This window comes from Sorangium sp. So ce726 (genome assembly GCF_051521405.1).
Classification (GTDB): domain Bacteria; phylum Myxococcota_A; class Polyangia; order Polyangiales; family Polyangiaceae; genus Sorangium.
In genome coordinates this window covers 5,547,474-5,604,683 of the sequence record NZ_CP150349.1, presented here as the reverse complement: position 1 = coordinate 5,604,683, position 57,210 = coordinate 5,547,474, and the positions used below count along the sequence as shown (strand labels likewise).

Annotated in this window: 47 protein-coding genes and 1 pseudogene (2 of these 48 running past the window's edge); 15 read left to right on the top strand and 33 right to left on the bottom strand. The window is 72.3% G+C overall.

The window, feature by feature from the left end; genetic code table 11:
- The 10 genes from WME79_RS20825 to WME79_RS20780 all read right to left on the bottom strand — a co-directional run.
- A protein-coding gene (locus WME79_RS20825; RefSeq protein WP_437538387.1) for a 3-deoxy-7-phosphoheptulonate synthase class II crosses the window boundary here: on the bottom strand, positions 1–1,353 show its 5' portion. The gene continues 21 nt to the left of window position 1, outside the view; the window shows 1,353 of its 1,374 coding nt (coding positions 1–1,353); its start codon is at positions 1,351–1,353; its stop codon lies off the left edge, out of view.
- Positions 1,354–1,525: 172 nt separating this feature from the next.
- On the bottom strand, positions 1,526–2,428 hold the full coding sequence (locus WME79_RS20820) for a hypothetical protein (protein WP_437538386.1): 903 nt from the start codon (positions 2,426–2,428) through the stop codon (positions 1,526–1,528).
- Positions 2,429–2,576: 148 nt separating this feature from the next.
- Positions 2,577–4,283, bottom strand: coding sequence for a serine/threonine-protein kinase (locus tag WME79_RS20815; RefSeq protein WP_437538385.1), 1,707 nt, complete (start codon positions 4,281–4,283; stop codon positions 2,577–2,579).
- A gap of 317 nt (positions 4,284–4,600) precedes the next feature.
- Entirely contained in the window at positions 4,601–4,771 is a 171-nt protein-coding gene (locus WME79_RS20810; protein ID WP_012236312.1) for a hypothetical protein, read from the bottom strand.
- A 237-nt stretch (positions 4,772–5,008) separates the two neighbouring features.
- Positions 5,009–5,824: an RNA polymerase sigma factor gene (locus tag WME79_RS20805; RefSeq protein ID WP_437538384.1), complete on the bottom strand. Its 816-nt coding sequence runs from the start codon at positions 5,822–5,824 to the stop codon at positions 5,009–5,011.
- The gene (locus WME79_RS20800) at positions 5,821–6,198 is read right to left on the bottom strand and encodes a hypothetical protein (RefSeq protein ID WP_437538383.1); all 378 of its coding nucleotides are present in this window, start codon (positions 6,196–6,198) and stop codon (positions 5,821–5,823) included. Before WME79_RS20800 ends, WME79_RS20805 begins: the two co-directional genes overlap by 4 nt.
- A gap of 217 nt (positions 6,199–6,415) precedes the next feature.
- Positions 6,416–6,733, bottom strand: a complete 318-nt coding sequence (locus tag WME79_RS20795; RefSeq protein ID WP_437300722.1) for a PEGA domain-containing protein — start codon at positions 6,731–6,733, stop codon at positions 6,416–6,418.
- 2 nt (positions 6,734–6,735) lie between these two features.
- Positions 6,736–8,310 (bottom strand): glutamine-hydrolyzing GMP synthase, encoded by a 1,575-nt coding sequence (gene guaA / locus WME79_RS20790; protein WP_437538382.1) that lies wholly within the window; start codon positions 8,308–8,310, stop codon positions 6,736–6,738.
- Positions 8,311–8,379: 69 nt separating this feature from the next.
- A complete protein-coding gene (locus WME79_RS20785; protein WP_437538381.1) occupies positions 8,380–8,676 on the bottom strand; it encodes a hypothetical protein in 297 nt (98 codons plus the stop codon).
- Positions 8,673–9,062, bottom strand: a complete 390-nt coding sequence (locus tag WME79_RS20780) for a hypothetical protein (protein WP_437538380.1) — start codon at positions 9,060–9,062, stop codon at positions 8,673–8,675. The genes WME79_RS20785 and WME79_RS20780 overlap by 4 nt, the downstream gene beginning before the upstream one ends.
- Positions 9,063–9,132: 70 nt before the next feature.
- Between WME79_RS20780 and WME79_RS20775 the strand changes: the two genes are divergently transcribed.
- Genes WME79_RS20775 through WME79_RS20765 form a run of 3 tightly spaced genes read left to right on the top strand, consistent with a single transcriptional unit; the run spans position 9,133 to position 11,811 of the window.
- Positions 9,133–10,413, top strand: a complete 1,281-nt coding sequence (locus tag WME79_RS20775; protein ID WP_437538379.1) for a glutamate-5-semialdehyde dehydrogenase — start codon at positions 9,133–9,135, stop codon at positions 10,411–10,413.
- A 56-nt stretch (positions 10,414–10,469) separates the two neighbouring features.
- Entirely contained in the window at positions 10,470–11,366 is an 897-nt protein-coding gene (gene rsfS / locus WME79_RS20770; RefSeq protein WP_437538378.1) for a ribosome silencing factor, read from the top strand.
- A gap of 7 nt (positions 11,367–11,373) precedes the next feature.
- Positions 11,374–11,811: a 23S rRNA (pseudouridine(1915)-N(3))-methyltransferase RlmH gene (locus tag WME79_RS20765; RefSeq protein ID WP_012236304.1), complete on the top strand. Its 438-nt coding sequence runs from the start codon at positions 11,374–11,376 to the stop codon at positions 11,809–11,811.
- A gap of 165 nt (positions 11,812–11,976) precedes the next feature.
- On the opposite strand, the gene WME79_RS20760 is transcribed toward WME79_RS20765, so the two are convergent.
- Positions 11,977–12,930 (bottom strand): SDR family oxidoreductase, encoded by a 954-nt coding sequence (locus WME79_RS20760; protein WP_437538377.1) that lies wholly within the window; start codon positions 12,928–12,930, stop codon positions 11,977–11,979.
- A 189-nt stretch (positions 12,931–13,119) separates the two neighbouring features.
- On the opposite strand from WME79_RS20760, the gene WME79_RS20755 reads away from it, so the two are divergent.
- Positions 13,120–14,130, top strand: coding sequence for a helix-turn-helix transcriptional regulator (locus WME79_RS20755; RefSeq protein ID WP_437538376.1), 1,011 nt, complete (start codon positions 13,120–13,122; stop codon positions 14,128–14,130).
- 34 nt (positions 14,131–14,164) lie between these two features.
- Here the strand turns inward: WME79_RS20755 and WME79_RS20750 are convergent, their stop codons facing one another.
- On the bottom strand, positions 14,165–17,503 hold the full coding sequence (locus tag WME79_RS20750) for a DNRLRE domain-containing protein (RefSeq protein ID WP_437538375.1): 3,339 nt from the start codon (positions 17,501–17,503) through the stop codon (positions 14,165–14,167).
- Positions 17,504–17,698: 195 nt separating this feature from the next.
- Here WME79_RS20750 and WME79_RS20745 point away from each other — a divergent pair, with 195 nt between their 5' ends.
- Positions 17,699–17,956, top strand: a complete 258-nt coding sequence (locus tag WME79_RS20745) for a hypothetical protein (RefSeq protein WP_437538374.1) — start codon at positions 17,699–17,701, stop codon at positions 17,954–17,956.
- 413 nt (positions 17,957–18,369) lie between these two features.
- Here the strand turns inward: WME79_RS20745 and WME79_RS20740 are convergent, their stop codons facing one another.
- Positions 18,370–19,047, bottom strand: coding sequence for a putative quinol monooxygenase (locus tag WME79_RS20740; protein WP_437538373.1), 678 nt, complete (start codon positions 19,045–19,047; stop codon positions 18,370–18,372).
- 586 nt (positions 19,048–19,633) lie between these two features.
- Here WME79_RS20740 and WME79_RS20735 point away from each other — a divergent pair.
- Together WME79_RS20735 and WME79_RS20730 are read left to right on the top strand one after the other, a co-directional pair.
- Entirely contained in the window at positions 19,634–20,545 is a 912-nt protein-coding gene (locus tag WME79_RS20735) for a hypothetical protein (protein WP_437538372.1), read from the top strand.
- 36 nt (positions 20,546–20,581) lie between these two features.
- Positions 20,582–20,731: a hypothetical protein gene (locus WME79_RS20730; RefSeq protein WP_437538371.1), complete on the top strand. Its 150-nt coding sequence runs from the start codon at positions 20,582–20,584 to the stop codon at positions 20,729–20,731.
- Positions 20,732–21,107: 376 nt separating this feature from the next.
- Here the strand turns inward: WME79_RS20730 and WME79_RS20725 are convergent, their stop codons facing one another.
- Both WME79_RS20725 and WME79_RS20720 read right to left on the bottom strand, forming a co-directional pair.
- Positions 21,108–22,073 carry a protocatechuate 3,4-dioxygenase gene (locus WME79_RS20725; protein WP_437538370.1) on the bottom strand — a complete coding sequence of 322 codons (966 nt, stop codon included), beginning with the start codon at positions 22,071–22,073 and terminating at the stop codon, positions 21,108–21,110.
- Positions 22,074–22,173: 100 nt separating this feature from the next.
- Positions 22,174–23,703 carry a hypothetical protein gene (locus tag WME79_RS20720; RefSeq protein ID WP_437538369.1) on the bottom strand — a complete coding sequence of 510 codons (1,530 nt, stop codon included), beginning with the start codon at positions 23,701–23,703 and terminating at the stop codon, positions 22,174–22,176.
- A 296-nt stretch (positions 23,704–23,999) separates the two neighbouring features.
- Between WME79_RS20720 and WME79_RS20715 the strand changes: the two genes are divergently transcribed.
- From WME79_RS20715 to WME79_RS20705, 3 genes are all read left to right on the top strand, one after another.
- The gene (locus WME79_RS20715; protein ID WP_437538368.1) at positions 24,000–24,713 is read left to right on the top strand and encodes a response regulator transcription factor; all 714 of its coding nucleotides are present in this window, start codon (positions 24,000–24,002) and stop codon (positions 24,711–24,713) included.
- Complete coding sequence (locus WME79_RS20710) at positions 24,710–26,080, top strand: sensor histidine kinase (RefSeq protein ID WP_437538367.1); 1,371 nt, start codon at positions 24,710–24,712, stop codon at positions 26,078–26,080. The genes WME79_RS20715 and WME79_RS20710 overlap by 4 nt, the downstream gene beginning before the upstream one ends.
- 141 nt (positions 26,081–26,221) lie before the next feature.
- Positions 26,222–26,929 (top strand): response regulator transcription factor, encoded by a 708-nt coding sequence (locus WME79_RS20705; protein ID WP_437538366.1) that lies wholly within the window; start codon positions 26,222–26,224, stop codon positions 26,927–26,929.
- A gap of 133 nt (positions 26,930–27,062) precedes the next feature.
- Here the strand turns inward: WME79_RS20705 and WME79_RS20700 are convergent, their stop codons facing one another.
- The 14 genes and pseudogenes from WME79_RS20700 to WME79_RS20635 all read right to left on the bottom strand — a co-directional run bounded on the left by WME79_RS20700 (position 27,063) and on the right by WME79_RS20635 (position 42,687).
- Positions 27,063–27,515 carry a hypothetical protein gene (locus WME79_RS20700; protein ID WP_437540143.1) on the bottom strand — a complete coding sequence of 151 codons (453 nt, stop codon included), beginning with the start codon at positions 27,513–27,515 and terminating at the stop codon, positions 27,063–27,065.
- Positions 27,516–27,660: 145 nt separating this feature from the next.
- Positions 27,661–27,777, bottom strand: a pseudogene (locus WME79_RS20695) (inorganic phosphate transporter); the annotation flags it as partial.
- Positions 27,774–28,295: a DUF47 domain-containing protein gene (locus WME79_RS20690; RefSeq protein WP_437538365.1), complete on the bottom strand. Its 522-nt coding sequence runs from the start codon at positions 28,293–28,295 to the stop codon at positions 27,774–27,776. The gene WME79_RS20690 and the pseudogene WME79_RS20695, both read right to left, overlap by 4 nt.
- A gap of 9 nt (positions 28,296–28,304) precedes the next feature.
- Positions 28,305–29,711, bottom strand: coding sequence for a TolC family protein (locus WME79_RS20685; protein WP_437538364.1), 1,407 nt, complete (start codon positions 29,709–29,711; stop codon positions 28,305–28,307).
- Entirely contained in the window at positions 29,699–30,916 is a 1,218-nt protein-coding gene (locus tag WME79_RS20680) for an HlyD family secretion protein (protein WP_437538363.1), read from the bottom strand. The genes WME79_RS20685 and WME79_RS20680 overlap by 13 nt, the downstream gene beginning before the upstream one ends.
- 156 nt (positions 30,917–31,072) lie before the next feature.
- Positions 31,073–31,756, bottom strand: a complete 684-nt coding sequence (locus WME79_RS20675; RefSeq protein WP_437538362.1) for a DUF4956 domain-containing protein — start codon at positions 31,754–31,756, stop codon at positions 31,073–31,075.
- Between the two features lie 44 nt (positions 31,757–31,800).
- A complete protein-coding gene (locus WME79_RS20670; protein WP_437538361.1) occupies positions 31,801–33,447 on the bottom strand; it encodes a CotH kinase family protein in 1,647 nt (548 codons plus the stop codon).
- A gap of 273 nt (positions 33,448–33,720) precedes the next feature.
- Positions 33,721–35,124 carry a hypothetical protein gene (locus WME79_RS20665; protein ID WP_437538360.1) on the bottom strand — a complete coding sequence of 468 codons (1,404 nt, stop codon included), beginning with the start codon at positions 35,122–35,124 and terminating at the stop codon, positions 33,721–33,723.
- Positions 35,125–35,207: 83 nt separating this feature from the next.
- Complete coding sequence (locus tag WME79_RS20660; protein WP_437538359.1) at positions 35,208–37,220, bottom strand: potassium transporter Kup; 2,013 nt, start codon at positions 37,218–37,220, stop codon at positions 35,208–35,210.
- A gap of 198 nt (positions 37,221–37,418) precedes the next feature.
- Positions 37,419–37,919, bottom strand: coding sequence for a hypothetical protein (locus tag WME79_RS20655; protein WP_437538358.1), 501 nt, complete (start codon positions 37,917–37,919; stop codon positions 37,419–37,421).
- 79 nt (positions 37,920–37,998) lie between these two features.
- Positions 37,999–38,979 (bottom strand): hypothetical protein, encoded by a 981-nt coding sequence (locus WME79_RS20650; RefSeq protein ID WP_437538357.1) that lies wholly within the window; start codon positions 38,977–38,979, stop codon positions 37,999–38,001.
- Between the two features lie 150 nt (positions 38,980–39,129).
- Positions 39,130–40,404 (bottom strand): tetratricopeptide repeat protein, encoded by a 1,275-nt coding sequence (locus WME79_RS20645; RefSeq protein WP_437538356.1) that lies wholly within the window; start codon positions 40,402–40,404, stop codon positions 39,130–39,132.
- A complete protein-coding gene (locus WME79_RS20640) occupies positions 40,401–41,024 on the bottom strand; it encodes an RNA polymerase sigma factor (protein ID WP_437538355.1) in 624 nt (207 codons plus the stop codon). Before WME79_RS20640 ends, WME79_RS20645 begins: the two co-directional genes overlap by 4 nt.
- A gap of 151 nt (positions 41,025–41,175) precedes the next feature.
- Positions 41,176–42,687: a DUF2169 family type VI secretion system accessory protein gene (locus WME79_RS20635; protein ID WP_437538354.1), complete on the bottom strand. Its 1,512-nt coding sequence runs from the start codon at positions 42,685–42,687 to the stop codon at positions 41,176–41,178.
- Positions 42,688–43,307: 620 nt separating this feature from the next.
- Here WME79_RS20635 and WME79_RS20630 point away from each other — a divergent pair.
- A complete protein-coding gene (locus WME79_RS20630) occupies positions 43,308–44,135 on the top strand; it encodes an SPOR domain-containing protein (protein ID WP_437538353.1) in 828 nt (275 codons plus the stop codon).
- A 21-nt stretch (positions 44,136–44,156) separates the two neighbouring features.
- Positions 44,157–45,293, top strand: coding sequence for a hypothetical protein (locus WME79_RS20625; RefSeq protein WP_437538352.1), 1,137 nt, complete (start codon positions 44,157–44,159; stop codon positions 45,291–45,293).
- A 49-nt stretch (positions 45,294–45,342) separates the two neighbouring features.
- Here the strand turns inward: WME79_RS20625 and nikR are convergent, their stop codons facing one another.
- Positions 45,343–45,765: a nickel-responsive transcriptional regulator NikR gene (gene nikR / locus WME79_RS20620; RefSeq protein ID WP_012236284.1), complete on the bottom strand. Its 423-nt coding sequence runs from the start codon at positions 45,763–45,765 to the stop codon at positions 45,343–45,345.
- 14 nt (positions 45,766–45,779) lie between these two features.
- Entirely contained in the window at positions 45,780–46,898 is a 1,119-nt protein-coding gene (locus tag WME79_RS20615) for a hypothetical protein (protein WP_437538351.1), read from the bottom strand.
- 385 nt (positions 46,899–47,283) lie between these two features.
- Between WME79_RS20615 and WME79_RS20610 the strand changes: the two genes are divergently transcribed.
- The 3 genes from WME79_RS20610 (at position 47,284) to WME79_RS20600 (ending at position 53,815) form a co-directional block, all read left to right on the top strand.
- The gene (locus WME79_RS20610; protein ID WP_437538350.1) at positions 47,284–48,519 is read left to right on the top strand and encodes an SPFH domain-containing protein; all 1,236 of its coding nucleotides are present in this window, start codon (positions 47,284–47,286) and stop codon (positions 48,517–48,519) included.
- Positions 48,520–48,660: 141 nt separating this feature from the next.
- Complete coding sequence (locus WME79_RS20605; protein WP_437538349.1) at positions 48,661–50,580, top strand: protein kinase domain-containing protein; 1,920 nt, start codon at positions 48,661–48,663, stop codon at positions 50,578–50,580.
- Between the two features lie 181 nt (positions 50,581–50,761).
- Positions 50,762–53,815 carry a response regulator gene (locus WME79_RS20600; protein WP_437538348.1) on the top strand — a complete coding sequence of 1,018 codons (3,054 nt, stop codon included), beginning with the start codon at positions 50,762–50,764 and terminating at the stop codon, positions 53,813–53,815.
- A 15-nt stretch (positions 53,816–53,830) separates the two neighbouring features.
- Here WME79_RS20600 and WME79_RS20595 read toward each other — a convergent pair whose 3' ends face one another.
- On the bottom strand, positions 53,831–54,943 hold the full coding sequence (locus WME79_RS20595) for an ABC transporter permease (RefSeq protein WP_437538347.1): 1,113 nt from the start codon (positions 54,941–54,943) through the stop codon (positions 53,831–53,833).
- Positions 54,940–57,210: the 3' portion of an ABC transporter substrate-binding protein gene (locus tag WME79_RS20590; RefSeq protein ID WP_437538346.1), read on the bottom strand. 414 nt of this gene lie beyond the right edge of the window; the window shows 2,271 of its 2,685 coding nt (coding positions 415–2,685); its start codon lies beyond the right edge, outside the window — the gene reads right to left on this strand; the stop codon is at positions 54,940–54,942. Before WME79_RS20590 ends, WME79_RS20595 begins: the two co-directional genes overlap by 4 nt.

Below are 57,210 nucleotides of genomic sequence, written 5' to 3'. Positions count from 1 at the left end.
GGCCTCCGCCATGCGGTGGGCGATGCGGAACGCCATCTCGAGCGACTGGCGGTAGTTCAGCCTCGGGTCGCACAGGCTCGCGTAGCGCTGGTCGAGATCGGCCTCCGTGAGCCCCGCCCCGACGCACTCGGTGACATCGTCGCCCGTGAGCTCGAAGTGGACACCGCCGAGGTGGGATCCGATGGTCTCGTGCACCTCGAAGCTCGCCTCGATCTCGGTGAGGATATCCTCGAAATTCCGTGTCTTGATCCCGCTGGACGTCGTCTGGGTATTGCCGTGCATCGGGTCGGACATCCAGAGCACCTTGCGCCCGGCGGACCGCACCGCCTCGATGAGCGGCGGGAGCCCGTCGCGCACGCGGTCCGCGCCCATGCGCACGATGAGCACGATCTTGCCCGGCTCGTCGGCCGGATTGAGCCGGTCGAGGAGGCGGATCACGTCGTCGCGGAGCGTCTTCGGGCCGAGCTTGATGCCCAGCGGGTTCTCCACGCCGCTGAAGAACTCGACGTGCGCGCCGTCCGGCTGCCGCGTGCGCTCGCCGATCCAGGGCAGGTGGGTCGTCAGGTCGTAGAAGCCAGGGCGGCGCGCGACTCTCCGCGTCTGCGCGGACTCGTAGTGCAGGTTGAGCCCTTCATGGCTCGTGAAGAACTCGACCCGCGAGAGCTCCCCGACGGGCACCTCCGCGAGCGCCTCCATGAACCGAAGGGCCTCCCCGACTTGCTCCGTCATCCGCTGGTATCGCTCGCGCAGCTCGCCGGGCAGATCCGCCCGCTCGAGGAAGCTCAGGTCCCAGTACTCCGGGTGGTGCAGATCGGCGAAGCCGCCCTCCGACAGGGAACGGATGAAATTCAGGGTGATCGCCGCGTGCTGGTATCCCGCGATCATCAGGTTTGGATCGGGGCGCCGGGAGGAGGCATCGAAGGGAGCACGATTGATGAGATCCCCGAAATAGCTGGGCAAGCTCACGCCATCGCGCGTCTCGACCGGGCTGGAGCGCGGCTTGGCGTACTGCCCGGCAAAGCGCCCGAGGCGCACCACCGGCCGGCGGGCGCCGTGCACCAGCACGAGCGACATCTGGAGCAGGATCTTGAGCTTGTTCGTGACGATGTTCGGGCGGCAGTCGTCGAGCGTCTCCGCGCAGTCTCCCCCCTGGAGCACGAACCGGCGGCCGAGCTGCGCTTCGGCCAGATAGCCTTTGAGTCGCTCGACCTCCCACGAGGTCACGAGCGGCGGCAGCGCCCGGAGCTTCTCGACGGCCGCCTGGACGGCCTCGGGCTCGTCATAGGGGAGGGGCGCAGCGTTGAACCGTTCACGCCATGAATCCGGCGACCAGGGTTGAGCAGGAACGTACATGAGTTGAGCCCTAATATGGCAAGGTTCCCACCTGCGCAACCCTCGGTCAACGTCACCGATTCGAGCGTGAGACGATGGGCTCGCGGGCGCGGTTATCGGCTCGCAGGCGCGGTCATCGGCTCGCAGGCGCGGTCATCGGCTCGCAGGCGCGGTCATCGGCTCGCAGGCGCGGTCATCGGCTCGCAGGCGCGTCGGCCGCCCGGGGCGATGGCCCGGTGCGCGCCTCGATCGCCTGGATCGCCGCCTTGATCTCTGCCGCGATCGAGGCGCACGCCGCCGCGCAGCGGCTCATGCCCAGAAAGCCGCACCCTTTGCCCTTGCTGGTGATGAGCGGCGCGAGGACATCGATGGCGCGCCGATCGCCGTCGGTCGTCGCGCGCGCCAGCAAGGCCTGCCTCGCCTTGCACGAGGGGGCGATCCGGAGCTCGTGCGCGATGCGCAGCGCGGGCGTCGCACGCCCCAGGACCGCGGCCTCCGCGAGCCGCTTCGCGGCGCGCTCCTTCAGCGCGGAGCTGCCCACCGCGAGCTCGTAGAGCAGATCCGCCCCGTGGCTCGCCATGCTGCTCGCCATCAGGTCGAGCGCGGCCGAGGCCACCTCGGGCGGTCCGTCGGCGGCGCTCGCGACGATACGCTTCACGTCGTCGTCGGCCGCCGCCCCCGGATCGAGCTCCAGCAGCCGCTTCGCCGCGGCGAGCGCGGCGGCGTGGTAAGGCGGCGGGAGCGCGTGGCGCAGCATCAGCGCGCGGAAGATCGCCGGATCCTTCGGGTAGCGCGAGGCGAGCGCCTCCAGCGCGAGCACGCCGCCCGCGGTCGCTGCGGCGAGCTCGTCGGCGGGGACAGCATCGGAAGGTCGCGGCGCGACCGGACGCCGGAGGCCGGAGACCGACGGCGGCGCGCGCTCGGCGAGCGAGGCCGCCTCGAGACGGGAGAGCGAGACGCTGTCACGCAGCAGCGCCGCGGCCAACACGACGGCCACGAGCGCAGCCGCGCCCGTGACCAGCCAGAGCGCCGCGGGCGGCGTCCGCGCCAGCAGGGAGGCGCGCGAGCCCGGGGTGTTGCCGCCTGCGCCGAGCACGGTGGTTGTTCCCGCCTGTGTGCCCGGTCTGCCGGGGGGGCTCGCCGGGCTGGCGCTCGTCCCAGATGCCTGCGCTGGCATGGCTCGCTCCCCTAACACACGCCCGGACGGCGGCCCATGGCATGCGTCCGGCGGCTCGGCCGCGGGCTCATCGCCGCTGTCCTCGCCACTGGAACAGGGCGGCAGCGCCCGCGGCGAGCACGCTGATGAGGAAGAGCAGCGCGTCCCAGATCGGCCACGCGATGCCGATGGCGCGCTGCAGGAACACGGCCTCGACGAGCCGCACGAGCAGCGACGCGGACCCGTAGGCCACGAGGGCGAGCACGACGGGCGTCGTGAGCCGCGGCGCGAGCGCGCTCATCCGGGCGTCGTCCCGCCAGACTCGGCGAAAGACATAGAAGCCGCCGAGCAACCCGACGCCGAACAGGGCGCACAGGATCCCGAGCGTGAGCAGGGTGGCGCCCTGGCCCGACAGCGCGGCGGCGTCGCTGCGCGCCGCGCGCGCGAAGCCGGCAAGGCAGCTGACGAGGCCCGCGCCGAGCCACCCCAGGCCGAGGCTCACCGCGAGGAAGACCATCTGCCGCGTCAGGTACGCCTCGGACGACGCCGAGCCGGGCAGGCCGAAGGCGTGCGAGAGCGCGTAAGGCCGCCCGAGCACGACGGACGCACGCGCGAGCGACGCGCGAGCGCTGGGCGGCCCGGGCGCGGCCGCTTCTTCGTAGGGCGCGAGCTCGCTGGCGAGCTCGCCCATCGAGGCGTGGCGGCTCTCTCTCTGCTTCGCCATGGCGCGCTGGACGACGGCCTCCAGGCCCGGCGGGATCTCCGGGTTCAGCGATCGCGGCGGCGGCGGCTCCTCCGTCATGACCGCGAGGAGCACTGCCGTCGGGTCGCTGCGCTCGAAGGGGCGCTTCCCGGTGAGCGCGTGGTAGAGGACCGCCCCCACGGAATAGATGTCGGCCCGAGGGTCGATCTCGTCCCCCTTCGCCTGCTCCGGGGCCATGTACGCCGGCGTTCCGAGCACCATGCCGGTCCTCGTGAGCGTGGACGGCGCGGAGGTCTTCGAGATGCCGAAATCGAGGACCTTCACGGTCGGACACGCAGGGTCGCCCGTGAGGAAGATGTTCTCCGGCTTGATGTCCCGGTGCACGATGCCCGCGGCGTGCGCGGCCGCGATGCCAGCGCACACCTCGCGCGCGATCCGCACCGCGACGCCGGCCGGCAGCCGCCCTCCCGACCCTGCGAGGAGCTCGTCGAGGCCCTTGCCATCCAGGTACTCGGCGATGATGCACGGCCGGCCGTCGCTCAGCCGGTTCACGTCGAAGATCTCGACGACGTGCGGGCTCCGGATCGACGCTGCGGCTTCGGCCTCGCGCTGGAACCGCGCGAGGACGGTGGGCTGCTGCGCGAGCTCGGGGTGGAGCGTCTTCAGCGCGAACCGCTTGCCCGGGATGCGGGTGTGGTGCGTCTCATAGACGCGCCCCATGCCGCCTTCGCCGAGCAGGCGGATGACGCGGTACGCGCCCGCCACCGTGGTGCCGACGAGCGGGTCCGCCTCCGCCGGCTGCTCGCCCGCCGCGCTCTCCGCAGGGCTCGCCGCGCTCCCCGAGGGAGGAGCGGGTGGACGGACCGTGTCGGCGGTTGCGTCGTGCGCGGCCGCCGCTGTGAGCCCCTTGGGGAGGGCAGCGGGGCGGACCGTCTCGGCGGCCAGCTCGTGCGCCGCCGCGCCCGCCGCGGGGGGAGGGGGAGGTGGAGGGCGCACCGTCTCCGCGGTCGTAGAGGTGGCCGCAGCGGCGGCGGCCGCGGCCTGCGCTCCGCGCACGGCGGCAAGCGCAGCCTGCCGCTCCGTGTCGCTCATGACGCGGGTGGGTCCATCGCCCTCCTCGCCCCCTGCAGAGCGAGACGAAGGCACGGCAGGAGTGCCCGAGCGACCGGGCGAAAAGCTCGAATCCGACACGCTCAGGGCCTCGCTCCCATGGATCCGGGTCGATCCTCACCAGAGGTGAGGATCGACGAGTCGTCGCCAACGCGCGGGCGAACACCGCGAGGCGACGCTACCACGGATCGCGCCGCGCGAGGGCACCGACCTGCGGAACCGCGATCGGCACGTGATGTCGAGGTGTTCGCGCGGCCGGGCTGGCAAGTGTCGCGCGGTACGTAACGGTGGTCAGCCGGTCAGCTCGCGGGCTGCTCGACCTGGACGGGCTTCTGCTTGGCAGCCTTGCGCTGCTCCGCATCGAGCAGGCCGATCCGCGCCTTCTGGCAGCGCTTCAGGCGCTTCTTCTTGAGCGGGGTGGCGAGCCATTCGTGACGCAGACGGACATTCCACTTCGGAGTATTGGCCATGATCGTAGGACTTTCTCTGCGAGGGCGGCGGAGACTACACAAACGTGCGGGGGCGTCAAGCTGTCAGTGGGGTCGCCCGCTTCGTATTTTTCGCTCTCGTGTTGGCGTTTGGCGTTTGTTGGCGTTTGCCGTCTGCCGTCGCGTGGTCGTGTGGTCGCGTTGTGGTGTGCGGCGCCGTGCGCATTGCGTTCTGTCCGTATCGTTCGTGCGTTGGTGGCGCTGGCTCGCTGGTCCCTATTACCACGGGGCCGGCGGGGTGGTCCTGGCGATGGCGGAACGCTCGTCGATCCGCTGCTGGAGGCGGCGCCAGAGCGCGCGTGCAGCGGGCGCGGGGACGGGAGGGAACGCGCGCACGGTGTGGAGCATGGTTGTGGCGCTGGGGAGGGGGCGCTCCGACGCGGTGAGCGCGCACAGGGCGCTGCGGCGCTCGGCCGACTGACGCGCGACCGCGGCGCGGAAGTCCTCCCGGGCGAGGCGCAGGCGGGAGCGGACCGTGTTCTCGTTGAGCGAAAGCTCGCCGGCGATGTCGGCCACTGCGACGCCGAGGAGATCGTACATGACGAGGATCACGCGCCGCTCTGGCGCGACCTTCAGCAGCAGCGCCGTCACGATCTCGGCGCGGTCCGCGCTCGCGAGCGACTGCTCCGGCGTCGGCGCCGGGGCGCGCCCGTCGAACGGCCAGGACACGCCGGCCCCGGAGGGGATCTCGCGGCGCCGGTGAGCGCGCGCGTGATAGTGGCTCGTCTTTCTCCATGCGATGCCGAACAGCCACCGATGCAGCGCCGCCTCGGGCGTGATGCGAAGGGGCGGCGGTCCTGCCGCGGCGAGCACGCCTGCAGGGGCCGCGTGGAAACGCCATGGCTCGTAGCTGGCCAGGCCCCGATAGGCCGCGAGGAAGACCTCCTGGAGCATGTCGTCCAGATCATTCACCGAGACACCCAGCCAGCGGAGCGCGTGATGAAGGAACGGCAAGCCCACGGCATAGACCGTCTCGAACGACGGGCGCGCCGGCGCGGACGGCGGCGCGGACGGCGAGGAGCGCGGCGGCATCATCCGGAGCCTCGTGGCGCCGAGAGCTCCGCGCCGGCGCAGGTGGGGTAGGGGCGCGGCGCAGGCCGGCCGGCCGGCAGATCGAACGCCGGCGGCGGCCGGAGCCAGCGCTCGACCGGCTCGAGCTCGACGAGCATGTCCAGGGAGGTCCGGAGAGAGAGGCGGAAGTCGTCGTCCTCGGCGGCTCGAGCGCTGTGGAACGCGACATAAAACAGCACGGTGCCCAGCTGCATCGCCCGCGGATCTCCCCGGCGTTGCAGGAAGCGATCGGCGAGATCGCACAGGGTGAGAAACAGGCGGCCTCCCGGACGACAGCTCTCGGGGCCGCACACCTCGAGGGTGGCGCACCGGCGGGCGCGCCGGGCTGCTTTGTTCATGGAAGGCGCGCGCGTCTTCGTCACGCGCGCCTTCGGACTGCTCCGATTCGGCATGATTCGGTCCCCCGTAACGTTGAGATCGGGATGGATGCCGCGTGCATCCACCGCATGGATTACGGAGACCGCTTGGAGATGATTTCGTCCTGTGCTCTCTCGCGTGCGCGCCGGTGGGGGTGCGGCGGCGCCAGGGCCGGCCGGTGTCGGCCCCCCGAGATCGTCAATCCGGCACGGGCGTGAGCTGCACCTGGAGGTGGATCGGCGGGGCGCCGCTCCTGGCCTCGACCAGGCGGTCCCAGGCGAAGTAGCCGGCCTTCTCCACGGTGATCCGGTGCGCGCCGGGCGGCAGCGCGACGCCGTGGGCGGCGACGTACGCGAGCGCGCCGATGTACTGGTCGTCGATGGTGACCGACGCGTCGGGCACGTTCCCCTTCACCCGCAGCGAGACCGTCGCCGGAGCCCGCGCGACGCACGCCGACAGCCCGAGCATCAGGAGCGCCGCCGTGGCGCGCGTCCGCTTCGCGCTCGCGCTGGCCATCGTCACTCCCACTCGATCGTCGAGGGCGGCTTCGAGGACACGTCGAGCACCACGCGGTTCACGCCGCGCACCTCGTTGATGATGCGCGAGCTCACCCGGGCGATGAGGTCGTAGGGCAGCCGCGCCCAGTCGGCCGTCATGCCGTCGGTCGAGTGCACCGCGCGGAGCGCGATCGCCTCGTCGTAGGTGCGCTCGTCGCCCATCACGCCCACGGAGCGCACCGGGAGGAGCACGCAGAAGCTCTGCCAGAGCGACTCGTAGAGCCCGGCGGCGCGGATCTCCTGGTCGAAGATGGCGTCGGCCGCCCTGAGCACGCGGAGCTTCTCCGGCGTCACCTCGCCGAGGCATCGCACCGCGAGGCCCGGGCCGGGGAACGGCTGGCGGTACAGGATGTCCCTCGGCATGCCCATCGCCTCGCCGGCGGCCCGCACCTCGTCCTTGAAGAGCTCTCGCAGGGGCTCGATCAGGCCGAGGTTCATCCGCTCGGGCAGGCCGCCGACGTTGTGGTGGCTCTTGATGACAGCGCTCGGCCCCTTGAACGAGACGCTCTCGATCACGTCGGGGTAGAGCGTGCCCTGGACGAGCCACTTCGCGCCGTGGACCCGCTTCGCCTCTTCCTCGAACACCTCGATGAAGAGGCGGCCGATCACTTTGCGCTTCTGCTCGGGATCCACGACGCCGCGCAGCCCCTCGAGGAACCTCGCCGACGCGTTGACGGCGTCGAGGTTCATGTGGAAGTGGTCGCGGAAGGTCCGCTCGACGCTCTCCGCCTCGCCCTCACGAAGCAGGCCGTTGTCGACGAAGATGCACGTCAGCCGGTCGCCGAGGGCGCGCTGGCAGAGCACGGCGGCGACCGAGGAGTCGACCCCGCCCGAGAGGCCCAGGATGACGCGGTCGCTCGGCCCGGCCTTCTCGCGGACCGCGGCGATCGCCTCCTCCACGAACGACGCGGGCGTCCAGGTCGGCGACAGGCCGGCGACGTCGAACAGGAAGGACTGGAGGATCTCCTTGCCGCGCGGCGTGTGGACGACCTCGGGGTGGAACTGGAGGCCGTAGAGCTTGTCGCGCTCGCGGGCGACGGCGCAGAGCGGGCTGCCGGTCGTGGTGCCGAGCGACACGAACCCCTCCGGCATGGCGGTGAGCCGATCGCCGTGGCTCATCCACACGTCGATGGAGTCGCCCTCGGCGAAGCGCGAGAAGATGCCGGTCGGGCGCTCGACGCGCACCGCCGCGGGGCCGTACTCGCCCCCCGTGTGCGCGCGCTCGACCTTGCCGCCGAGGTGATACGCCATGAGCTGGAGCCCGTAGCAGATGCCCAGCGTCGGGACGCCGAGCTCCAGCACCTCCCGGGAACAGCGGGGAGCGTTGTCTCCGTACACGCTGGCGGGGCCGCCCGAGAGGATGATCGCCCGCGGGGCGAGCCGGCGCAGCTCGGCGATGGGCACGTCGAAGCGGTGGATCTCGCAGTAGACGCCAGACTCGCGCACGCGCCGGGCGATGAGCTGCGTGTACTGAGAGCCGAAATCGAGGATGACGACGAAGTCCCGCCGGGGTGAGAGCATGGCTGCCGCTAGCATGGCGGGGCTGGATCCGCCAGAGTCGCGCGGCCGAGGCGCTCGCCGCACGCCCGCTCGCGGCGCACGGCGCTACGGCTGCGTGGGCGGCGGCGGCGGCGTGGTGGGCGGCGGCTGCGTGGACGCGGGCGGAGCGCCCGGCGATGGGGCGAGCAGCGGCGCGCCCGGCGTCGCATCCGTCGCATCCGGCTCGTCCTGCGGCGCAGCCGGCGCGTCGCCCACGCCGCCGTCGTAGACGCGCGGGCGCTCGTACTCGGGCGGCGGACCAGGCGGGAGCGGCTTCGGCGCGGAGGAGCACGCCGCGGCGAGGTGCGCGGCGAGGATCGCGGCGAGCGCGGCGATCGGCGAGGCGTGGCGGGCGCGTGTCATAGCTCCACTCCGCTCCCCCCGGTGTTCCCGGGAGGAGCACGATACGGCGGTATTTCGGGAGGGTTGGCGGGATCGGGTGGGACCTGGAGCCCCTCCGGATCGGCGAACGGCGAGGAGGGGACGGAGGGGGCCGCCGGCGGCGCGTCGAGCGGCGCGCCCAGCGCGCCCGGCGCAGCGAGGGGGATGCCCGTGCTCGCCGTGGCGGGCGCGTCCGCGCCTGCGTCCGAGCCGCCGCACGCCGGCGCGATCACGGCGAGGAGCGCCCCCGCGACGAGCGCCGCGCCGCGCCGCGGGCAGGCAGCGGCGCTCCTCGTGGGGGCGCGGTGGGCGTCTCGGGAGCGGGGTGCGAAGGACGCCTGGCTCGAGCTTCGGAGATCGCCGGACACGGCGGGTACGCTAGCATGGACGCGCAGGAGAACGGTTGGCCCGCGCAGGGAGGCGAGCTAGGTTCCCGCTGTGGAACAGAGCAACATCGATCTAGAGGGCACGCTTCGCGCGCTCTGCCAGCGCGCCCGGACGGCTGCCCGGGCCCTCGCCCCGCTGGACAGGGCCCAGAAGGACCGCGCGCTGCGCGCCATCGCCGAGCGGCTGCGCGCCGAGGCCGGCGAGGGCAAGCGCTCCGCGGTGCTGGCCGCGAACGCCGAGGACGTGGCCGCTGCGCGCGCCGCCGGTGTCTCCGAGGCGCTCGTCGACCGGCTCGTGCTCGACGAGGCGCGGCTCGCGGCGATCGCCGGCGCGGTGCTCGACGTCGCCGCCGCCAGCGATCCGGTCGGGCAGGTCGTCGGGATGGAGCGGCGGCCGAACGGGCTCCTCGTCGGGCAGGTGCGCGTCCCGCTCGGCGTGATCGCCATGATCTACGAGTCGCGCCCCAACGTGACGGTCGACGCGGCCGTGCTCTGCCTGAAGAGCGGCAACGCCGCGATCCTCCGCGGCGGCAAGGAGGCGGCGCGCTCGAACGCGGCCCTCGGCGAGCTGATCTCGGACGCGCTGCGCTCGGTCGGTCTGCCCGCCGATGCCGTGCAGAGGGTCCCCTCGCTCGACCGCGAGGCCACGCGGGTCCTGCTCGGCCTGACCGGCATGATCGATCTGGCCATCCCGCGCGGGGGCGAGGGGCTCATCCGGTTCGTGGCCGAGAACGCGCGCGTCCCCGTGATCCAGCACTACAAGGGCGTGAACCACCTCTACGCCGACGCTGGCTGTGACGTCGAGATGGCCTACCGCCTCGTCGACAACGGCAAGCTCCAGCGCCCCGGCGTCTGCAACGCGCTGGAGTGCCTGCTCGTCCACGAGAGCGTCGCGGCGCCGCTGCTCGGGCGCGTGGCCGCCCTCTCGGAGCGCGGGCTCGAGCTGCGCGGCGACGCCGCCACCTGCGCGCTCGTGCCGTCGGCGCGCAAGGCCGCGGAGGACGACTACGGGCGGGAGTTCCTCGAGCCCATCCTCGCGGTGCGGGTGGTGAGGTCGCTCGACGAGGCGATCGAGCACATCGGCCGCTACGGGTCGATGCACACCGAGGTCATCTGCACGCCGCGCTACGACCACGCGCAGCGGTTCCTGCGCGAGGTCGATGCGAGCTGCGTGCTCGTGAACGCGTCGTCCCGGTTCAACGATGGCGGCGAGCTCGGCCTCGGCGCGGAGATCGGCATCTCCACGACGAAGCTCCACGCCTACGGCCCGATGGGGCTCGCGAGCCTGACGACGCTCAAGTGGATCGCGTACGGCGAGGGCCAGACCCGCTGACGCGGGCGAGACGAGTGGCGCCGGTCATCGACCGGGCGCAAGAAAGCGAGAGAACGTTGGCGAGCAAGAAGGACGCAGGCGAGGGGAGCAGCAAGCCGCGGGCGAAGTCGGGGTCGAAGGCGGGCGAGGGCGCGGAGCCGCGCGCGCCGGCGCGGAAGAAGGCGACCACGGCCAAGGCGGGCGCGGCCGGTCGAGCGTCGTCCGCGGCGAAGCCGAAGCGGCCGGCGTCTCCCCGGATCCGCGCCTCCCACGCGGGCGTCGGTGAGCCCGGCGCGAAGAAGAAGGTGGTCCGCGCGCGCCGCGCGGGCGGCGAGGCGGAGCCGCTGGAGCGGGCGGCGCGGCCGATCCCGGCGGATCGGCCGGCCTCGAGGGCGCGTCGTCCGGCCCGCGACGACGGCGACGCGCCGGCGCCGCGGGCCGCGCGGGGCGGCGGCGAGGGTGGCGCGAAGGCGGTGCTGCCGCTCGCGGGGCGGTCGCCCGCGCGGAGCAAGTCGCCGCTCACGGGCCCGAAGCGCGCCGGCTCGCGCCGGAGCACGCCGCCGCCCGTCCCCGAGCCTTCGGCCCCCGCGCGTGAGCTCGCGCTGACGCTGGCCGCCGCGGGGCTCGACAAGAAGGCGATCGGCGTCGAGATCCTGGAGGTCGTGGGGCGCGTCGACTACGCGGATTACCTCGTGATCATGACCGGCCGATCCGACCGGCACGTCCACGCGATCGCGACGGGGCTGGAGGAGGCGGTACGCAAGCAGAAGCTCGCGCCGCTCTCGATGGAGGGCCTCGCCGCGGCGACCTGGGTGCTCATCGATTTCGGCGACGTGGTGGTGCACGTCTTCCAGGAGGATACGCGCCGCCTGTACGACATCGAGGGGCTCTGGATCGACGCGGGGCGCGTCCCGGTCCCGGAAGAGAGCCTGCCGCCGGGGGCGCAGCCCGCTCCGCGGTTCGATCCGAGCTGAGCGCGCCGTGCGACTCGTCGTCGCCGCCGTCGGGCGCGTGAAGGACAAGCCGCTGCGCGCGGCGATGGACGAATACCTCGGCCGCATCCGCCGCTACGTGGCGTGCGACGAGATCGAGATCCAGGACGGCCCGCCGGCGAAGGTCGGGCCGCTCCTTGCGCGCGCGTCGGCGGGGGCGAGCGTCATCGCCATGGAGGTGGGCGGCAAGGCGCTCGGCAGCGAGGCGTTCGCGGCCGGCGTCGAGCGCTGGGGCTCGCGCGGCAAGGGGGTGGTCGCGTTCCTGATCGGGGGCGCGGACGGGCTGCCGCCCGACGTGTCCGCCGCGGCCGACGACCGGTGGAGCCTGTCGCCGCTCACGTTCCCGCACCGCCTCGCGCGGCTCGTGCTGATCGAGCAGCTCTACCGCGCGATGACCCTGCTGCGCGGCGAGCCCTACGCCCACTGAGGCGTCCGCGCCGGTCACTGTGGTGGGGTATCGGGGCGGTCGATGGTGGGGTCTTTTGACCCGCCAAGGCACCAAGAACGCCAAGAAAAACACAAAAATCTTGGCGTCTTATGGCGCCTTGGCGGTTCCATCATTCCGGCACGGGGGAATGCCCCACTACCCCGGTCACTCCTTGGGCCAGTCGGGGCACGCGAGCTCCATCGGGCCGTTGAACCAGCTGGCATAGGCCGCCTCACCGGCCCTGTTGTACCTGCCGAGGTTCCGCTCGAAGTACTCGCCCCAGTGGGGCTTCCGGCCGTCGGCGTCGGTGAAGCCGTACTCCCTCGCGAGGTCCCAGGAGCTGAACACGCGGCCGGACTTCGCCGCGACGTGCGGATCGGCGGCGAGCGCGGCGACGGCGCGGCCCACGTAGAACGGCGTCTCCGATTCGATGAAGTGCGGGTCCTTCTCGGCGGCGTCGCGCCAGTTCGCCTCGGTGACGCCGAAGTGGTCGAGCATGGCCTCCGAGCGCAGGAAGCCGGGCGTCACCGCGAGCGCCGTCATGGCGGGGTGGCGGCGCAGCTCCCAGGCCATGGCGAAGGCCAGGCGGATGACCGACATCTTCGCCAGATCGTAGAAGAGGTTGCCGCGGTAACCGAAGTGGTCGCCGTCGGTGATCTCGACGATGAGGCCGCGATCGCGCTCGAGCAGGAGCGGCACCGCGTGGCGGCTCGTGATGATGTGCGAGGTGACGGCCCGCTCGAGCAGGAGCTTCCCGCTGGGCAGGGAGAGCTTCCAGAACGGCTGGCCGAACTCGGTGAGCTCATCGCCGCCCCACACATCGTTGACCAGGACGTCGAGCCTCCCTTGCTCCTGCCGGATCCGGGCGCAGAGCGCCTCGACCTGCTCCTCGACGGTGTGGTCGACCTGCGCGGCGACGCCGCGCCCTCCGGCCGCGGCCACGAGCTCGGCGGTCTCCTCGATGGTCTCCGGGCGCTGGCCCGTGGCGGGCCGGCCCCGGACGCTGCGCCCTGTGCAATAGACCGTGGCGCCGGCCTCGCCGAGCGAGCACGCGATGGCGCGCCCCGCGCCGCGCGTGGCTCCGGCGACGAGGGCGACCTGTCCTTCGAGCGGTCTCATACGGTGTCTCCTTCTTGTTGGGGACCGGCGGCTCGGCGGGCGCGCGAGCTCCTGCGGCGCGCGCGCCCTTGCATTCCGGCCTGTCCCGGTCGTCCTGCGACGCTACGGGGGAATTCCTGACGTCTCCTGTCATGAATTGCGCGTAGCCTCTCGGGCAGGTCATTTCCGGGTCGGGAGCCACGGACGGTCATGCGCGCGGATCGGCTGCTCAGCTTGATGTTGCTCTTGCAGCGGGCGAAGAGCCGCCAGCTGACGGCAGAGGACCTGGCGCGCCGCCTGGAGGTCTCGGCGCGGACGATCTATCGGGACCTCGACGCGCTGTCGTCTGCGGGCGTGCCCGTCTATGCGCAGCGCGGCCCGAGCGGCGGGATCGCGTTGGCGGAGGGGTGGCAGACGAGCCTGACCGGGCTGACGCAGCCCGAGGTGCAGGCGCTCGCGGCGGTCGCCGCGCCCGGGGCGCTGGCCGACATCGGGCTCTCGGCGGCGCTGGAGAGCGGGCTGATCAAGCTGTCGGCGGCGCTGCCGGCCGTGCACCGGTCGCTGGCCGAGCACGCGCGGCAGCGGCTCCACGTGGACGCGTCGGGGTGGTTCCAGGGCAGGGAGGTGGTGCCGCACCTCGACGTCCTGCGGGAGGGGGTCTGGCAGGATCGCAAGGTGTGGCTCGCGTACAGGGACTTCGACGGGGAGGCGAGCGAGCGGGTGGTGGAGCCGTATGGGCTCGTGATCAAGGCCGACCGCTGGTACCTCGTCGCCGGGACGGAGCGGGGGCCGAGCATCTTCCGGGGAGCGCGGGTGGCTGGGGCGCGGCTCCTCGAAGCGACGTTTGCGCGGCCGGAGGGGTTCGATCTGGCGGCGTGCTGGAAGGGCTTGAGCCGGCGGTTCGCGGAGCAGAGGGCGAGCTACGTGGTGACGTTGCGCGTGACCGGGGAGGGCGAAGAGGCGCTCCGGCGGGTCCGGCCCGGCGGCGAGCACGAGCGGTGGGGGCGGGGAAAATGCGGGCGCGATGGGACGAGCGTCGTGACTGTCGACTTCGAGCGGGAGTCGATCGCGATCTCGCAGATCGTCGGGCTGGGCAGGGGTGTCGAGGCGGTCGAGCCGGCGGCGCTGCGGGCGCGGCTCCGGGAGATCGCGAAGGATCTACGAGCGGTCTACAGGGCGCGCGGCGCTGCGGCGCCTCAGCGCGCGGGCAGGAAGAGGTGAGCCGACACCGGAGGGATCGCGAACGTGCCCAGGCTCATTCCACGTCAGGACACGAATACCCGATCTCCCAGTCCTGCACCTGAACTCCGCCGGCGCCGTCGCTCGTCGGATTCAGCGTCACCTGGAGCTCGAGGTAATCCGCTTGCGCTCCCGGCAGCGCGCCGAGATCGACGGCGCACGGCGGCGTCGAGGTGTCGTCGCACACCTGGGTATCGGCCGGCGTCGCGTGGGCGGTCGCGGCGAGCGTCACGGCCGCTGCGCCGAGATCGGCGGTGTCGTCGGCCGATCGCACGAAGAACTCGACGTTCGAGTCGCCCGGGGTGGTCGTCCTGTACGTGAGGTATTCCCACCGGGCCTTGGTCCCCGGCGGGCAGACGCCGTGGTAGCGCTCCCAGCTCGTGGTGATGGGCGAGAGGGTCTCGTCAGCGCACGGGACGGTCGCCTGGATCTTCCCGCCCGGGTTCTCGCGGACGATGGAGCAGGTCTGCGGACAGAGCTTCACGTTCGTGTTCCCGGACTCGAAGTACCAGCCCCCCGCGCCGCAGCTGCCGATATCGGCCCGGGGCGTGAGCGTCGTCTCCACGCCGGCGGCGTTCTCGTAGACGACGGACACCGACGCGGGATCCGAGACGCCCGCGGGGGGGACGGCGACGTCGCAGGGCAGCGCCTCTCCGCGGATCGAGACCAGCGCATTGAGGAGGCTACCTTGCAGCGTCGAACCGGCGCTGAGGTTGTGCGCCTGCCCTCCGCCTTGATCCGCGATGAGGTTGATGAGCTCCGCGTTCGAGTTGCCGAAGCCCACCGCGTGCACGCGAACGCCGTGGTTCACGAAGGCGTTTCGCGCCAGGTTTCCGATGGCGTTGGGGATGGTGTTGCAGCTCGACGGGACGCCGTCGGTGAGGAACACGACCGCGACCTCCTCCTCGGGGTGGGCGTTCTTGTAGTTGATCGCCCAGTTCGTGGCGCCGTCCAGCGCCGGGTACATCGGCGTTTCGCCGCTGGGCGTCGGGAAGTTGACGAAGGCCTGCATGAGCCTGATCTCTTGCTGATCTCCCATCGCCGCAGACGCCGCGGTCAACCTGTCGGCTGCGGCGCCGTTGAACGGGACGAGCGGCAGCGCGCAGCCGCCGCCGCCGGGGGGCGGACAGGAGGGCGTCTCATTGCAGGGGCCGGGGTTGTCGTGCGGCCAGAACCGGAACGCGACGCCGAGCCCCGCGGACGCCGGATCCTGGAAGAAGGACTTGAGCGCGTTCGTCGCCGGAATCCATCGATCCGCGCTCACGTCGACCCCCGATTGCGTCTGCCGCATCGAGGTGGAACGATCGAGCGCCACGAACAGGGTGACCGGCCTGACCTGCGCGGCGCTGGCCGTGGCGGTGCAGGCGGGCGACCCGCACTCGCCCGATTGATAGACGCTCCCGTTGTTGCCGCACTGGCACTCGGCGATCTGCCCGGCGCCAGGTGGATTGACGATGAGCTCCATGCCGTCGGTGACGCCGGTGCAGCCCGCCACGCTGATGCACTCGCCCGGCTCGATCGGCTCTGTCGTCGTGCAGGCGAGGGTGCCGCCGGTCGGGCTGCAGGCGTCGAGGACTTGGCTCGGGGCCGAGGAGGGGAGCTGGCCCGCGCCCGCAGCATAGCGGTGGATGGCGATGCCCGCGGGCGCCTGCGTGGTGCCGCGGTTGCACACGGGGATCGTCCCGCCGCAGGGCACGCCGATCGTGAGGTCCGGGAGGGAGCATTCGGGGTTCGTCTCGCCCGGCAGGTAGGCATTGCAGAGGCCCTGCTGCGGGCAGGTCTCGCCGCAGACGCTCTCCACGAGGTCGACGCAGCTCTGTGTCCAGGCGCCGCCCGGCGCGCAGCAGCTCGGCGACACATCGCAGACCTGCGACACGCACGAGTTGCAGCCCGCGTTCAACCGCGCGCCGGTGTAACACTTGTCGTGCGCGCAGCCCGGATCGGTCTCGCAGCTGGAGCCGCACATCGCCCCGGCCAGGGCGACGCATGTCGAGTCCCATTGCGGGGTGCCTGCGCTGCACGTCTTGCCACCACACTCCGTGGCGACATAGCCCGCGCATGTCGCGCTCCAGGTTCCGGTGCAGCGGCCGCCTACAAGGACCGTCCCTGCGGGGCACACGCCGCCGGGCGGGGTGCAGCGGCCTGGGAAGACGCAGGTGCTGCCCGTGCCGATGATCGCAGCGCACTGTGCCGAGGTCGTGCACGTGATATCGCAGCAGCGCGGATGGTTCGCGCAGATGGTCGCGATGCACGCGTCGCCGCAGGTCGTGTTCATGTTGGTCGCGGCGCCGGGAGCCGCCACGCACGCGTCGTGCGCGCAGTTGCCTGGTACGGCCGTCTGCGTGCAGCAGCTCGGCCGAGCGTCGCACACCTTCGTGACGCAGCCGCTGCACGTCGACAGCAGCGAGGTGCCCGTCGCGCACGGATCGTGAGCGCACGCGCCCTGCGCGGGGTTGTCGCAGTGCTGGTCGAACTGGCAGTCCTCGCCGGTCGTGCACGGCTCGTTCGTGCCCTGCCGCGCGATGGACTCCGGCAGCTCGTCGAGATCGCCGACCGACCAGTCATAGGTCGCGCCGGTCCCCTCGAGTTCGACGGGGCTCTCGCCCGGTGGCCCCTCGAACGACTCGCCGCCGCAGGGGGCGCACGGGCCGCCGCAATCGACGCCGTTCTCGCTGCCGTTCTGGATCCCGTCGTCGCACGTGACGTAGCAGACGTCGAGCTTCGGCCGGCTCGCGATCTCCGGCCGCTCGCTGCTCTTGAACTCGCTCCTGACGACCGGATCTTCCTCGATGAGGACGCCGTGGTTCTCGGCCTCGCCGCTCACCCACCCGCGCGCGAGCGCGGTGAGGTCGGAGGAGCGGACGCCGGCCGCCCCGCCGCCGCTGAACGACGCGACGATCGCTGGATCGAAGGACTCTCCGAAGCTCCCCCAGGTCGCGGTGGACTCCGCCCAGGCGCTCGTGACGCGGTGGATGCGGACCGTGCTGGTGTCCGTCTTGTAGATCTGCGAGAGCGACAGGTTCGCCGACACGACCTCGGCGTTCGATGGAAGGCCGGAGAGGTCGAACCGGAGCAAGCTGCGCCGGATCCCGCCGCTCGCGCTCGTCCCCGAGCTGAGCGCCACGTTCGCGCCGTCGTTCCAGGTCGGCGCGTTCTGCCAGAGCACGACGTCGGCGACGCCCGCTGGTCCGGCGCCGCGCTGGACGGTGGTGCACACCTGTCCTTCGGTCGATAGTTCCTGCGCGGCGCGCGCCACGCTCTCGTCGCCGTCGTCGCCCGCGCCGCCGGGATCGGCGCCGCACGAGGCCGCGAGGGCGCTCGCCAGACCAGCGCACAGGGCGCTGAGTATTTTCATTTTATCTCTCATGCAAAGGTTCTCCATGACAGACGTTGTGGTTCGCCGCGCAAGGCTTCGCCGAGCGCAAGGCCAGAGTCGTGTGGCCCCACGGTCATGAGCGCTGGGTACGAGGCGAGGTGCGGCGTGAGTCGCTGCAAAAGCCCAAGACAAATATCCATCCATGGTCCGCCGCTCACGCATGCATGTCAAGACGTGAAGACGACGATTCTGTGCGTCGGACATGGGATGCCGGCACCCGGCAGCTCGTTCATCGTTGAACTGTTTGCGTGGTCCGCAACGACTGCACCATGCCCGCATCGCCAGCAAGATTTTGCGAATTGCATCGTTTGCGCGGTCTGCATCGACTGCACCGCATCTGCAGCGCTCGCAACATTTTGCGAAGCTGTCATCAAGGCGGCGGAGGAGGAGGAGCCGCGTGCGATTCTGAACCGACGAACAATGGCAGATTGATGGACGACAGGACGATCGGTTGTCCTTTATCAGGCAGGCTCACGGCTTGACCGCCCGCCAGGAACTGCATGGAACCTGGAGCGCGACACGCGGAGACACGCGCTGTGAGGGGGCGCTGCCGCTCGGTGCGCGCGAGAAGGCAGGTCGCAAAGAGCGCCGTCGGCCAGGCCAGGGCGATTATGTTGAGGGTCAATTCCAGGGGCTCAGGTCCGGCGGAGCCGTACGAACCCGCGGGGACTGTGCGAGACGCGGGAACGGTGCGAGACGCGGGAATCGTGCGAACCGTGCGAGACCCCCGCGCGGGCGCGACGATGGGCTTGACTTCCAAGCGGTCGGTCGCTCTTCCCCTGAGAGCGCCGCAGGTCGCCGCTCGCGTGGAGGACGTTGGCCTGTCGGCAGCCTTGGTTGTAGTGCTACGACCCCTCGACCAGATCTCGCAGCTGAGTCAGCTCCTGATCCACCCATTCTCTCTGCTCGTCGAAAGCCGTCTCGGAGCAGCCCGGCGGCCGCTGTAGGGTGAAGAGGAGCAGGCTCCCGGGGCCGTGCCGCACGACGCGCATGGGCATCCGCAGCTCGCCGCTGCCTGGATCCACGCAGTGCCAGACGACGCCCGCGGACGGGTCTGCCTCGTAGCGGAAGCGCACGTCTCCCTGGGGGGAGCTCACGATCCAGCGCTCCCCCTCCTGTCGCAATCCCTGGCAGAAGCGCGTGCTCCAGCGGGGCAGGAGGCGGATGTCCGCGGCCAGGCGGAACGCCGTGTCCAGGGGAGCGCGCGTCAGGGCGAGGGCCGTATATCGCGTGTCCCCGGGCTCGTGGCCCGGATAGTAGCTCACCTCCAGGCGCTCCAGCAGCGCGCGCATGCGCGGAAACAAGGCGGCTCCGTGGGGCGAGCCGCAGTGGGCGGCCAGCGCCTCCCCGTCTTGATAGCGGTCCAGGACCACATAGCGTCCGGGCGCGCCGTCCCTGAACAGGTCGTAGCTGAGCGTGCCCGGCTCCTGGGCCCGGACCGCGGCCGCGTGGGTCCTGAAGATGGCCTCGAATTCCGCCTCGGAACCCGCCTTGGCCTGCGCGTGCTTGATGCCACCGATCATGAATCCTCCTTCCGACCTCGCGGAAGCTACGCACCGGCGGGCCGGCCTACTTGGAGGATCTTGCGATCGGTCGGCGGCTGTCCTCGGAGGCGCCGGACGGCCGACGGGCTGCACCCGATCTCCCGGCGAAACCCGTCGGTGAGTTGGCCGCCCCAAAGGCCCCAGGGGCCGCCGAGGTGGCAGCCGGCCCGCCCGCCGTCAGCCACCTCGGCCCAGGGCCGGCCGGGTCGGGTCTAGGCGATGGTCGTCCCAACCCAGCGGGTGTCGACAGCCTTCCCTTGCGACGTGCGCTGGACGGGCCACCGTCCGGTGTTCCGCAGCCCTGCTTCCGGGGACCAGCCGGGGGCAGGGCGCTTTGCTAAGCACCCTGCAAGATAGCAACGAAATGCCTTGTTTTCCGGCGTTCCTGAGCAGATAGCACACGGGTTGTCCTAGCCAGCGTGCGCGTATACAGCTTGTTTGACGGCGTCTTCGCGCGATGGTCGAAGACCGCCGATGGGCGGCGCTCTGCCCGTGGTAGCATCACGACATGCGCGTACGGCTCATCATGGATACCGATGGCGGCGATCGATCCATATCGATGCTCGTGGAACTCGAGGAGCCGCCGGCTGTGGGCTCGATCTTCAAGGAGGAGCGCGACGAGCGCGAGTGGCGCGTGCTGAACCTGGACTTCGACCCAGAGGCCGATGCCAACGAGGCGCTCACCGAACGCCGCGCAAGGGCCGATGCCGAGGCGAAGCTCGCCGAGCGAGAAGCCGAGGTGGATCGGCTACTCGCCGTGCTCTCCGCCGACCGTGCCGCCGCGCGTGCGCTGGTGGACGCGTTGCCGAGATGCGGCACGGATCACGCCGAGGAGTACGAGGCAGCGGCGACCACCGAGATGCGGTGGGACGAGATGGGCTCGCGCGTCGAGCTCTCCGACGGGGGCCGCCGCAAGGAATCGACGGGCCTGCCGTACGCCGCCCCGCTTCGCGTGCTGCTCGAACGGATGAAGACCTGGGGCGATGCGGTGGATGCGCCGGGTGAGCCCATGCCGAGGGAGCCCGCCGACGCCCCGGACCCGCGCTGGTCGGCTGCGCTGGCGCAGCACGCCCGCGAGCTCTGGGAGGACTGGGAGGGCGAGTCCGTGAAGCCGATCCTGGCCGCGCTCGCCGTCGGCGTGGCGACCAAGCGAGAGGCGACGCTGGTTCTCACCGCACGCGGATACAAGCCCGGCCGAGTGAGGCGCGTGCTGTCCGCCGAGTTGGCGGAGGAGCCGCCGCCCACGCCAGAGGACGTGGTGGCCCACATGCGCGACGTGGCGACCATCGTGGCAGCAGGAAACGCCACATTGCCGGCGTTCGACTGGGAGGAGTACTTTGCGCGGAGCGAGCGTCTCGGAAGGTCCGCGCTCGTGATCATGGAGCCGACGATGAAGTATCAACAGCGCGAGCAGTCAGTGGAGGATGGTAGTCCGGACGACGCCGACCGCTGCGACGTTGAGGAGACGGACCGTTAGGAGGACATCTACCGGCGCAAGGACGGCAACGACCTCATGACGCAGGTCATCCCAGAGGCGCACATCGCCTACATCGAGCTCATGAAGCTGTACGGGTGGGACGCGGAGAAGGAGCGGGAGTTCCGCGCGTGGCTCATGCACCGGATCGGTCGTCAAGGCGACCCGGGGGCCATTGCTCAAAATTGAGCACTACCGGAAAAACTCTCGGCGGCGGGTGTCGACAGCCTTCGAGGAGCGAAGAAGCTGGTGGTGGGGTACTTACCCCACTCTGCCAGAATGATGGAACCGCCAAGACGCCAGAAGACGCCAAGAGAAACACAAAAATCTTGGCGTCTTCTGGCGTCTTGGCGGTTCAAAAGACCCCACCTTCGGCCAAAGTACCCCACCACCAAGAAGCTCTCGGCGGCGGGTGTCGACAGCCTCCGAGGAGAGAAAACGCGGCGACATCGGCGATCGCCGCACAACGATCAGCGTAACCCTGTCGATCTGGCAAGCGCCGTCTTCGCGAGCTCCTCCCCGACGCCCTGCATCCCGCTTGCTCGGCTCGACGGGTCGCTGCGGCTCAGCTGCCGGGCGGGCCACCACCGGTGCCGGGCGGGCCACCACCGGCGCCAGGCGGGCCACCGCCGAAGCCGGGCGGGCCACCGCCGGCGCCGGGCGGGACCGGGCCGTCGGCGTCGCCACAGAGCGTCTCTTCCAGCGACGAGCGGATCACGAGCACCTTCCACGCGAGCAGCGCGCCGTCGGGCTGGAGCGCGGTCGAGAGCAGGGCCCCGTCACCCGCGTAGATGGAATCTGCCGAGTTGATCGTGTCCGGCTGCCCGAACTCCTTGTAGTCCGCGTGCTCGGCGAAGAGCTGCGCGGTCAGATCCTCGGGGAGGAAGAGCTGGGACGTGACGTACTCCTGACCTCCGACGCGCAGGGTGAAGTGGATGTGGACGGCGCGCCCCTGGTACCACCCCGGATAGCAGGTATCGAAGTCGACCCGGCCGCCGGCGCCGGTCGTCTGTACGCCGCGGAAGTAACGGTGCGACTCCGCGTCGGCGTCATCGAACGTGCACATGGCCACCGCGTCATTGCCAGAGTACAGGCCTGCATTGCGGGTGTGCCAGATATCGACGGAAGCGCCCTCGACAGGCTCGCAGGACTCGTCGACGACGAGGAGCGCCAGCCGGACGGGCAGGCCCGGGTACCCCTCGCTGATGTCCCTTCGCTCGATGGTCTCCGCATAGCAGGGCCCGAGCATGAGCGCGCAGGTCATGGCGCACGTGGCGCCGACACCGTCCTTGAAGGGATCGGGGTAATCGCCGGACATCGACGCCGTGCCGCCGCTGGCCCACCCGCCGGCGCTCGCGGTGCCCCCCGTACCCCCAGCGCCGCCGGCGCCTCCTGCGCCGCCGCTGCCGGCGCTCGCGCTCGACTCGTCGCAGCTGGCGAGGCCAGCGAGGGGCACCGCCGCCAAGGCGACGCCGAGGCCTTGAAGAACATCGCGCCGCGTGACGGCATGTGGCGCTTTTTTCTGATCCATCTCGTCTCTCATCTCTTCCTCCTGGAACATCCGACATCCCATGGCAGTCAGCGCCGCCGCTGGGAGAAGAACGCCTGGTGGTCCTGGCCCCCGGCGCGCGTCACTCCGCGGTGGCGCCCGCCTCGATCCAGGCGCGGATTGTCTGGATCTCCTTGTCCGTGGGCTTCACGCCGGCGGGGGGCATCGGCGTGCCGCACTCGGTGCATTCGATGCCGCTGAAGTCTCCGGTCAGCTTGCGGAACAACCAGCTCGTGCTGGGGGAGCCTGGATCGACCAGCGGCAGTTCGACCTCGGTGGCCGTCACCCCGACCAGGGCTTCGCGCACCTTGGAGGGGGCGACCTCGGTGAGCACCAGCCCCTGGGAAGCAGCCACCGCGCCGTGGCAGCCGGTGCAGTACGCATTCAGGATGGGCGCCACCTCCTCCGCGAACACGCCCGTCTCCGTGGTCGTCGGGCCGCTGGACGGCGGCGCCGCGTGACCGAGCGCATGCATCTCCTCGCACTGCGCGATCATCTCGGTCTTGTAACTCGCGTCGTCCTCACCGATGCCCTTCGCGACCCGATAGCGCTCCCACATGTCGTCGATCCAGCCATGCAGCCGCCAGAAGGACACCAGGACGACATTGACGTTGTTGTTGACCAGGTTGTACGGCGAGCCTGGCACGGCCCACTGCGAGTGCAGCCCGCCGTGGATGCTGCCCGGAGGACGGCCGGAATCGTCCGTTCCGCCACCGCTCCCACCCGTTCCGCCACCACCTCCGCTCGTTCCGTCGCTGCCGCCCGTTCCATCGTCGCTCCCAGCCGTTCCATCGTCGCTGCCGCCCGTTCCGCCGCCAAAGCCGGGAGGACCCCCCGGCGGGAACTCGCCGGGCGGGAACTCGCCGGGCGGGAGCCCGCCCGGGAACCCGCCGTCTCCCAGCTGGATCCATTTTCCGAAGTCGTCCTCGCTCTCGAACAGATCGAGGTTGTTCTCGATGTCCTGCAGGAGCGCGATCGTTGCCAGCTGGTCCTCGCTCCAGCGGATGTCGACCCACGGCAACGGGTTCTCGGGATCATCCTGGGTCAGCGGCACCTCCTTGAAGCCGCTGAGGAGGGCGGCGTGCCTGGGGAACGCTTCCTTGAATCCACGGATCATGTGGCGATGCATCACGAGGAACGCATAGCCGTCGCCGGGCTCGCCTTCCTGGATCTCGGCGCGCCACAAGCCGCGCGCTTCCATGACCTCGGCGCCCTCGCAAACGCCTCCTCCTGGGGGGCTCTGCATGCAGCCCAGATCCCAGCGCCGGATGTTGTGCCAGTCGCCGTGCTCCTGAACCCATTTCTGCTCCTCGAGCCAGTCGACCATCTCCTGAGGCAACTGCAGGTCATACTGGTCGTCCGAGGGATCGCCCGGGTCGCCCTCGTTCGTGGTGATCCGGATGGGCTCTCCGGTCATCGTCGCGTCGCGCGGATCTGGATCGTAGGGTGTGCCGCACAGGGCATGCTCGCCGGTGTGCGTGCCCGTGTCGGCCTGCGCATCATCGGTCGTCTTCGTGCACGACGCCGGGACGAGGGCGAGCAAGAGCGCGATGGGCGAGAGCCCTCTGGCGCCCCTGCTGCCCCGGCCCGAAGAGGTGGAGTCCGTTCCCATGTTGCTCAGCGTGAGTTGCTCCGAGCGGCCGAGAGGCGCGGCCTGGGCTGGAAGCCCAGCAGCCCATCGCAAAAATCGAGCGTGAACCATGTCAGTTCTCCTTGGCGCCTTCTTTCCGCGGCCGGCGACGCCGGTGATCGAGAGGAGGAAGGCCGCTCTCCTCACGAAGGCGTTCCACGTCCGCCCGGCCCGCCCGCGACGATGGCCGCCCGCCATGTGGGCGTCGTTGCTGGACTGTGTCGGAGTGTTTCAGGCGGGCTCGCCCCGCCCCGCACGCGGCTATCTTCGGATCTCGAATGGATACCCTGGAGCCTCCGATCCGCGCCCTCCTCGTCGAGGACGACGAGCGCCTCGCCCGCTTCACCCGCGAGTACCTGGAGGAGCACGGCGTCTCCATCACCCACGCCGCCGACGGCGAGGCCGGCCTGCGCGAGGGCCGGCGCGGCGGCCACGACGTGATCATCCTCGACCTCCTGCTCCCGCGCCGGAGCGGCCTCGAGGTCTGCCAGGCCCTGCGCGAGGGCTCCGACGTGCCGGTCCTCATGGTGACAGCCCGGGCCGAAGAGGCCGATCGCGTCCTCGGCCTGGAGATGGGCGCGGACGATTATCTCATCAAGCCTTTCTCCTCGCGCGAGCTGCTCGCGCGTATCCGCGCCATGGTCCGCCGCGCCCGCGGCCAGGTCACCTCGGGGCCGCGGGTGCTGCGCGTGGGCCCTCTGGTGCTCCACACCGGCAGCTTGCGGGCCACCCTGGGCGGCCGGGAGCTCACGCTCACCGCCTACGAGTTCACGCTGCTCCGCGTGCTGGCCGAGCGCCGGGGGCGGGTGCTCACCCGCGAGCAGCTGCTCGATCTGGCCAAGGGCGCCGCGGAGGAGGCCTTCGATCGCTCCATCGATGTCCGCATCTCGCGCCTCCGGCAGAAGCTCGAGGCTGACCCGAAGCGACCGCGGCTGCTCAAGACCGTGCGGGGCGCCGGCTACGTGCTCGCCGACGACGAGGTGGACCCGTGAGCCGCGTCGGCCGCGCGCTGCGCCGCTTTCTGGTGCGGGTCTATCTCCACGGTCTGCTCCTCATCCTCCTCGCCGGCGCTTCGGTCTTCCTTGTGATGGAGCTGATGGCGCGCCCCGCGATGGATCAGCGTTTTTACGGGATGGTCACCTGGGTGGTGGACCAGGCGGCCCTCTCCGCCGGCGATCCGGCGCGCCTCGAGCGCGAGATCGCCGCCGTCCGGGACCGCCTGGACATCCACCTGTCCCTCTACGACACGCGCGGCGCGCTGATCGCGACCAACGTCCACCCCCCGTTGCCACCGCTCCCCGCCGAGGAGGCGGCCCGGCTCGAGCCCGGCGTCACCTTGCCTATCGAGCCCCTGCACAGGCACGCTGTCGCCTTCGTCGTCGGCGGCCGCCGCGTCGGCCACGCGGTCACCGGACGCGCCATGCCCGCCCCGAGCCCCACGCCCGCGGTGGTCGCCTTCCTCGCGGTCCTGCTGGTGCTCGCGGTCGGATCGCTCCCGCTCGCGCGATCCGTGGCGCGCCCCATCGAGCGCCTGCGCGCGGTGACCCAGGCCTTCGGCGCGGGCCGGCTCGAGGAGCGTTCGGCCATCGCGCGGCAGGACGAGATCGGCGATCTCGCCCGCTCCTTCGACGAGATGGCCGATCGCCTGGTCGTCCTGCGCCGCGCCGAGAAGGAGCTGCTCGCCAACGTCTCTCACGAGCTCCGCACGCCCCTCTCGCGGATCCGGGTGGTGGTGGATCTCGCGAGCGAGGGTGATCCCGAGCGCGTCCGCGGCTACCTCGGTGAGATCGCGGAGGATCTGGGCGAGCTCGAGCGGCTGGTCGGAGACGTTCTCACCGCCGCGCGGCTGGATCTCGCGATCGCTCCGGGCGGCCTCCCGCGCCTCGAGCGCGCGCCGATGGACTTTGGCGCTCTCGTCGAGGGCGCGGCGACCCGCTTTCGCACGCGCTCCCCCGAGCGACAGCTCGCCCTCGTGGTCGATCTCGACAGGCCCGCCTCGCTCACGGCCGATCGATGCCTGCTGCGGCGGGCGATCGACAACCTCCTCGACAACGCGCAGAAGTACTCGGATCCCGACGCGCCCGTGCGGCTTTGCGCGCGTGTCGAGAGCGGCGCCGCGGTGATCGAGGTGGAGGATCGCGGCGCCGGCATCTCCGAGGAGGATCGGCCCAACCTCTTCCGCCCGTTTTTCCGGGGTGACCGGAGCCGCACCCGCGCGACCGGCGGCGTCGGCCTCGGCCTGGTGCTGGCGCGCCGGATCGTGGAGGCGCACGGCGGTCGGCTGGAGATCGAGAGTCGGGTGGGCGAGGGGACGACGGCGCGGATCGCGCTGCCGGCGGAGGCAGCGGAGGCAGCGTGAGCCATGCGACCGCGGCGGGGAGCCTCGGTGCTCGCGCGACGCGCGCGGCAGATTGCCCGCTACCGCATGCCCGCTGCATCCATGTTAAGCAATGGTTAGCGGGCGTCTCCGCCGGCGCGCGAATGGTACGCTGCGGTGACGATGGCAGTTGAGAGGTGCGCAGCGTCGATCGTGTACATCGAGGACGACGAGAGGCTCGCGCGCCTCACGGCGCGGTACCTCGAATCGCACAACATGCGCGTCACCGTCGCGGCCGGGGCCCGCGAGGGCATCGCCTGCGTCCTGCGGGAGCGCCCCGACGTCATCCTCCTCGATCTCTTGCTCCCCGAGATCGACGGCTTCGAGGTCTGCCAGAAGCTCCGCGCCCGCGTCGATACGCCGATCATCATGGTCACGGCGCGCGGCGAGGAGACGGATCGCGTGCTGGCCCTCGAAGGAGGCGCGGACGACTACATCACCAAGCCGTTCTCGGCGCGGGAGCTTCTGGCGCACATCCGGGCGCAGGCGCGGCGCGCCCGCGGCCTCGCGGGCCCCACCTCGGAGCGCCGTCTCGTCACCGGCCCGCTCATCATCGAGCCGGCCGCGCGGCGGGCGATCTTCGACGGCGTCGAGCTGTCGCTCACGACCTACGAGTTCGATCTGCTCCACACGCTGGCCGCGCGCGCAGGGCGCGTGCTCACGCGCGAGCAGCTCGTCGATCTCGTGCTGGGCAGCGCCGGCGAGGCGTTCGATCGATCGATCGACGTGCACATCTCTCACTTGCGCAGGAAGCTCGGCGACGAGCCGAGGAGCCCCCGGCTCATCAAGACCGTCCGCGGCATCGGCTACGTGTTCGCCGACGACGCGTGAAGTATGGCGATCCGGGCCCTCCTGCGGGCGCTCCGCGTCTACCTCGTGGGGCTCGCGGTTCGAGGAAGCCACCGCCCCCGGCGGTCGCGGGATGACGACGTTCCAGGCCCGAGCCGGCGGGCCTCGCGTGGCGTCATTGGGCCGCCCCGGGCACGCAGAGGCCCATCATGCAGCTGTTGCCGGCCGCGCAGTCCTGCGCTCCGGCGCACGGGAACGAGCATCGTTGCGCGGTCAGGTTGCACTTGTGCGTCCCGCAGCTCGAGTCGGACTGACACGGCAACGCCAGAGGGTTTGTCGTGGTTCCGGCCGCGGTCGCCGTCGCCGTGGGCGCCGTGGTGGTCCCCTGCTGCGGGTATCCTTGCTGCGGATACCCCTGCTGCGGGTATCCTTGCTGCGGATACCCCTGCTGCGGGTATCCTTGCTGCGGATACCCCTGTTGCGGGTATGCCTGCGTGGTCCCCTGCTGGGGATATCCTCCCTGTGCCGTGGATGGGTCCTGCGCCGGAGGCTCGCTGGAGCAGGAGGTGACCGAGATCGATGTGGTGAAGAGAGCGAAGGCGAACAGCGACGAGACGTTCTTTTCCATAGAGCTGTACTCCCGAGCCTGCGGGATCTCTGTTCTGGAAGTGTGAACGGATTGTGAGCGATTGTGTTGCTCGCCTCGAGGCGAGCACGACGCCCCGGCCCCCTCGTTGGCAGGCCTCGGTCAGGGCGCTCCGGTCCGCGCTCCGCGGGGAGCGCACCCGCGTGGAGACCACGGTGGCGATGGAGTTGACGGCATCGTGGAAGCGGTTGATGAGATCGAACGCCAACGCGACGAGGATGATCGCGATGACGTAGGTCGTCACGCGTGCTCGAGCACCACGCCCTCGATGACGTTGGCGACGTCCTCGCACCGGTCGGTGGCGTTCTCGAGCTGATCGTAGATGTCACGCCACTTCATCACGAGCAGCGGGTCGCTGTCTTGTTTGTAGAGCGCCGCCAGGGCCACGCAGTAGTGCGCGTCGGCGGCGTTCTCGTGGCGGTTGATCTCGACGCAGAGCTCGAGCAGCCGGGCGCGGTCCTCCACGTCGCGGAGCGAGCTGGTCGCCTCGCTCGTGGCGGCGCACGCGGCCACCACCGACTCGGCGAGGAGGCGCGCCTCCGCCATCGCACTCTGGATCTCGAAGAGGACGAACCGCTCGCTGGCGGCCTCGATGCAATCGAGCACGTCGTCGAGCCGGGTGATCAGCGCGTGGATCTCCTCCCGATCGAGGGGGGTGATCGTTCTCGAAGTACTGCTATGGCGTGAACGCGGAGCTGACGCTGCCGGGGGAGCGATCGCCGAGGAGGGGCGGGCGCGGCGGGTGAGCCGCCGATCACCCACCCTTCCTCTTCAGCGTCGCGCGGCGCCGCCCGGCGCCGCGGGGAGGTGGCCGCCGACGGCGCGGCGCAGCTCGGTGAGCGCCGTGCGGTGGCGGCGCACGAGCTCGAGGAGCTTGATCTCCATCTCCAGGCGCTGTTCGTCGGTAGCGAGGGCGTCCGCGGCGGGGAGGGCCCGGTCCTCGAGGGCGCGCCGGGCCGCCGCGGCCGCGCGCTCGGCGACGGGGAGCGCCCGGGCGCGGAGCTCGGTGACCAGCGTCGCGGCGGCCTCGACCTCCCGGAGGCGCGCGCGCACCTCGCGCGCGACCAGCCTCACCTGGGCGGTGAGGCCGCTCCGCGCCGCGCGGGTCGCCGTCTCCGCGGCGAGGGCAGCCGAGCGGTTGGAGTTGAAGATGGGCAGCTCGATGCCGGCCTCGAACGTCCAGCCCAGCCCGCGCTCGGTGCCAGGCGAGAACTCGTAGCCGAGCTCCAGGAACGAGAACCAGGGCCAGCGCTTGCGGCGCTCGATGAACGCCTGCGCGTCGGCGGCGTCGATCTGCGCGGCCGCGGCGGCGACCTCGAGGCGGTTTCTGAGCGCGGTCTCGATCAGCGCATCCTCCGAGGGGAGCGCGGGGGGCGGCCACGCGGCCAGCGGATCGCCGACGAGGCGCACGGGCGTGGCGGGGTCGAGCGCGACGCGCTCCAGGAGCTCGCCGCGCACGGCGCGCAGGCGCGCGCGGTGGTCCACGCTGTCCTGCTCCGCCTCGATCGCGGACAGCTCCGCCTTGGCCTCGTCGAGCGCCGTGGCCGCGGCAGCCTGGATCCGGCTCTTGGCGTTCGCGGCGATGGCCCGGCGCGCCGCGACGAGGGCGTCCGCGGCCGCGATCTCCGCCTCGAGCAGGAGCGCGTCGTCGAAGAGCCAGCGGATGTCCGCCTCGACGGCGAGCGCCTCGGCGTGGGCCTCCGCGCGCGCGGCGGCCTCCTCGGCGCGCGCCGCGGCGACCTCGGCGTCGATCTCGCCCGGGCGGGCGGGGCGGAAGCGGACCCCGGCAGCCAGCCGTGGCTCGCCGGCGAGGACCTCGTCGAGGCGCAGCTGCGAGACGCGGAGCTCCGGGTTCTCGTGGTGGCTCTCTGGCGCGGCCGCGGCTGCGGCCGCGTCCGCGCGGGCGGTGAGCTCGGCGAGGCGCGGGCTGTTGTCCCTGGCCATGGCCACCGCCTGGTCCACGGTCAGCGCGCCGGGAGCCGCGCCCGGGGCCACGCGCGCGGCGGGGCGGAGCGTGGGGCCTCCTCCCGGCGCGGGGTGAGCGCCGCCGCGCGCGCGGTCCTCGCGGTAGAGGGCGACGGCGCGCTCGACGCCGGGCGCGCCGCTCGGCGCGTAGCAGCCCGCGAGCGCGAGGCCCAGCGCGGCGAGGAGGGCGCGCTCGACCGTCAGCGGTCCCACGAGAGCTCCTGGAATGACGGCACGCTGCTGCCGGCGTCGAAGACGACCATCGGCTCGCCCGTGGACAACGAGGGCTCGCTTCCTTCTGCCGCGGCGGGCGGCGGTGGGGCGGCGGGGGACGGGGCGGCGCTGAGCGCGGCGTGGCCGGGCTTGAACACCACGTCGAACGCCTGGCCGGCGGGGACGTCCACGGGGTACTCGAGCGCGATGGTGACCTCGCGGCCCCACATGGGCTGCCGCGGCGAGATCCAGCAGCGCATGGGCAGCTCGGCGACGAGCGGGCCCAGCGCGGCGATCTTGCCGGGGAGCGGCTCGCCGCGCTGGCCGCGGACCCAGAGCCGGGCGGCGTCCCCCTCGGTGAGGCCGAGGGCGGAGCGCTCCGGGACGCAAGCGACCACGGTGCCGCGCGGGCTCACCACGCGCACCACGGGCTCGCCGGGCGCGGCCACGTCGCCGACCTGCTTGTCGATGCCGGCGACGCGCCCGCCGCTCGTGGCGCGGAGCGCGTAGCCCGCCCGGCGCTGCTCGAGCATCTCGACGTTGCGCCGGGCGACGAGCAGGTCGGCCTCCAGCTTGGCCGCGGCCGCGGGCGGCTGCCCCTCCGCCTCTTGCCGGCGCTGCTTGGCGACCTGGATCTGCCGGGAGAGGAGGCCGAGCGTGCGGGGCTTCTCCGCGGCGAGGGCCGCGGCGCCGGCTTGCTGCACGGTGAGCTTGGAGAGGTCGTCGACGACCGCCAGCCGGTCCTCGACGAGCTGCTTGACCCTGGTGACCTGGTCGCCGAGCACCTTGGCCTCGGCGGTCGCCTGGAGCTGCTCCTCGCGCTGCCGCGCCATATCGCGCTGGAGCTCCTCGACGGTCAGGTCGAGCTCGTGGGCGAGGAGGGACTGCTCGGCCCGCGCTTCGGCCTCGAGCTGCGCCGCCTCCGCCCGGGCGACGGCGATCTCGGCGTCGATCGCGGAGGTGTCCAGCGTGGCCACGACCTGCCCTGGGGCCACCTCGTCGTTGAGGCCGACGTGGATCGACGCCACCCGCGCGATCTCGGTGGGGGCGAGCGCCTGGAGCACCGGCTGCTCGAAGCCGACGATGGGCCCGCGATCGTCGCCGCCGAAATCATGGAGGTACGCGGTGACGCCGAGGGTGGCGACCAGGCAGATCCAGGGGGCGGCGTCCTGGAGCGCCGCGCGGAGTCGGTGGGTGATCATCATGGAAGGATCCTCGCGCGCTGAACAGCGCAATGAATCAACGGCACTGGTCCACTGCCCTCACAGCTCGTTCTGGGTCTCTGGCGCCACGCTCCACGCGATGTGCGAAGAAGACGCCGGCAGGGACCGGCGGGAGCGTGGGTATTCGAGGCCCCTGGTTCAGAGATCCAGCGTCGGCTCCTGCAGCATCAGGGAGACGTCGCGCATCCCCGGGAGGGCCTGGAGGCTGGTGACGAGCGGGGTGCGGAGCTCGGGGGTGAGGACGCTGATCTGGTAGGCGTGCTCCATGAGCGTCCCCTGCGCGGCCTCGCGGAGGGTCACCAGGGAGAACGTGCGGCAGTGCGCGCGGAGGATCTTGGCGATCGCCTCCTCGACCCCCTGTTCCGGCGGCGCGACGAAGCGGAGGAGGCCATCCGGTTGCCGGCGCGCGCCGTAGCCCGTGACGTGGAGGAGCACGGCCCCGCCCCCGAAGATCACCGTCCCCGCGATGGCGGTGCCGTAGGCCTGGAGGCCGCTCACCATCCCCACGCCGAGCGCCGCGAAGACGAAGATGATGTCGCGCGGATCGCGCATGGTGGTGCGGAAGCGGACCACGCTCAGGCCGCCCGCGACGCCGATGCCCGCCGCGACGTTGGCGCCGACGGCGAGCATCAGCATGCACGTGATGATGCTGCCCATGGCCATCCCATGCACGGTGGTCCGCGCGTACGACAGGCCGCGAAAGGTGGCCATGTACACGGCGGCGATCACCTGGCCGAGCCCGAAGGCGAGCAGGAGGGCCACCACGGCCCTGCGCCACTCGAAGACATTCCCGGTGATGATAGGCTCGAACAGCTCGTTCATATGGCCCTTCCGCGCGGCGCTCGCCGGTCAGCGATCCCTGTGCGTCACTGCCCGAGGAACGTGGTCACGTCCTCCTGGCGCGTGCTGGCGTGGGCGATCAGCTCGTCCAGGGCATCGTTGAACGAGGCCTCCGATTCCACGAAGGTGTGTTTCTCTATCTCGCCCTCCGGGCCGACGACGTACGGCGCGATCAGCGCGTGCGCCTCGCGGAAGCGCTGCTCGGCGGCGGCCGGCTCGTAATCGACCTGCACGGTCTGGGCGAGGTCGTCCCGGTAGATCTCGGCGTAGACCGGATCGTCGAGGAGGAAGCGGATCAGCGGCCATTCGTCGGTGACCTCGTCCAGCGAGAGGGACAGCCCCTGGCCGAATCCCCCGCTCGTCGCGAACGCGAAGCTGTGATCCCAGGGGATCCACCGGAACTCGCCGTCTCTGTCTTCGTCCGCGTACAGGAAGTAGTTGTGCGCCATGCGGCCGTACTGGTCCCAGTCCTCGACCACGGTGTTGACGGCGAGCCAGCGCAGGAAGCCCTCGACGTCGAGGTGCGCCTCCAGCCCGGCGCGCCACGCCGCGGCGTCGGTCCGGTCCGCGTGCAGCGCGTCGAAGAGCGCCTGCGCGTCCGAGAAGTCGGCCTCGTCCTCGTTGTTCTCCTTGCCGAGGGTGTCCGGATCCCACGTGGCCCAGGTCGCGCCGGCGCCGTCGGGCTTGTAGACATTGCCGTCGTCGTTGTCGAACTGGGCCTTCAGGAACACCTTGTCCGAGGGGAGCTCGATCCCGGTGTACAGCCCGAAGTAGGTGGGCCCCTCTCCGTGATCGATGAAGACCCGGTAGAAGGCGGTCGCCGGCGACGGGACGCCCGCTCTGGCGAAGATCTCGGTCGCGATCTTCTCGCGCACAAGCGATGGATCCCCCGTACCGTTGGCCAGGCTCAGGTTCTTGAAGCCGTAGAACCGCTGGTCCTTGATCTCCGGGTGATCGTCCTCGAACTTGTCGAACGACAGGCGGAGCGGGAGCTTCAAGCTGCCCTGCGACCAGGACATGGCCAGGCTGGAGTTGCCCTTGAAGCGGATGCCGACGTGATGCCACTCCCGGTCCTCGGTCGCGACGTCGCACTCGACGTAGATGGGCGTGTCGTCGACCAGATCGATGCTGCCGCCATCCGGCCCTCCCACCCCTCCCGGCCCGCCGCTCGGCTGGCAGAACAGGCTGCCGTCGCTGTACTCGGCGCATGTCCCCGCGAGCTCGTTCCCTGCGAATTGCGCGGCGCAGGCGTCGCCGAGCGCGAGCCCGGCGCACGCGTCGAAGAGCTCCTGCGGCGGCGCGCCGCCGGGGCCGCCCGGGGCGCTGCCGCCCGCGCCGCCGCCCGGATCGGTCGGGACGCCGAGGCCGCCCTCGCCGAAGGCGCCCACCAGGGCGGTCATGTCGTCGAGCATGGCCTGCCAGTTCTCCCGCGTGATGGTGATATCGAGGCGGGGCACGCGGTCCTGCGGAAACGCAGCATCGTAGTCGGGGTCCTCCTTGGCGTCCTCCTCGCCGCCCGAGCCCGCTCCCCCTGCGCCTCCACCTCCCATCCCCGTGCTGGCGGTCGCCCCTGTGGTTCCATCGGAGTCAGCGGCCGAGTCGCCGCAGCCCTGAAGCGCCGCGGTGGCCAGCACAACGGCCGTCGCCGTGGTCGTAAGGAATCTAATCTCCATCGATTCACTCCCGTGCTCGCGTGGTGGATGGAGATCCTGTGACGAAATTGTGTTACGTGAACGAAGGAATTGTTTGGAACTGTGAAGACACTGTGACAGGCGCGCCCGCCCGCCCGCATATCCCGGGAGCTCCGAGCCGTGCGCACCATGGATGGGTATGCGGGCCTGGCGCCGGACTTCGTCCGGTGCGTGATCGAGGTTCCGTTCGGCGAACTCCATGCTCAGGCGTGCCGTTGCGCCTGTGCCGGCCCGGCGACCCCGGCTGTCGCCCGCTCACTCCGGGAAGAACGTCTCGACCGTGACCGCCGGCGTCCCGTCCGCGTGGATCCCGCCGAGCACCGCGAGCGTCCCGTTCGGCGCGGGCACCACGGCCGCGCCGCGCCGCGGCTCCTTCAGCGGCAGCTCCTCGACCTGCGCCGCCGCGACGTCGACAAGGAAGCTCCGCGTCAGCCCCTCCTCGCCGGCCTCGGAGCCCACCGCGAGGATGCGCCCGCCGGCCAGCGCGAACGCGGCGACACCACCGATGGCCGCGGGCAGCGCGGCGCCCTCGACCTCCACCGCCGCGCAGGTCGCGGCGCACCCCGGCGCGAGCCGCCGGGTCGGCGCCGCGGCGCCGCCCTGGACCCCGCCGACGAGCGCGATCTCCCCGGGACCGGTCACCGCGGCGCCCGCCCCCTCGGAGGCGTCCGGCGGAAACGGCCTCGGCAAGAACTCGGTCGCGCCGTCGCCGAGCACCTCCAGCCCCGCGCCGTCCACGCTCCCGCCCGCGACGACCAGGCCCACCCCTTCCAGCCACACCGCCGCGGCGCCGGCCCGCGCATGGCGGAGCTTCGCCACCGAGAGCGCCCCGTCCGCGCCGACGACGAGCACCTTGTCCGAAGGCGCGCCCGGCGCCCCCGCGGCCGCGCCTGCGCGCGTCGCGCCGACCACGAACGAGCGCCCGTCCGAGGCCTCGACCGTCCGGCCGCCCGCCACCTCCGCGAAGGAGCCGAGCCCCTCGGGCAGCGACGCCTCGGCGCTCTGCCCCGCCGCGAGGTCAGTCCAGGTCGCGCCCTCGTCGTCCAGGGTGAGCAGCAGGTCTCCCCGGACGACGAGCGACCGCGCCGTCCGCGGGAGCGCGCCGCTGGTGGCGCTCCCGCCCCACGTCGCGAGGTCGTACGCGTCGAGCCGCGCCGGGTCGACGTCACCCGCGGCGGCGCCCACGGCCGCGGCGCCGCCGGTGAGGATCAGGTAACGCTCCGCCAGCGCCACCCCGGGCGCGCCGACGCGCGACGCCGCGAGCTCGCCCGGCGGCCGCGCCCACCGGCCGGTCCGCTGGGCGAAGAGCGGCAGCACGTCGCCCGTCAGCGCGGCGAGGTAGATGCCCGCCGCGGAGCGCCCCCGCACCACGGTCGCGCCGCCCGCGTCGACGCCGCGCACCTCGAACGTGTACGCCCTCTGGGCCGGGATCTCGCCGAAATCGAGCTCGCCGCCCGGCGCCGCCGCCGCCGACACGGTGACGTCTCCCTCGGCCGCCGTCGCGGTCACCTCGATCCGGGCGACAGGCGGATCTTCGTGGAACGCGGTCGCCTCGTGCCCCGGCACGACCTCGATCGTGAGCGTCCACGGCCCTTCGGCGCAGCCCAGTAGCGACAGGCCGAGCGCGGGCAGGACACGGCCCAGGAGCGGGATCTTCATGAGGGCCGAGTCATAGCGCCTCGAGCGCGCGAAAGCCCAGCGGAGGTGCACCGATCGGGCTGCGCGCCGATCTTCACCATCCGCTACAGGTCGACCTGCACGCCGATCTCCACCACCCGCTCCGGCGGCAGCCTGAAGTAGTCGGACACCGCGCCGGCGTTCCGCGCCATCACCGCGAAGATCGTCTCGGTGACCTTGCCCATCCGGCCCCTGTCGGTGGCGAGGATCGTCTCGCGGCCGAGGTAATAGGCCACGTCCGCGAAATCGATGGGCAGCGCGTGCGCCGCCGCGGCCCGCCGCAAGAGGGCCGGCACGTCGGTCGACTGCATGAAGCCCGAGCGGATGACGACCTGGTGAACCCCCTTGTCGAGGCTCGTCACGTCGAGACGCTCCCTGTCGGCGACCCGCGGGACGTGCTCCGTCACCACGGTCAAGATCACCACCGTCTCGTGGAGCACCTTGTTGTGCTTGAGGTGGTGCGTCAGCGCGTAAGGCGTCTTGCCCGCGCGAGCGCTCAGGAACACCGCCGTGCCGGGGACGCGCGCGCGGCACTTCGCGTCGAGATCGCGCACGAAGGTGTCGACCGAGGGGGCCGCCCGCGTGAAACGCTCGGCGAGGATCGCGCGGCCTCGCTTCCAGATCACCATCATGGTGAACAGGACCGCAGCGATGACCGCCGGCACGTACCCGCCGTCGAGGAACTTGATCAGGTTGGCCCCGAAGAACGGCAGATCGAACGAGAGGAACAGGATCAGCAGCGGCAGCGCCTTCGCGAGCGGGACTCGCCACGTGTGCCGCATCACGACGAAGAAGACGATCGACGTGATCCCCATCGTGCCGGTCACCGCGATGCCGTACGCCGCGGCCAGCCGGCTCGATTGCTGGAAGACCAGCACGAGCGCGAGGCACCCGGCCGCGAGGGCCCAGTTCGTCAGGGGGATGTAGATCTGCCCCGCGGCCTCGCTCGAGGTGTGGCGCACCTGGGTCCGCGGCAGGTACCCGAGCTGGATCGCCTGGTGCGTGAGCGAGTAGGCGCCCGAGATCAGCGCCTGCGACGCGATCACGGTGGCCATGGCGGCGAGCGCGACCAGCGCGTAGGTGAGGGGACCCTTCGGCACCATCGCGAAGAACGGGTTCGCGGCGGCCTCGGGCGCTTGCAGCAGGAGCGCCCCCTGGCCGAAGTAGTTGAGCACGAGCGCCGGCAGCGCGGCCGCGTACCAGGCGAGCCGGATCGGGCCGCGCCCGAAGTGCCCCATGTCCGCGTAGAGCGCCTCGCCCCCCGTGATGACGAGGACGACCGACCCCAGGATCGCGACCCCATGGAGGCCGTGGGCGGCGAAGAAACGCGCCGCGTACACGGGGTTCAGCGCGGCGAGCACGGCCGGGTTCCTGGCGATGAACACGAGCCCGAGCACGGCGAGCGCGGTGAACCAGAGGACCATGATGGGGCCGAAGACCTTGCCGACGCGCGCCGTCCCCCAGCGCTGCACGCTGAAGAGCCCGACGAGGATCGCGCAGGTGAGCGGCACGACGAACGGCTTGAGCGAGGTCGTCGCCACCTCGAGCCCCTCCATGGCGCTGAGCACGGAGATGGCGGGCGTGATGACGCCGTCGCCGTAGAGGAGCGCGGCGCCGAGCACCACGAGCCCGGCGAGCCATCCGACGCCCTGCGTCCCGCTGGCGCGCAGGCGCTCCGGCACCAGCGCGAGCAGGGCGAGGATGCCCCCCTCGCCGTCGTTGTCGGCCCGCGTGATGAAGGTGACGTACTTGACCGTGACCACCATCATCAGCGACCAGAAGAGGAGCGAGAGCAGCCCGAGGACGTTGTCGGGCGTCGGCGGGACGCCGTGCGTCGCGCTCACGCACTCCTTGAGCGCGTAGAGCGGGCTCGTGCCGATGTCGCCGAAGACGACCCCGAGCGCGGCCAGGGCGAGCGCTGCCTTGCCGCCGTGGTGGCCGTGCGCCGCGGCCGCGTCCGCGTCACGTCGAGCCGCGCCGGCCTGCGACGAGCCGCCGCCGGGCGCTGCTGGATCCGTCGAGCCGCGAGGAGCAGGCCGAGCGCCGGGAGGGCGCGCCGTGGTGTCGGGGTGGTCCATGGGGCGGAGTCATAGCGCATCGGTGGCATTCCGATGAATCGAATCCTCCACGGAGGCTCGCGTGGGCCGGCGCGTGATGAATGATGCGTTGAGGTGAAGCTCTCGTCGCGAGACCGAAACCATCATCGCAGTTACGTGTCGCCGCGCGGGGCCGCGGGCAGAGCGAGATGGATTGGCCAGGTTTGTCGACCTCGACCTTCAGTCACATTCGTACTTCCACATGCAGAAGCCCTGTTCGTCTGTGACACCAGCCCCGTGGAACATGTGCCAGCACTCCATGCCACTCGGGCACGTGGTGTTCTCGTCGCAGGGCAACTCGCAGATCGAGTTGCACACCGGCGTGGCGGTTCCGCTCGGCGGCCGCGGGCAGTCCTCCGCCGTTTCGCACTCGTAGTTGCATTGCGCCGCCACATCGCACCACGTCGATCCATCGTCCTGTCGCTCGGCCACGTACGCCACCCTGCACCTGCGCTCTTCACCGCTCGGCTCGGGATCCGGACAGACGTGGGGGAGGGCGAAGTTGCCCTCGTCCCCGGAGGAAACGCAGGCAGCCCACGGCCCTTCGGTGGCCCCCTCGACCGTGGTCGCCAGGTGGACTTCCACGATCGGATCGACATGGCGGTCGCCGCACGCCGCCTGTGCGGACGCGAAGGCCGCCGACAAGCCCAGAGCCCAGAGCTTCGTAGCCGTGATCTTCATTGGGTCCTCCACGCCGCGCGCCGACGCGCCCGGCGTCAAGATGGTCTGCGCTGAGGTCACGGAAGCTGCCCATTTCGGCTCACGGCAACACGACCTCCACCCCGAGAGAGGCGCCCAGGAACGGGCGACCCCACGCGTCGGTCGCGCGGCCTGAGGCGTCGATCACGATGCGCGGCACCGCGATCCCGGCGAGCAGGTGCTCGCTGATCCGCAGGTGTGGAATCGGCGCGAAGGAGAGCCCTGCGCGCAGGTACGTCGCGACCGCATACGCGTCCTCCGACCTGCCGGCGTACCGGGGCGAGCGGCCTTCGCCCTCGACGTGCAGCCAGGCGGCGGCGAGCCCTGCGCCGGCCGATGGCAGCCACGCGGCGTCGGTGGGGCCGAGCGGGACGCGCACCCCCAGGGCGGCGAGCGCTATGCGCGTGTGCCGCGTCCCCTCTTTGCCCTCACGGCTCGCGCTGGCGAGCGGGATCTGGACGAAGCTGGAGAGCCCCAGACGAGACCAGATCATCGCGTACCCCGACACGTCGAGCATCGGGCTGGCGGGCACGCCGCCTGCGCTCCACAGCACCGCGGGGGCCGCCCCGATGCCGAACGTCGTCGGAGCTCTTCGGGTCGCGCCTGGCCTCGCGGCTGGGGGAGGGGGCGCGCGGGAGGCGCCGCCGGCTCGCGGGCGCGCGGCGGCGACGGGCGCGGGCCTGGCCGGCGGTGGCTCTTGCATGTCGACGGTGGCGGGGGCCTCCAGATCGGCTTCGACCTCGCCCTGCGATGGACGGGGCGAGCGCACCTCCAGGAGGCTCGCGCGCAGGAGCTCCACCGTGCGAACCGCGACCGTGGCTGGATCGTCGGCCATCACGGCGCTCTGGACCGATGGGCTAGCCGCACCCTGGGCGATCGAGACCTCGACGCCACCTGGCACCTCCGTCACCCGGATCTCTGCCGCCGCTCCGGCCTCGCGCGCGCTCGTCTCGATCGGCCCCTGGGAGGGCGGCTCGGCGCCGCCCCTCACGACCACCACGGTGAATCCGAGCGTGGCGAGCTCGGCATAGACGCGGGCCATGATGGGATCCGACCGGCGATCGGCGATCAGGATGACCTTCGGGCGTGGAGGCTCCGGCGGCGCCGCGCGCGCTTCGGGTGCGACGAGGAGGCAGAGCGCGAGTGCCCAGGCTCCGCCGTGCGTCCCGCGAGCTGGCTTTCGAGATCGCACTCACTCCCCCTCGAGGAGATCCCTGGCGTGCGCGGCGTGCGGCCCCGCCGGATAACGCGCCAGGTAGCGGCGCGCGGCCTCGCGGGCCTCGCTGGCCGAACCCATCGACTCTCGGCATTCGATGACCCTCCCGAGCGCTTCCTGCGCAAAGGAGCCGCCCGGTTGCTCTTCGAGGTATGCGCGAAACCAGCGCTCGGCCTCGGCGTACGATCGCCGCTGGTCGAACGCCATCCGGCCGAGGTGGAAGGCGGCCTTCGCCGCCTCGCCCGAGCCCGCGAACCGGCTCCGCGCCGCGGTGAGCGCCGCCGCGGCGCGATCCGGCTTCCCGGAGAAGCGCGCGACGTCCGCGAGCGCCAGCAGATCCGCCGCGCTCGCGCGGGCGACGAGCCCGTCGAAGCCCTCGGCCTCGGCCGCCGTCATGGCCTCCTGGTACCTGTCGCTGGCCACGAGATCGCGCCAGCTCGTCCGTCGGGGGGCGGCGTCCGTGGCCTTCGCGACCATCGCTCGTTCGCTGGCGCCGGTCGGCGCGGGGGCTGGCTCGGAGGCCGCCTGATCGATGCGCGTGGAGGGCGGCGCAGGCGGCGCGGCGGCGCGCAGCTCCCCGCGCGTGAGCTCGAAGCGCTGCTCCTTGCAGAAGACCTCGAGCGTCTCTCCCGCAGCGACGGCGCGCCGCCCGCCCACGAGCGGTCCCGACACGGCGACCGATCCTTCCCGCAGCACCAGCTTGAGCTCCTCGCTCGTCGGGGACCAGCTCAGCTCGAAGCGCGTGCCGGTGACCAGCACGTCGAACGGGCCCACATCGAAGGTCCAGGCGCTCGTCGCGGTGTGGGTCACCGTCGCCGTGAGCCGGCCGCCTTCCAGCAGCACGCGCGCGCCATGCGCGTCGGCGGCCACCACGCGCGCCCGGGCGTTCGCGTCCAACGCGAGGGACGTGCCGTCCGAGAAGGCGACCGCCAGAGGAGCATCCGCGCTGGCGGCGATCCACGCCCCGACCTGACCTTGCGCCGAGCCGACCGCGAACGAGAGCGACCGCGACGACGATGGGAGCAGGAAGAGGAGCAGCACTGCACAAGCTCCTGCCAGCGCCACGAGGGCTGCGGGCGCGATCCACCGGGGACGCGGGGGGCCGAGGCGGGCAGCCCCGGGACGGGAGGATCCGCCGGCCGCGACCTCCAGGAACAGTCGGCGCGCACCATCGAGATCCTGCGCCGAGAGCTCCTCATCCTGGGCCCGACGGAGCTCACGAAGACGATCGAGCGAGGGAGGATCGCTCATGACGCGCCTCCCTTCAGCCACCCCTCGAGGGCGGGTTGGTCCCGCGCCGCCTCGAGGAAGTTGGCCTCCGCGCGGGCCAGCCTTCGCTTGATGGTCGCGAGCGAGACGCCGCACGCGCCGGCGACCTCCTGGAGATCCATCCCCTCGATGCGCCGCAGCGCGAACGCGATGCGCTCGTCGGCCGGGAGCCGCTCCAGCGCGCGATAGGTCGCGCGCAGCGCCTCGCGGGCTTCACCTTCGTACGGGGGCTCCACGAGGGGTGGGAGCTCGTCGGGGGCGAAGAAGAGGAGCCATTTCCGGCGCGCGCGCCGCTGGATGCAGGTCCGCGCCGTGAACACGGCGACCGAGGTGATCCACGCCTTCAGCGCCGCCGGATCGCGCAGGGTGTCGAGGGAGGACAGCGCGCGGACGAAGGCGTCGTGATGAGCGTCGGAGAGGTCGCGGCTGCCGCCGAGCAGCCGGCCGAGGACGCGGAGCACGTGCCCGGAGAAGCGCTCGTGGAAGGCGGAGAGCGCGGCAGGGTGCCTCGCGCGGAGGCCCTCCACGAGCGCCTCGTCGCTCGCATAGGCGACCACGCCGAGCCTTCGCGGCGGGGCGAGCGCGCTGGCGCGCATCACCATGAACGTGGGGCTCCGCTGGGAATGACCGAACGCCTCCTGCCGCCTCGTGATCCGATCGGCCCCCTTGAGTCACGGCAGCGCCACAAGACGGCTCACCGCGGAGGAAGTCCGCCGGAATTGGCCCGACGCCCGGCGCGCTGGCGCCGCGCCGCTATGCCCGCTTGCTCTTGGAGGTGTAGAGGAGCCGCTGAACATCGACCGTCGGTCGCTTGGGCGCCCTGGGCGGGGCGGACGCGCGCGCCGGCTCGTCCAGGGCCGCCGACGGGGCCCAGCGTGGCGGAGCGGGAGGCGAGGGAGGCGAAGGATCCGGCGGCGGCGCCCTGAAGAACGACACCGCGTCGACGACCTGGACCGGAGGCGTCGCGAGGGGCAACGCGGGAGCCGGGGGGACCGCTGGCGGAGGATCGGACGGGGCCGCCGGCGAAGACCGCACCTCGGGCGGCGCCGCTTCCGCGTGGCGCTCGCCGCCGTCGAGGAAGGGCAGGACGGCCTGTGGCGTCGCGGTGCGCTCGGCGCCCGAGCCCAGCTCGAGGGTCCCTGTGAGCGCGTGCTCCGGGGGCGTGCGCGCGGGGCCTCGCGGCGACAGCGCGAGCAAGGTGGGGGGGCCCGGCCGGAAGGGGAGCAAGGACCCCGAGGGCCGTGGGCGCTCGCCGGTCAACCCGAGCGTCATGTCGCCCCCCGAGAGGCCGCGCGTCTCCTCCAGGCTCTCGGCCTGTGGTCCGGCGGCAGCGGGCGCCGGCGGCGGCCGGCTGGCGAGCGGCGCGGGCCACGCGATCGGCTCGTCCCCGACCTGGACGCCGGCCACGACGTGCGCCGACGCGAGCGCGGCCTCGCTCGCGACCGGGAAGCTGCCGCGCCACACCACGGTGCAGCGCTGCTCGGCGCCGTCGATGCGCAGCGTGTCGGCCCGGAGGCTCAGCGGCGCTCCCTCGGCGAGAGAGGAGCCGCCGAGCCCGTGGATCCGCGCCACGCCGGCGGCCCAGGGCAGGCGCATGCGCAGGCAGGGCACCGTGGCGTGCAGCCCCGCGAGCAGGATCCACTCGTCGCCGCGCAGGGCGTCGATCTGCTGATCGGGGGGCGCTGCCTGGAAGTACGACCAGTCGAAATCATCCGGGATGTCGGCGATATCGCGCTGGAGGGCCTGCGACGACGTGGACCCGAGCAGCCGCTTGCGGGCAGGCATCCAGCACCCCACCGGGCCGAAGCTGGCGGGGTGCCGCGGATCGACGGGATCGAGGACGTTCGGCTCGGCGGTTCCCGGGTTCAGCCCGACGCCGAGGGGGTTCTCCCTCGAGCCGATCCCGCCGAACGCTCGGTCGTAGACGACCGGCAACCACTGGAATCCCTCCTTCGCCTGGATCACGAGCGACTTGTCGAGGATCGCCTGCGCGCCGCGAAAGAGCCCTATCCGCGCTTCCATGCGCTGGACGGTGCGCCCGTGCGGGGCGTACGCGTGCCCCGTGAAGACCACGTCGGCGCGGGGCAGGTAGGGGGCGATATCGCTCGTGAACCGGACGCTCCGCCCGGGGTTGTTGTGATGATGGATCTCGGTGCGGAGGATCTCCTGCGGCGCCGTGCGAACCATGGCCGCGTCGTGCGCGAAGGCGAATGTCGCCTTGACGATCGCGGTGACGTGGAGCTGGCCCTTGAAGCGCCACGCCATTGCGGTGGCGGACGCGCCCGGTGCCGGTGTGACTGCGACAGGGGAGGGGGCTGTCATTGCGGCGGCTAGCGAGAACGGTAGCACCCGGACAGAGGCGCCTGTCAACGCTGGGGCCAGCCGGATACCGCTGCCTCCGTGAAGAAGCGAGCCAGTCGCAATCCCGTCATGCAATCGATTCATTTCGTTTCATTGGATGCGGGCGCCGGGCGCTCGGGCACGACTGCCTACATCTGTTGGAAAGTGCGTTTCGAGCGCTGCGGGCCGGAGCCTCGCGCGCACCTCTTGCGCCGATGGCGCGCCGGGCGGCGAAGCGTGGATGATCGCGGATCACCACGTCTCCACTGCTCGCCAGGGGAGACGTCCGCTGGAGGATCCGCTCCAGACGTCGTGACCGGACCGGCCACGCGAAGCGGCTCGCGAAGCCGGCCAGCGTCCGCCCGGCGCCAGCCGAGAACTTTCCCCGCGCGCGCCGCGCATGCGAGGCTGCCCGGCCCCGCCGAAGCGCGCTCACCCGAGAGCGCTCGTCCAGCGATCGGACCCATCCGGGTGATGTAGGATAAAGTAGCACACGAAAGTTGTGGGTCGCCGGCCGGGCAGGGTAGACGGGGCGAGGAGGACGCATGAGGCGCAGCAAGGGCGAGAGCATGGACACCGGGGCGGTGCGGAACCTCGAGGAGATCCAGGAAGAGGATCCCGGGGCTCGCCCGTCGCGCGCGGGCGCGCTGGTGCTGGCCTCGCTCGGCGGGGCGTGCATCGTCTTCGCGGCGGTGGCGCTCCTGCGCGCCCCGCACCGCGAGCGGCCGGTCACCACCGATCCGCTCGGTGATCTGGTCGCGCGCGCCCACCCGGCCGGCGTGAAGCCGGCCCCGCGCCCTGCCACGATCGGGGAGGACGTGACCTTCCCCGCGGTCCTCTCGGACGCGGAGCACCCGACGACCGCGCTCGAGGCCGTGCGCGACCCGCGGGCGGCCAAGGAGGCCACCTCCGCCGAGGCGCCCGCCGCGGAGCCCGGCCCGCCGCCTGCCGCGGACCGGCTGCCTGTGGTGCCGCTGCCGGCGCAGCACGTGCTCGGGCCCCCCGGCGGCGAGGTCGCCCCGAACGACACGCTCACCGCGATGGCCCGCCACGTGTCGCGCGAGGAGGGCCCCGAGACCGAGCGGGGAGGGCCTGGCGGCTACCAGCTCCAGGTGAGCTCGTTCAAGGACCCCACCGACGCCGAGAACTTCGCGGCGGCCCTGCGCCGGCGCGGGCACAAGGCGTACGTCGAGCCGGCGTACGTCAAGGGCCGCGGCCTCTGGCACCGGGTGCGCGTCGGCCCCTTCAAGTACAAGCGTTCGGCCGTGATCTACCGGCAGGAGTTCGAGGCCAAGGAGCGCCTCGTGACGTTCATCGTCGACCCGCCCAAGACCACGGTGAAAGTGGCCGACAGCACCGGTGACGACGCCTAGCCTGGAAGATCAGCCGAGGTCTTGATGTACGAACGAGCGGCGCGGCGCCTGCTTGCGCGATCCACGCTGGCGCTCCTCGCGGTGAGCTCCGGAGCGCTGTCAGGGTGCAACGCGCTCTCGGGGGTCGATGGGCTTCAGTTCCTGGGAGACGAAGGGCAAGGCGGTTCAGGCGGGCAAGGCGGCTCCGGCGGGCAGGGCGGCTCGGGTGGTCGAGGTGGATCAGGCGGCTCGGGCGGCGCCTGTCCGAACGGCGAATGCGCCCCCGCAGACGAGCTAGCCACCGGGCTGCTCCGGCCGCTCGGCATCGCCGTGGACGCGACGCACATCTACTGTGCGAGCCGGGGCGACCCGGGCATGCGGAACGGCTCGGTCAGCCGGGTGCCGCTCGACGGCAGCGACAGGACGCCTCCGCCGCTCCAGGACGGGCTCGACGAGCCGGCCAGGATCACGGCGGACGCGAGCTGGGTCTACTGGACGAACTACGGCGGCGGCATGGAGCTCGCGGGCAGCGTCATGAAGGTGTCGCTCGACGGCAGCGACAAGCCACCCCCGCTCGCCACGGGGCAGCACGGCCCCCTCGGCATCGCTGTCTTCGGCGACGATGTGTACTGGGTGAACCACGAGGGCAACGAGCTCCGATCGCTGGGCGGCGCCGTGGAGGCAGGCGGCGACCCGAGCGGGGTCGCGATGGATGCCAGCAACGTCTACTGGACGAACAGCACCGGCGGCTCGGTCCAATACAAGAACCGCGGCAACATCGAGGTGTTCGATCTCGCCTCCGATCAAGCCGGTCCCAACAACATCGCAGTGGACGACGAGCACGTCTACTGGACGAACAACGACTGGACGAGCGGCGCCGGCACCGTCATGAGGGCGTCGAAGGCCGGCGGCGAGGAGCCCGTGGTGCTCGCTTCAGGGCAGAGCCATCCGTTCTTCATCGCCGTGGATGGACGGCATGTCTACTGGACGAACTTCGGCGACATGGGCGCCATGAACGGCTCGGTGATGAAGGTGTCGAAGGCCGGCGGCGAGGAGCCTGTGATGCTCGCCGCCTCGCAGGACGCCCCGACCGGCATCGCGGTCGACGAAGCGCACGTTTACTGGGCAAACGAAGGCCTGGCGAGCAGCAATGGCACGATCATGAAGCTGCGCAAGTGACGGCCGGCGCCCCGCCGCGTCAGCCCCGCGGCGGACGCGCCGCCCCTTGCTACCGGCGCGCCGCCCCCGGGAGCGCCGCGGCCGGCGTGAGCGCGCAGGACAGCACCCCCTTGGCCCCGGCGAGCTGCCCGGCGAGCTCGGACAGCTCCTGCCCGCGGCCCTTCAGCACCATCACCTGGAGCAGCCGGGCCGCGTCGAGGCGGACCAGCAGGCTGGAGACCAGAGACCCCGCGCGCCGCTCCTCCAGCTCGGAAATCCGCAGCACGAGCTCTCGCACCTCGGGCTCGTAGACGAGCGTCAGCGTGGCCGCCACCTCGGCCCCCTCGTCCAGCGCGGCGCGCGTCAGATCCGCGCGGACCAGATCCCGCAGCGCCTCCGAGCGGTTCTCGTAGCCCTGCGCGGTGATGCGCCGATCGAACTCGGCCAGCAGCGCGCGATCCATCGCCACGCCGAAGCGGACCAGGTCGCTCATCGCTCGTCCCCCGTTCAGCTCTTGCGCCGCTCGAGGTGCCGCCTCGCGGCGTCCTTCACCGGCGACGTCACGTTCTTGCTCTTCGCGATGCCCCGGAGATCGGACTCGCGCAGGTGCTGGACCAGCCGCGTCGCGACGAGGACCGGCGTCCTCGGGTTCTCCACGAGGTTCCGCTTCACCGTGTAGCTCTTCAGCCACTCGGGCGTCGTCGAGATGATCCGCAGCACCTCGTCCGAGATGTTCCGGTTGCGGCTGATGAGGACGACCTCCTCCTCCTGCATCTGCGGGCTGCGCACGGCGGCGCTGGCCACGAGGCGGTTCGAGTCGCGCACGAGCAGCATGCGCTCCTCGCGCGAGCCGAGCATCGCCCGCCGGATCCGCTGCGACATGGTCATGTCGGCGAGCCGCTTGTAGAGCGGGACGTACTGCTCCTTGATCGCCTCCTTGCCCTCCTCGTCCTCGACGTGGGTGTCGACCGGCTCGTCCGCCGCGAGCGCCTCCGCGAGCGCCTGCGTCTCGCTGAACAGCACGTCGTCCGGCGTGGGCTCGGGCGACGGCTCCGCGATGAGCTCGTCCTTGATCGCGATGCTGACCTCGCGCCACGCCGGGATCCCCGTGAGCTCGACCCCGTTGCGGGACGCGAGATCGACGAGGCGGTCGGCGGTCGACATCCGCGTGTTCTTGTTGAGGTAGAGCCGCTCGATGACGCGCGGGTTCCTGAGCAGCCGCTCTTCGTTGACCGCGATGAGCTCCGTCACCGCCTCGCCCCCGGTCCGCGCGAGCTCCTCGAGCGTCTCCGCGGCGATGCCCGGCATCGCGCAGAGCCTCTCGACGACCGGGAGGCGATCCGCGTACCCGCGGGCCAGCCGATCGATGACCGGCGGCTGCAGATCCGCGCCGAGCGCGCCTTGAAGCAGCGGCTCGGGGAGCGCCGCCAGCGTCTTCTCCGCGGTCTCGCGGGCCGGCTCCTCCTCGCGCGACGCGAGCAGCACGAGCACCGTCACGACCTCGCCCGGCTTGAGCCCGGGGGCGATGCCGCGCGCCGCCATCTCCCTGAGCTTCTGCGGCGCGCTCGGCTGCGCCAGCTTCTGCGCGGGCGCCGAGAGGGCGCTGACGTCGATCGGCGCGGTCATCGAGGCGCCCTCGCCAGCGCGGCCCCGTGCCAGCAGGACGAGCGCTTCGGCCGCCGAACGGCGGAGCTCGGGATCCCGAAGGACGCGGGCGGCGCGGGTGACACGGCCGACGCGGGTGACTCGGGTGACTCGGATGGCACCAGCGGCTCGAGCAGAGCTAGCAGAGCAAGCGGAGCAACGGGCATACGGTCCTCCCGGCGGGCATTGCTGCCCTGCGATCTGCGGATTATCCTGAGGCCGCTGTGTGCCTGAAAGGCGCGGCGATCGTCAACGGAGAACGAACGGCGCGGGCCCTGCGCGCCGTCTGCCGGAATGAAGCCCGAGGTCTCGGGGGGCAGTGGACCGGCAGGTCCGTCACACCCAGCACACCGAAGAGGAGCGCGACATGGGGATTTTCGATTTCGTGAAGAGCGGCGTCCGCGAGATGATGATCGCGCGCCCGGACGCGGCGAAGCATCTCATCGTCTACAAGCACCCGGACCAGAACATCCCCTTCTGGTCGCAGCTGACGGTGGACAGCGATGAGTGTGCCCTCTTCTTCAAGGACGGCAGGTACATGGGTTACCTGCCCACAGGGCGCCACACCCTCCAGACCCAGAACATCCCGTTCCTGAACAACCTCGTCAACAAGTTCACGGGCGGGGACGTCTTCATCGCCGAGATCTTCTTCGTGAAGACGCAGCCGGTCCGCGGCGTGCCGTTCGGCGGGCCGCTGGAGTCGATGGAGGACCCCGTCCTCTACGAGTTCGTGACGCCGCGCATCTTCGGTGAGTTCTCGCTGGTCGTGGTCGATCCGGTGCGGTTCGTCGTCGGGTACCACGGGCAGTGCGGCGGCAGCGGCGACAACGACGTCGTCCTGAGCTGGATCAAGGGCAAGTTCTTCATGAGCGTGAAGACCGTGATCGGCCAGGTCTGCGCGCAGCAGCAGAAGAGCCTGCTCAACCTCGGCGGCATGAGCATGGAGCTCGGCGCCCGCATCGTGCAATCCGCGCCGAACCTCGAGGAGATCGGCTGCAAGATCCTCGAGATCGGCAACTTCAACATCAACTTCTCGGCCGAGGAGCAGAAGCTCCTCCGCGAGGCGAACAAGGAGCGCGGCGATGCGCGCCGCGGCATCGGCATCGCGCAGGACACCGCCCGCGCGAAGCAGTTCGAGCTGGATCAGCGGTTCCAGCAGGACGCGCGGTACGTGCAGCAGCTGGCGGGCAACTGGCAGAACTACGCCGCTGGTCAGGCGATGATGGGCGCCGGCCAGGGCATGGCGCAGGGCGGCGACGGCAGCGGCGTCGCGGGGCTGGGCGCCCAGGTGGCGATCGGCGCCGGCCTGGCGCAGGCGATGAACCCCGCGCTCGCAGCGCAGGGCCAGCCTCAGTTCGTGCCGCCGCACATGCAGCAGCCCGGGGCGCCGCAGGGCTACCCGGGTGCGCCGCAGGGCTATCCGGGCGCGCCCCAGGGCTACCCGGGTGCGCCGCAGGGCTATCCGGGCGCGCCGCAGGCTGCCCCCGCCGCAGCGCCGTCGATCGAGCAGCGCCTGGAGCGCCTCGGGGAGCTCAAGAGCAAGGGCCTCATCACCGACGAGGAGTTCCAGGCCCGCAAGGCGAAGATTCTGGAAGAGATCTGAGTCCTTACCAGGCGGCGCTGTCCGCCGCGCGCAGCGACCCGCGGGGGGGCCCTCCACAGCGGTCGCCAAACTGGCGCCATCTGATCCGAACCACTGAGCGCGCTTTCGGCTAGACTCGATGGGGTGCCAGTGACGCTCCGCATGGCCGGGGATGCTCAGCCCGAGATGACCGCCGGCGAGTCCGAGGCTGCCGAGCTGTTCCATCGGGAAGACATCCCGCGGCTGCACGGAGACGAATCATTTGCCCAGCCTCCGGCGCGCAGCGATGCGCCGCCGCCGCGCAGCGACGTGCCGCTGCGGAGCGATGCGCCGCCGCGCAGCGACGTGCCGCTGCGGAGCGATGCGCCGCCGCGCAGCGATGTGCCGCTGCGGAGCGATGCGCCGCCGCGCAGCGATGTACCGTTCCGCAGCGACGTGCCGCCGCGCGGGGAAACACTGCCAGCGCACGTCGACGCGCGCCCGGCGATCCCGCCGCTGCCGGCGCGCTTCGACGGGCCGGCGCGCCGGGGGAAGGCGAAGCAGACCCCGCGCGCGCGGCGCTGCCCGACCTGCAAGCAGACCTTCTCCGGCGACTCCCGCTTCTGCCCGTTCGACGGCGACCCGCTCGCCGACGCGCCCGACTGGAATCCATCGGCCGATCCGATGCTCGGGCGCACCATCGACGGCCGCTACGAGGTGCAGGCGGTCGTGGGTGAAGGGGGGATGGGGACGGTGTACGAGGTGCGCCACAAGTCGCTCGGCCGCCTCTTCGCCCTGAAGGTGCTCCGGCACGACATCGCGCAGGACGCCGAGCTCGTCGCCCGCTTCATCCAGGAGGCCAAGGCGGCTGCGGCGATCGGCCACCCCAACATCGTCGCGGTGAGCGACTTCGGCGCGATCGAGGTCGAGACGGGGCAGGCAGAGCTGCCGTTCTTCGTCATGGAGTTCCTCTCCGGGACCTCCCTCGCGTCGCTGCTGCGCACCGAGAAGACGCTGCCGGCCGACAGGGTCGGGCAGATCATGCTCCAGTGCGCCGCGGCGCTCGGGGCTGCGCACTCCGCGGGCGTCATCCACCGCGACCTGAAGCCTGACAACGTGTACCTCGTCCGCAACGGCGATCAGGAGTTCGTCAAGCTGCTCGATTTCGGCGTGGCGAAGGTGACCGGCGGCAAGCGGCTCACGCGCATCGGCATGGTGTTCGGGACGCCGCACTACATGAGCCCGGAGCAGGCGGAGGGGAAGCGCATCGACGCCCGCGCCGACATCTATGCGCTCGGCGTCCTCATGTACGAGTGCTTCGCGGGGCGCGTCCCCTTCGAGGCGGACACGTACATGGGCGTGCTGACCAAGCACATGTACATGTCGCCCGAGCCGCTCGAGCAGGTGATGCCCGACGCCACCACGCTGGGCGCGTTCGGCCCGATCGTCATGCGCTGCCTCGCGAAGAACCCCGAGGAGCGCTTCTCCTCGATGGCCGACCTCGTCGAGGCCATCGAGCTCGCGCTCGATCCGCCGGGCCGCGGGGTCTCCGCCGCCCCGGGCGAGCTGCCTCGCCACGAGTCGATACGGCCGCGCGCGCACGAGTCGATACGACCGCGCGCGCACGAGTCGATACGGCCGCGCGCGCACGAGTCGATACGGCCGCGCGCGCACGAGGAGATGCTCGTCCCGGTCCAGGCGCCGGCGGAGCCGTCCGAGCCGCTCTCGATGGCCGCGCGCGTGGCGATCGCGCTCGCGGCGGTCCTCGTGCCCATCGCCATCGCCCTCGGCGTCCGCGCCTTTCGCGCCTCGGCGCCCGAGGAGCCGCCCGAGGCCTCCGCCGCCGACGCTCCCGGCGGCGCCCTGCCGGCGGAGCCGGCGCCTCCCAGGGCGGTCGACGAGCCGCCCGCGGTCGCGACCGCGGCCGCGACCGCGGCGCCCGCGCCGACCGCGCAGGAGCCGCCCCGCACCCAGGGCACAGTCGCCCCGATCCCGCCGAAGCTGACCGCTGCGACGGGCCGTCCGGCGGCGACCGCGGCGCCCACGGCCTCCATGGTAAGGCCGCAAGCAACCGGCGATATCGTCGATCCCTGGAAGCGCTGATCGCCCGATCGGCGCGCGACGAAACCTGGCCTTCCCAGCCGTCCTGTGTGCACGATGGACGACGTCGAGCACCGGGCCCGCGGCCGCGGGACAAGCGATCGACGGCAGCGGCGACGCTCAGGGCGGAGCGCTTGACAGCGTCCGTTCGGGCTCGCCATCCTTCGCGAGGCGGAAACCTCTAGTGGCCAAGCAACAGCTCCTCCTGGTCGACGCGGATCCGCGCAGCGTTCGGGTCCTCGAGGTCAGCCTGAAAAAGGCCGGTTACAGCGTGACCACCGCGAAGGACGGAGCGGACGCTCTCGCGAAGCTCGAGGTCTCCACGCCGGACCTCGTCCTCAGCGACACGCGCCTCCCCAACGTGGACGGATATGCCCTCGTCCGCAAGATGAAGGAGCACGCCGACTGGGCCTCGATCCCGGTCGTCTTCCTCACGAGCCAGCGGTCCATCGAGGACAAGATCCGCGGGCTGGAGCTCGGCGTCGAGGACTACCTGACCAAGCCGATCTTCGTGCGCGAGCTGATCGCGCGCGTGACGCTGCTCCTCGCGCGGCGGACGCGCGAGGGGATCACGACGCGCCACTTCTCGACGACGGGGCGGACCAGGTTCTCCGGGTCGATCCTCGACATGAACGTCGTGGATCTGCTGCAGACGTTCGAGGTGAGCCGGAAGAGCGGGATCGTCCACCTGTCGCACGCGGACAACGAGGCGCAGGTCTACTTCCGCGAGGGCAAGGTCGTCGACGCGACGCTCGGCCGGCTCTGCGGCGAGGAGGCCGTCTACCGCGCGCTCCTGTGGAACGAGGGGACGTTCGAGGTCGAGTTCTGCAAGGTCGATAACCCCGACGGGATCGAGACGTCGACGCAGGGCCTCCTCATGGAGGGCATGCGCCGCGTCGACGAGTGGGGCCGGCTCCTCGAGGCGCTGCCGTCGCTCGCGACCGTCTTCGAGGTCGACAGCGAAGAGCTCCTCGAGCGGCTGAACGAGATCCCCGACGAGCTGAACGGGATCCTGCGCCTGTTCGACGGCAAGCGCACGCTGATGCAGGTGGTCGACGCGTCCCCGTTCGAGGATCTCTCGACGCTCTCGACCATCTCGAAGCTCTACTTCGAGGGGCTGCTGGTGCCCGCCGCCGCGCTGCCGCCCGACGACGTGGTGCCGAGCGAGCCGGAGACGGCGTTCCACGACGAGTTCTCGCCGCTCTCGTCGCCGTCGAGCGCGCGGCGCTCCAACTACCCCGACGGGAGCCCGGGGAACGCCGGCTCGGACGACCTCGAGGACGCCGCCGTGGTCCCGGCGCCGCTCTCGACCCGGGTCTCTCCGGCGGTGCTCCCGCGCTCCCGGCCCGGTCACGAGCTGCACGCGCCGGCGGGGGATCCCGACGCGGAGTCCCCGGGGCGCCCGGTGACGACCCGCAGCGCGGTGCACGGGCCAGGGGTGGTCGGCCGAGCCGCCAGCGCGAGCGCCGCGGTGGCGCGATCCGCGCCGGAGGGGGCGCGCGCGCCGTCGGAGCCGCCGCGGAGCGCCGTCTCGGCCGCGACGGCGCGCTCCGGCGCGGCGGGTGGCCGCGCGCCGTCGGAGCCGCCGCGGAGCACCGTGTCGGCCGCGGCGGCGCGCGCCGGCGCGACAGGGGGCCGCGCGCCGTCGGAGCCGCCGCGGAGCACCGGGGTGCGTCCGGGCGTGGCGGGTGGCCGCGCGCCGTCCGATCCGCCGCGGAACGCCGGGGTGCGGCCCGGCGCGGCTGGTGGGCGCGCGCCGTCGGATCCGCCGCGGAACGTCGCATCGGCTGCCGAGGCCGCCCGGGTTACGCGATCGCGCGCCGAGATCGATCTCGACAAGGACACCACGCTCGCGAGCAGCGATGAGGCCCCGCTCACGCGACCGCTCGTGACGCCGCGGAGCTTCGCGCAGAAGCAGCGCTCCACGAGGAGCGACAGGCCCGTGGCCGCGGCCGCTCCCGCCGAGCAGCGCGTTCGCTCCACGCCCCCCGAGGCGCCAGCAGCGGCGCCCGAGGCGCCCGCAGCGGCGCCGCCAGAGCCCGCGGCGCCGCCCGTGGCTGCGGCGACGCCGCCTGCGCTTGCGGCGGCAGCGGGCGTCGCGCCGCCCGCCGGCGAGGAGCGCGCCGCCGCGGCCGCGACGAGCCCCACGCTGCGCCCCCGCCCGCCGAGCGACGCGCCGCCGCCCGTCGCTGTCCCGCGCGGGGCGGAGCGCGCGCAGGCGCTGCAGCCCGTCGAAGCGAAGGCCGGGGAGGCGCGCCCGATCGAGGCTGCCCCCCCGCTGCCGGACGCCGCGCCGGCCGGCGCCGCCCCGGCGGCGAGCCTCGCGGCGGCGCCGGACGACGCGCCTCCTGGCGACCCGGGGCCGATCAGCGAGAGCGAGCGCTTCTTCCTCGGCGGCGGGGTGGACGCGCCGCAGGGGATGGCGGCGCAGGAGCATCCCTCGGCCGAGGACGCCGATACGACCGCCGGTGCGGTCGAGGCCACGCTCTTCGGGCCCCGCCACGAGGAACGCCGGGCCCGCATCGGGCGGATCGTCGCTGGCCTGGTCACGGCGCTCGCGCTCGGGACCGCCGGCGTGTGGCTGGTCGGCCAGACGGGGCGCCCCGTGCCCGCGGCGCCGGTCCATGCGCCATCGCCCGAGGAGGAGCCGGCGGGGCAGCACGCCGCTGCGGCGACCGCAGCGGCTCCGGCCGCGTCGGAGCCGGAAGGAGAGCCGGCGGCCGCTGCCGCGGCGGGGCTCTCCGCAGCGACCCCTGCCGACACCCCGGCGGGCCAGCCGGCCGCGCCGGCCTCGGCGAGCGCGCGGGCGAAACCTGCCGCGGCGAGCCCCGCCGCGCCGGCCGGAGCGCCTTCCGAGCACGCCTCGCACGCGCCGGCCGCCCACGCAGCGCCGCCGAGCGCGGCGGCGACCGCGGGCCAGGCCGCCGCGCCGACGCGGGAGCCGGAGCCCTCGGCTGCCCCGCCCGCGTCCGCGCCAGCCGCGCCGGACGAGGAGGGCGGGCCCCTCTCGACGCGCGTGATGCGCGCCCTGGAGTCGGGGCAGACCGGCAAGGCGGTGCAGCTCGCGCAGCAGCTCACCGCCGCCTCCCCGGGGAGCGCCGCGGCGTGGCACCTGCGCGGCGCCGCAGAGCAGGCGGCCGGGCGCGGCGGGCGGGCCTCGTTCCGCAAGTGCGCCGAGCTCTCCTCGGCCGAGTCCTCGCTCGGCGCGGAGTGCCGCGCGCTCGCCGGCATGCCGTGAGCGTGCGGCCCGCGCTCAGCGCGACCGCGATCTGAGCCGGGGATCGAGGGCCAGGGCCGCGAGATCGAGCGCCACGGTGGCGAGCACGATCGCGGCCGCGGAGAAGAGCACCGTCCCGACGATGAGCGGGCCGTCCCGGTTCTGGAGCGCCTCGACCGCCATGCTCCCGACGCCGGGCCAGCGGAAGAGCTTCTCCGTGACGATCGCGCCTCCCGCCAGCGCCCCGAGGTCGAGCGCGGCGAGCGTGGCGAGCGGCAAGAGCGCGTTGCGCAGCGCGTGGACGACGAGCGCGCGCAGGCGAGAGGCGCCCTTGGCCCGCGCGGTGCGGATGAAGTCCTGGCGGAGCAGCGTCCGGAGCTCCTCGCGGACGATGCGCGCGTAGAGGGCGCTGCCGAACACGCCGAGCGTCAGCGCCGGCAGGACGAGGGAGCGCAGGTGATCGGCCGCCGTGGCGCCGTACCCGTCGTAGGGCAAGAGCCGGAGCTTGTAGGCGAGCACGTACTGGAGGGCGGGGCCGATCACGAAGGTCGGCGCGCTGGCGCCGAGCAGGGTGGCGCCGAGCGCCGCGTCCTCCCAGGCCGTCCCGCGGCGGACCGCCGCGACGATCCCGAGCGAGAGGCCGAGCAGGAGCTGCACCAGCAGGGCGGCCAGCGCGAGCTCGACGGATCGCGGCACCTTCGCCTCGAGCAGATCCACGACCGGCTTGCGGTAATGGAAGCTGTAGCCGAGGTCGACGTGCAGGCCGAGCGGACCCACCGCGCAGCTGCGGTGCTCCGGATCGGCGCGAGCGCCCGCGTGGGCGCCAGGGGCGCTGCCGTCGCCGCCCTGCGCGGGGCCGAGGTGGACGAGCCGCCGGACGAACCGCGCGAACTGCACCGGGACCGGGCGATCCAGCCCATGGATGGCCCGCGCGCGCTCGAGGTCCGCCGCCGAGGCCTGCGGCCCGACGAGCATCCGCGCGGCGTCTCCCGGCAGGAGGTACGCGATCCCGAACGAGACGGCGGTGACCCCGGCGATGACGATCGTGGCCCAGCCGAGGCGCCGGAGGAGGCGCGCGAGCGCGGAGCCCACCGCGGAGGCGCGGCCCGGGCGGGGCGTGGAGGCACGGCGCGCGCGCGTGGTGCTCATCGGGGAAGGGCCGCGCGCGCGAGCAGCGCGCGGAGCGGCGTCGCGGTTCGAGGCGCGACCGCGCGCGGCCCTCCGCCGGCCGCGGGCCGCGCGGACGGGTCGAGCCAGACCTCGTGGAGGCGGGACGTCAGCGCGGCGGCGCCCTCGTGGCCGTGCACGTAGGGGTGCCAGAGCTCGAGCTGCCGCGCCGTGTACGTGGGCACCCAGGGCGCGCGATCACGGACGATGCGCTCGGCGCGGTCGTAGAGCGCGAGGCGCCGCGCGCGATCCTGCTCGGCGTGGGCGGCGTCGAGCGTGCGATCGAGCTCCTCGTCGCTGAAGAAGGCGTAGTTCTGCGAGCCCTCGTCCCGGATGGCGCGCGTGGAGAGCGTCGGCTCGAAGACGCTCGCCGGGTCGGGGAAATCGGCCTGCCATCCGACCCAGCCCATGGCGACGGCGCGGCGCCGCGAGGCCTCGGCGAGGTAGGTCGCCCAGCTCACGAGCCGCAGGCGGACGCGGAGCCCGACCCTGGCGAGCTGCTGCTGGACGATCTCGCCGATCGCCTGCTCCAGCGTGTCCGGGACCGCGATGTAGTCGATGACGCCCGGGTAGCCGCCCCTCCCGGTCGCCGGGTCGAACGGGTAGCCGGCCGCGGCCATCTGCTCGAGCGCGCGCGAGAGGTCGTGCTGCCGCATCGGCGCGTCACGCGGGGGGCCCGGGATCGACGGCGGCAGCACCCGGTCGAGCGCGAGCAGATCGGGGCGCACCTTCTCCAGCACGGTGGGGTCGAGGGCGAACGCGACAGCGCGCCGGACGGCGAGCTGGTCGAACGGCGTGAGCTCGGTGTTGAGGAAGACGGCGTTGGTCCGGTTCCGCGTCACCCAGCGCCTGTGCCCCTCCCACCCGGGCGCGGCGCGGTAGGTCGCCGCGTCGATCGCGGTCAGATCGCGCAGGATGTCGAGCTCGCCCTCCTCGAACTTGTAGCGCTGGGTCGTCGCGCGCACGCCGGTCTGCCACTCGATGGCGTCGAGGTACGGCAGGCCCGGGCGGAAGTACCCCTCGTGGCGGGCGAGCCCGATGCTGCCGTCCTGGTCCCACCGCGCGACGCGGAACGGGCCGGCGCCGCACGGCGGCGGCGGGCTCGCCGCGTCGACCACGGCCCCGGACGACGGGCACACCGGCGCCATGAACGCGAGCGTCATGAGCGGCAGGAACGTCGCGTCCGGCGCGCGCAGATCGATCGCGACGGCGCGATCCCCGAGCACCCGCACGCCGGCGAGGTGCGGCGCCGCGCCCGCGTGGTACTCCGCGAAGCCCTCGATCATGTCGTACTGGCTCGCGCCCGGGCTCGGCGTCCTCGGGTGGAGCGTCCGCTCGATCGAGCGCTTCACGTCGGCGGCGCGGAGCTCCGCGCCGTCGTGGAACCGCACGCCCTCGCGCAGCGTGAACACGTACGTCCGCCCGCCGCGCTCCACCTCGATCGAGCGCGCGAGATCGGGCGTGATGCGGCCGCCCTGATCCCACGCGACGAGGCGGGCGAAGACGAGCTCCGCGACGGTGCTCGAGAGCTCGTCGTAGGCGATCGCCGGATCGAGCGCGCGCGCGTTGACCGTGGTCGCGAGGCGCAGCGTCCCGCCGCGCACGGGCGCGCCGGACGCCGGCTCGCCGCCGAGGGGAGCGCGGACGCTGCCCGCCGAGCCGCCCGAGAGCAGGAGCAGCGCCGCGCCCGCGACGAGCAGATCGACCGGCAGGCGACGGCCGCGCGGGAGCGCCGCGCCGGCCGGATCGAGCGCGTCGCGGAGCCCCTCGCTCGCGCGGTGGAAGCCGAGCACGGCGAGCACGATGGCGAAGCCCGGCGCGGCGACAAGGAGCGGCCTGACCCCGAGGTACGGCTCGGCCTCGTGCAGCATGCGGCCCCAGGTCGCGGTCGGCGGCTGCGCGCCGACGCCCAGGTAGCCGAGGGCGGCCTCCGCGAGGATCATCTGCCCGGCGCTGATCGTCGCGAGCGCGAGCAGCGTCCCGCCCACGTTCGGCAGGACGTGCCGCCGGACGATGTGCAGCGGCCCCGCGCCGAGCGCGCGCGCCGAGGCCACGAAATCGCGCTGCGCGAGCTCTGCCGTCTTGGCCCGAACGACCCGCGCCGCCCCGGTCCACCCCGTGAGGCCGAGCACGAGCAGGATCGTCCCCACGTCCGCGCGCCCCACGGCGACGCCGATCGCGGTCACGAACAGGAGGTAGGGCAGGGCGAGGATCACGTCGACGAGCCGCATGAGCGCGCCGTCGAGCGC

Coding starts and splice junctions, on each gene's coding strand:
- WME79_RS20815 (WP_437538385.1), bottom strand. CDS start 4,283: ATGAGCGACACGGAGCGGCAGGCTGCGCTTGCCGCCGTGCGCGGAGCG.
- WME79_RS20810 (WP_012236312.1), bottom strand. CDS start 4,771: ATGGCCAATACTCCGAAGTGGAATGTCCGTCTGCGTCACGAATGGCTC.
- WME79_RS20805 (WP_437538384.1), bottom strand. CDS start 5,824: ATGATGCCGCCGCGCTCCTCGCCGTCCGCGCCGCCGTCCGCGCCGGCG.
- WME79_RS20800 (WP_437538383.1), bottom strand. CDS start 6,198: ATGAACAAAGCAGCCCGGCGCGCCCGCCGGTGCGCCACCCTCGAGGTG.
- WME79_RS20795 (WP_437300722.1), bottom strand. CDS start 6,733: ATGGCCAGCGCGAGCGCGAAGCGGACGCGCGCCACGGCGGCGCTCCTG.
- guaA (WP_437538382.1), bottom strand. CDS start 8,310: ATGCTAGCGGCAGCCATGCTCTCACCCCGGCGGGACTTCGTCGTCATC.
- WME79_RS20785 (WP_437538381.1), bottom strand. CDS start 8,676: ATGACACGCGCCCGCCACGCCTCGCCGATCGCCGCGCTCGCCGCGATC.
- WME79_RS20760 (WP_437538377.1), bottom strand. CDS start 12,930: ATGAGACCGCTCGAAGGACAGGTCGCCCTCGTCGCCGGAGCCACGCGC.
- WME79_RS20755 (WP_437538376.1), top strand. CDS start 13,120: ATGCGCGCGGATCGGCTGCTCAGCTTGATGTTGCTCTTGCAGCGGGCG.
- WME79_RS20750 (WP_437538375.1), bottom strand. CDS start 17,503: ATGAAAATACTCAGCGCCCTGTGCGCTGGTCTGGCGAGCGCCCTCGCG.
- WME79_RS20740 (WP_437538373.1), bottom strand. CDS start 19,047: ATGATCGGTGGCATCAAGCACGCGCAGGCCAAGGCGGGTTCCGAGGCG.
- WME79_RS20730 (WP_437538371.1), top strand. CDS start 20,582: ATGACGCAGGTCATCCCAGAGGCGCACATCGCCTACATCGAGCTCATG.
- WME79_RS20725 (WP_437538370.1), bottom strand. CDS start 22,073: ATGGATCAGAAAAAAGCGCCACATGCCGTCACGCGGCGCGATGTTCTT.
- WME79_RS20720 (WP_437538369.1), bottom strand. CDS start 23,703: ATGGGAACGGACTCCACCTCTTCGGGCCGGGGCAGCAGGGGCGCCAGA.
- WME79_RS20715 (WP_437538368.1), top strand. CDS start 24,000: ATGGATACCCTGGAGCCTCCGATCCGCGCCCTCCTCGTCGAGGACGAC.
- WME79_RS20705 (WP_437538366.1), top strand. CDS start 26,222: ATGGCAGTTGAGAGGTGCGCAGCGTCGATCGTGTACATCGAGGACGAC.
- WME79_RS20700 (WP_437540143.1), bottom strand. CDS start 27,515: ATGGAAAAGAACGTCTCGTCGCTGTTCGCCTTCGCTCTCTTCACCACA.
- WME79_RS20680 (WP_437538363.1), bottom strand. CDS start 30,916: ATGATGATCACCCACCGACTCCGCGCGGCGCTCCAGGACGCCGCCCCC.
- WME79_RS20675 (WP_437538362.1), bottom strand. CDS start 31,756: ATGAACGAGCTGTTCGAGCCTATCATCACCGGGAATGTCTTCGAGTGG.
- WME79_RS20670 (WP_437538361.1), bottom strand. CDS start 33,447: ATGGAGATTAGATTCCTTACGACCACGGCGACGGCCGTTGTGCTGGCC.
- WME79_RS20665 (WP_437538360.1), bottom strand. CDS start 35,124: ATGAAGATCCCGCTCCTGGGCCGTGTCCTGCCCGCGCTCGGCCTGTCG.
- WME79_RS20660 (WP_437538359.1), bottom strand. CDS start 37,220: ATGGACCACCCCGACACCACGGCGCGCCCTCCCGGCGCTCGGCCTGCT.
- WME79_RS20655 (WP_437538358.1), bottom strand. CDS start 37,919: ATGAAGATCACGGCTACGAAGCTCTGGGCTCTGGGCTTGTCGGCGGCC.
- WME79_RS20650 (WP_437538357.1), bottom strand. CDS start 38,979: ATGGCCCGCGTCTATGCCGAGCTCGCCACGCTCGGATTCACCGTGGTG.
- WME79_RS20645 (WP_437538356.1), bottom strand. CDS start 40,404: ATGAGCGATCCTCCCTCGCTCGATCGTCTTCGTGAGCTCCGTCGGGCC.
- WME79_RS20640 (WP_437538355.1), bottom strand. CDS start 41,024: ATGGTGATGCGCGCCAGCGCGCTCGCCCCGCCGCGAAGGCTCGGCGTG.
- WME79_RS20635 (WP_437538354.1), bottom strand. CDS start 42,687: ATGGCGTGGCGCTTCAAGGGCCAGCTCCACGTCACCGCGATCGTCAAG.
- WME79_RS20630 (WP_437538353.1), top strand. CDS start 43,308: ATGAGGCGCAGCAAGGGCGAGAGCATGGACACCGGGGCGGTGCGGAAC.
- nikR (WP_012236284.1), bottom strand. CDS start 45,765: ATGAGCGACCTGGTCCGCTTCGGCGTGGCGATGGATCGCGCGCTGCTG.
- WME79_RS20615 (WP_437538351.1), bottom strand. CDS start 46,898: ATGACCGCGCCGATCGACGTCAGCGCCCTCTCGGCGCCCGCGCAGAAG.
- WME79_RS20610 (WP_437538350.1), top strand. CDS start 47,284: ATGGGGATTTTCGATTTCGTGAAGAGCGGCGTCCGCGAGATGATGATC.
- WME79_RS20605 (WP_437538349.1), top strand. CDS start 48,661: ATGGCCGGGGATGCTCAGCCCGAGATGACCGCCGGCGAGTCCGAGGCT.
- WME79_RS20595 (WP_437538347.1), bottom strand. CDS start 54,943: ATGAGCACCACGCGCGCGCGCCGTGCCTCCACGCCCCGCCCGGGCCGC.